Source organism: Streptomyces erythrochromogenes (genome assembly GCF_036170895.1).
Taxonomy (GTDB): Bacteria; Actinomycetota; Actinomycetes; order Streptomycetales; family Streptomycetaceae; genus Streptomyces; species Streptomyces erythrochromogenes.
Genome location: NZ_CP108036.1, coordinates 4,200,819 through 4,258,489, shown reverse-complemented (window position 1 = coordinate 4,258,489; position 57,671 = coordinate 4,200,819). Strand labels below are relative to the sequence as shown.

Here is a 57,671-nt window from a genome sequence, read left to right as displayed (position 1 = left end):
GAACGTGAAGCGCCTGCGCGACGTGGAGGCCTCGGTCATCGAGCCGCGCGCCTTCGAGGTGTCCGACAAGCTGCGCCGCATGGGCTGGCAGCAGGCCGAGGACGGCGGCGCCGGCTTCGGCGACGTCCAGCCGCGCTACGTCTTCCAGGTACCGCTGGCCAACCGCTCGCTGGACGACGTCCTCAAGGGCTTCAACCAGCTGTGGCGCCGCAACATCAAGAAGGCGGAAAAGGCCGGCGTCGAGGTCGTCCAGGGCGGCTACGACGACCTGCCGACCTGGCAGCACCTCTACGAGATCACGGCCGAGCGCGACAAGTTCCGCCCGCGCCCCCTCAGCTACTTCCAGCGCCAGTGGACGGCCCTCAACTCCGAGGACCCCAACCGGATGCGCCTGTACATCGCCACGCACGAGGGAGAGCCGCTGGCCGCCGCCACGATGCTCACCGTCGGCCAGCACGTCTGGTACTCCTACGGCGCCTCCGCCAACCACAAGCGTGAGGTCCGGCCCTCGAACGCGATGCAGTGGCGCATGCTGCGCGACGCGTACGCACTCGGTGCGAGCGTCTACGACCTTCGCGGAATCTCTGACACGCTGGACGAGAACGACCACCTGTTCGGTTTGATCCAGTTCAAGGTCGGTACCGGCGGCGAAGCCGTGGAGTACGTCGGCGAGTGGGACTTCCCGCTGAACAAGGTGCTGCACAAGGCGCTCGACATCTACATGTCGCGTCGCTGACCCACCCAGATCCACCCGCTTTCCCCCACACAGTCCCGCTGCACCACGCAGCTGCATAGGAGAGGTTCCGGACGGGCATGGCGCTCACGCTCTACGTCGACACCGCGCGCTGGCGTGCGCACCAGAAGCAGGTCCAGGACCAGTTCCCCGGGATGATCCCGGTCTGCAAGGGCAACGGCTACGGCTTCGGCCACGAGCGGCTGTGCGAGGAGGCGACCCGGATGGGCGCCGACGTACTCGCGGTCGGCACGACGTACGAGGCCGCCAGCATCAAGGACTGGTTCGGCGGCGACCTGCTCGTCCTGACGCCGTTCCGCCGGGGCGAGGAGCCGGTGCCGCTGCCGGACCGGGTCATCCGCTCGGTGTCCTCGCTGGAAGGCGTCCGCAGCCTGGTCGGCGCCCGTGTGGTCATCGAGTGCATGAGCTCGATGCGCCGCCACGGGATCTCCGAGCAGGACCTTGGCCAGCTGCACGGCGCGATCGAGGACGTGCGGCTGGAGGGCTTCGCCCTGCACCTGCCGCTGGACCGCCCGGACGGCTCGGACGCCGTGGAGGAGGTCATCGGCTGGATGGACCGGCTGCGCGCGGCCCGGCTGCCGCTGCACACCATGTTCGTCAGCCACCTGCGGGCCGCGGAGCTGGCACGGCTCCAGCAGCAGTTCCCGCAGACCCGCTTCCGGGCCCGCATCGGCACGCGGCTGTGGCTGGGCGACCACGAGGCGACCGAGTACCGCGGCTCGGTGCTCGACGTCACGCGTGTGGCCAAGGGCGACCGGTTCGGCTACCGCCAGCAGAAGGCCGCCTCCGACGGCTGGCTGGTCGTGGTCGCCGGCGGCACCTCGCACGGTGTGGGCCTGGAGGCCCCGAAGGCGCTGCACGGTGTGATGCCGCGCGCCAAGGGCGTCGCCCGGGCGGGCCTGGCCACGGTCAACCGGAACCTTTCGCCCTTCGTGTGGGCGGGCAAGCAGCGCTGGTTCGCCGAGCCGCCGCACATGCAGGTGTCGATCCTGTTCGTGCCCGCCGACGCGACCGAGCCGAAGGTCGGCGACGAGCTGGTGGCGCACCTGCGCCACACCACCACGCAGTTCGACCGGATGCTCGACTCCTGAGCCGTCCCGGTCAGTCCTTGGGGCCGGCGCCCCAGTCGACCCGCTGTCCCTCCGAGGGCGTCGCGTACCGCGGCGCCCTCGCTGCGTCCGACAGCACGAACACGTCCTCGGCCCCGTCCAGGACGCCCCCGGACGGGTCGTCCGAGCCGTCCCGGCGGACGACGTCGCGCTCCGGGAGCAGGATGTCGCGGACGACGACGGCGCACAGGTAGAGCGTGGCCAGGAGGTGGGCGGCGATCGCCAGCTGGTAGCCCTCCACGGGCAGGCCCTGGTGCTTGTCCCCGCTGTTGATGTAGGCGAGGTAGAACCAGATCCCGAGGAAGTAGGCGACCTCGCCGGCCTGCCAGATCAGGAAGTCCCGCCAGCGCGGCCGGGCCAGCGCGGCGAGCGGGATGAGCCACAGCACGTACTGCGGTGAGTAGACCTTGTTGCAGAGGATGAAGGCGGCGACGACCAGGAAGGCCAGCTGGGCGAAGCGGGGGCGGCGGGGTGCGGTCAGGGTGAGCAGTCCGATGGCCCCGCACAGCAGGAGCGTCAGCCCGGTCGCGTAGGTGTTGGCGTCGTGCAGGGGGTTGCCGGAGCGCTGGGAGATCAGCAGCCAGACGGAGCCGAAGTCGATGGGCCGTTCCTGGCTGAAGGTGTAGAACTTCTTCCAGCCGTCCCAGGCGAAGAACATGACGGGAGCGTTCACCACGAGCCAGGCTCCGGCCGTGCCGCAGGCGGCCAGGCCGAACTCGCGCCACTTCCCGGCCCGCCAGCAGAGCACGAACAGGACCCCGAGCAGCAGGACGGGGTACAGCTTGGCGGCGGTGGCCAGGCCGATGAGGACGCCGAAGAGGACCGTCCGCCCACGGGACCACATGAGCATCCCGGCCGCGGTCAGGGCGATGGCCAGGAGGTCCCAGTTGATCGTCGCCGTGAGGGCGAAGGCGGGTGCGAGCGCGAAGAGCAGGGCGTCCCAGGGCCGGCGGCGGTGGGTCCGGGCGACGCACACGGCGATGACCGCCGCGCAGGCCATCAGCATCCCCGCGTTGACCATCCAGTACATCTGCTCGCGGTGCTGCATGGAGCCGCTGCCGGGGGTCAGCCAGGAGGCGATCTCCATGAAGAGCCCGGTGAGCACCGGGTACTCCAGGTACTGCATGTCGCCGGGGATCCGGTCGAAGTAGGGCGTCAGGTTGTCTGCGAAACCGCGGACCGCGTACAGGTGCGGGATGTCGGAGTAGCAGGCGTGGGTGTACTGCGAGGACGCCCCGCGGAACCAGGCCCACTCGTAGCAGGGCAGTTTCTGCACCATGCCGAGCGCGAACATGCCGATGGCGATGAGGGCCACGACGCGCACCGGTCCCAGCCAGTGGCCGCCGAGGCGGGCGTAGCGGCCGAGCGGGCCGCCGATGAGCTCACTGCCGGCTGCGGCGACCTCGTCCTGCTGCGTGGGCAGTACGGGGCGGTCCTCGTGCACCTGGGTCATGGGGCTCATCCTGCCGTACGGGGCCGGGCACGGGGGAAGGCCGCCGCACAGTGGGTGCGACGGCCTTCCTCGGCTGACGGGGGGCGGCGGAGCGGATCAGTCCGGCGCGGTGCCGGTGGTCGATCCGGTGAGGCCGCCCGGGCGGCCCGGTCTGCCGCTGGGCGACGGGGACGGCGATCCGCTGGGCCCGCCGATGACCCCGGAGGTGTTGCCGGTACTCGTGCCCTCGTTGGTGCCGCCGCGCGTGGTGTCCGGGTCGCAGTACAGCTCCCACGGCTTGCACGGCCGGCCACCGCCCCTGGACGGCGACGGCGACGGCGGCGGGGAGCTGGGCGGGAGCGACGACGGGGACGGGGACGGCGTGACGGGTGCCACGGGGGTGGGGGAGGGGGCGCCGGCGGAGTCGGCCGTGACGCCGATGTCCTCGGCCTCCGGGAACTGCTTGACCGGGGCGCCCTTGAGGGCCGCGCCCATGTACTCGGTCCAGATCTCGGCCGGGATGTCACCACCGTGGAGGGAGGGGATGTCACCCACGCCCTTCATGGAGATCAGCTTCTTCTCCGCCGAGTTGGGGTCGGTGCGGAAGAGGACCACGGAGGTGGACAGTTCCGGGGTGTAGCCGACGAACCACGCCGACTTGTTCTCGTCCGTGGTACCGGTCTTGCCCGCGGCGGGCCGGCCCAGCTTCTTGGCCTTCTTGCCGGTGCCGTTCTCGACGACGTTCTCCAGCACCTTGGTGACGTTGTCCGCCACCGCGTTGTCCATGGCCCGCTGGTCCTTGGGCGCCTCGAAGCCGGACAGCTTCTCGCCGTTCTTCTCGACGGCGGTCACGGAGTACGGCTCGCGGTGCATCCCGGAGGCGGCGAAGGTCGCGTACGAGTCGGCCATGCGGATGGCGCTGGGGGTGGAGGTGCCCAGGGCGAAGGAGGCGTCGTTGTTGGGGTTGATCGACTCCTCGAGAATGCCCGTGGACTTCGCCACGGCCTTGACCTTGTCGTGGCCGACGTCGAAGACGAGCTGGGCGAACGGGACGTTGATGGACTTCTCCATCGCCTCGTTGAGGGTCACGTACCCGAAGGCGGTGGGGCTCTCGTTCTTCTGCCTGAACGGGCTGCCCGAGGCGTCGCGCAGCGGCTTGCCCTCACGGTTGTTGATCACTGTGAGGTCGTTGGCCTGGTACTTGCTGTCGACCGAGATGCCCTTGCCGTTGGAGTTCTGGGTGCCGTACTCCATGGCCGCGGCCAGCACGTACGGCTTCCAGGTCGAGCCGACCGGGACGCCGCTGGTGTTGGCGTTGTTGCTGAAGTACTTCTGGTCCCAGCCCGGGCCGCCGTAGAGGGCCACGAGCGCGCCGCTCTTCACGTCCACGGAGGCGGCGCCGAACTGTACGAAGGTGTCGGTCTCGGGGCGCTTCTTCTCGTCGATCAGCCCGGCGCGGATGTCCTCGACCGCCTTCGCCATGGCGTCCACCTTGGGCTTCTCGAAGGTGGTCTTGATCCGGTAGCCGCCCATGGCCATCTGCTCGGCGGTGATGCTCTTGGTCTTCATCACGTACGCCTTGGCCGTGTCGACCAGGTAGCCGATCTGGCCGGTCATGCCGCGGGCCTGCTCCGACTCGACGCGCGGGGGGAATTCCGTGTGCTTCGCGCGCTCCGCCGGGTCCATGCGGCCCACCTCGACCTCGCGGTCCAGGACCCAGGCCCAGCGCTCCCTGGCACGGCTTTCGTTGAGGGCAGGGGTGGCGGCGGCACCGATGCCGCCGTCCGGGTTGTAGAGGTTCGGGCCCTTGAGCACGGCGGCCAGGAACGCGCACTCGGAGGGGTTCAGGTCCTGGCTGTCCTTGCCGAAGTAGGCGCGGGCCGCGGCCTGGATGCCATAGGCGTCCCGCCCGTAGTAGGCGGTGTTGAGGTATCCCGCGAGGACCGTGTCCTTCTCCTCCTTGACACCCAGCCTTATCGCGATGAAGAGCTCGGTGACCTTCCGCTTGAGCGTCTGGTCGGAGTCCAGGTACGTGTTCTTCACGTACTGCTGGGTGATGGTCGAGCCGCCCTGGGTGGAGCCGCCCGTGCCCATGTTCCACACGGCGCGGGCGATGCCCATCGGGTCCACGCCCTTGTCGGTCTCGAAGGATTCGTTCTCCGCCGCGATCACGGCGTCCCTCATCGACCGGGGGATGCTCGAGATGGGGACGATCTGGCGGTTCATCGAACCGCCCGTCGCCACCATCTGGCTGCCGTCGGCCCAGTAGAAGACGTTGTTCTGCGCCTTGGCCGCCTTGTTCGGGTCGGGCGTGCTGACCATGGCGATGCCGATGCCGGTACCCGCGATGATGACCGCGAAGAAGCCCAGGGCGGTGCCGGAGACCAGCTTCCACGAGGGCACGAAGCGCTTCCAGCCGTCCCGGTCGGACCGCGGATAGTTGATCAGCCGCTTGTCCGGGCGGCCGGCGCCGCGTGCTCTGCCCGCGCCGCCTCTGCCGGGGCCCGAGGACCCTCTCTGCGCGGCCCGGCGGGCGTCGGCGCGACTGCCCTGGCCGGGCTGCTGTGCGTACGGACCGCTGTGTGACGCGGTGGAAACGTCATGTCCGGCACCCCTGCCGGGGCGCTGCTGGGCGGCGCGGCGGGCGGAAGCCCGCCCCCCGCCCTGGGGCTGCGGCGGTTTGCGGCGGTGCTCGCTCATCGAACGACTACTCCTCGGGCAGGCGAGTGGCCTGGAAGCGGCAGATGAATTCCGGTTCCCCCCGGTGTCATGGCGCACAGACTACGCACGCTCAAAACCCGCCCAGTGCCGAAGTTCACCCCAAATCAGGCAACCTGCCTGGTGCGAATCGGTGATGTGATGCCGGTCACCATGTCTCCCCTTGTCGATAGGGGCGGCCCGTTCTATCGTCTGGATGTATCGAGTCGATACATCAGCTCGACATAAAGACTCAGGGGTGGAGGAGAGGCAGGCGGATGAGCAGACGCTCCGGCATCCTCGAATTCGCCGTCCTCGGACTGGTCCGCGAATCCCCCATGCACGGCTATGAGCTGCGCAAGCGGCTCAACACCTCGCTGGGAGTGTTCAGGGCCTTCAGCTACGGGACGCTCTACCCCTGCCTCAAGACGCTCGTCGCCAACGGCTGGTTGATCGAAGAACCGGGCAACGCCCCGGAAGACGCTCTCGCCGCTTCACTCGCAGGGCGCCGCGCCAAGATCGTCTACCGGTTGACGGCCGCGGGTAAGGAGCACTTCGAGGAGCTCCTCTCCCACACGGGCCCCGAGACCTGGGAGGACGAGTCCTTCGCCGCCCGCTTCGCCTTCTTCGGCCAGACCGAACGAGACGTGCGCATGCGGGTACTGGAGGGCCGCCGCAGCCGGCTGGAGGAGCGCCTGGAGAAGATGCGCGCCTCCCTCGCCCGAACGCGGGAGCGCCTCGATGACTACACGCTTGAGCTGCAGCGGCACGGCATGGAGTCCGTGGAGCGCGAAGTGCGCTGGCTGAACGAGCTCATCGAGAGTGAGCGGGCGGGACGCGATCGCAGACGATCCGGTCCGTCCGACGAAACCGAAAAATGAGGACTGCAGCTTGCAGACCTCGTCCGAGAACAAACAGGGAGCAACCGGAATGGGTTCGGTTCGCGTAGCCATCGTCGGCGTGGGCAACTGCGCCGCCTCGCTGGTGCAGGGCGTCGAGTACTACAAGGACGCCGACCCGGCGTCCAAGGTCCCTGGGCTGATGCACGTCCAGTTCGGCGACTACCACGTGCGTGACATCGAGTTCGTCGCCGCGTTCGACGTCGACGCGAAGAAGGTCGGCCTCGACCTTTCGGACGCCATCGGCGCCAGCGAGAACAACACCATCAAGATCTGCGACGTCCCGAACGCCGGTGTGACCGTTCAGCGCGGCCACACCTACGACGGTCTGGGCAAGTACTACCGCCAGACGATCGAGGAGTCCGCCGAGGCCCCGGTCGACATCGTCCAGGTCCTCAAGGACCGTGAGGTCGACGTCCTGATCTGCTACCTGCCGGTCGGTTCCGAGGACGCGGCGAAGTTCTACGCGCAGTGCGCCATCGACGCCAAGGTCGCCTTCGTCAACGCCCTCCCGGTCTTCATCGCCGGCACCAAGGAGTGGGCCGACAAGTTCACCGAGGCCGGTGTCCCGATCGTCGGCGACGACATCAAGTCGCAGGTCGGCGCCACCATCACGCACCGCGTGATGGCGAAGCTGTTCGAAGACCGCGGTGTCCGTCTCGAGCGCACCATGCAGCTCAACGTCGGCGGCAACATGGACTTCAAGAACATGCTCGAGCGCGACCGCCTCGAGTCGAAGAAGATCTCCAAGACGCAGGCCGTCACCTCGCAGATCCCCGACCGCGAGCTGGGCGAGAAGAACGTCCACATCGGCCCGTCCGACTACGTCGCGTGGCTCGACGACCGCAAGTGGGCCTACGTCCGCCTCGAGGGCCGCGCATTCGGCGACGTCCCGCTGAACCTCGAGTACAAGCTCGAGGTGTGGGACTCCCCGAACTCCGCCGGTGTCATCATCGACGCCCTGCGCGCCGCGAAGATCGCCAAGGACCGCGGTATCGGCGGCCCGATCCTGTCGGCGTCCAGCTACTTCATGAAGTCCCCGCCGGTCCAGTACTTCGACGACGAGGCCCTGGCCAACGTCGAGAAGTTCATCAAGGGCGAGGTCGAGCGCTAGTCGAAGCCGCGAGTCCTGTCACCGGGACTTCGGCTGTTCTTCCGCGGAGGGTCCCCGGGCAATGTGCCCGGGGACCCTCCGCGTATGTGACCCTTTCCCTCATGCCTGTCGTACGTGATCTGCGCGTACTCCTGCGCCTGAGGGACTTCCGCAACCTGCTCGCCGTACGGCTGCTCTCCCAGGCGGCGGACGGCGTGTACCAGGTCGCGCTCGCCACCTATGTCGTCTTCTCCCCGGAGAAACAGACCTCGCCGACGGCCATCGCCTCGGCCATGGCGGTACTGCTGCTGCCCTACTCGGTGATCGGCCCCTTCGCCGGAGTGCTGCTCGACCGCTGGCGCCGCCGTCAGGTCTTCCTCTACGGCAACCTGCTGCGGGCCTTCCTCGCCTGCATCACCGCGGTGCTGATCGTCGCGCACGTACCCGACTGGCTGTTCTACGCCTCGGCGCTGTCCGTGACCGCGGTCAACCGCTTCGTGCTGGCCGGCCTGGCCGCCTCACTGCCCCGCGTCGTCGGAGCCGATCAACTGGTCACCGCGAACGCGCTCTCCCCCACCGCGGGGACGCTCGCGGCCGTGGCCGGCGGAGGGCTGGCCTTCCTCGTCCGGCTGCTCGCGTCCGGCTCCAACGCCCTCGTCGTGCTCCTCGGGGCCTGTCTCTACCTCTGTGCGGCCCTCGGCTCCCTGAGACTGGCCATCGGGCTGCTCGGCCCCGACCACTCCGCCGGGCAGGCCCACCCCTCGGTGGCCCAAGGCATCGCCCTCACCGTGCGGGGCATGGCCGAAGGCCTCCGGCACCTCGCCGCCCGGCGCCAGGCGGCCCGGGCGCTCACCGCGATGACCATGATGAGGTTCTGCTACGGGGCCCTGTTCGTCATGCTGCTGATGCTCTGCCGCTACGCCTGGTCGGACAACGAGGCCGAGGGGCTCGCCCTCCTGGGCATCGCGGTCGGCGCCTCCGGGGCCGGATTCTTCGCGGCCGCCGTCATCACCCCTTGGATGGTGGGGCGGCTGGGCACCCTCGGCTGGATCACCGCCTGCGCCGCGGGCTCCGCCGTGCTGGTACCGGCCCTCGGCCTGTTCTTCGCCCCTGGTCCGATGCTGGTCGCCGCGTTCGTCCTCGGCCTCGCCACCCAGGGCGCCAAGATCTCCACGGACACCGAAGTGCAGTCCCGCGTGGACGACGACTATCGCGGCCGGGTGTTCTCCGTCTACGACGTGCTGTTCAACGTCGCGTTCGTCGGGGCGGCGGCCGTAGCCGCCCTCATGCTCCCCGCCGACGGGCAGTCCGTGGTCCTGCTCGTCTGCGTGTCCGTTCTCTACGCCCTGACCGCGGTGCTGCTCGGCCGGCGCAGCCGATGTTTCACGTGAAACATCCCGCGTGGCCGGTCCGCCCGGTGCCGATGTTTCACGTGAAACATCGGCACCGGCGCTCGCGGATCAGGCCTGGGCCGCCCACCACTCCTTGAGCGCGGCAACAGCGGCGTCATGGCCCATCGGGCCGTTCTCCAGCCGCATCTCCAGCAGGAAGGCGTAAGCCTTGCCGATCACCGGCCCGGGGCCCACGTCCAGGACGCGCATGATCTCGTTGCCGTCCAGGTCGGGCCGGATCGCGTCCAGCTCCTCCTGCTCCTGGAGCTGTGCGATGCGCTGCTCCAGCCCGTCGTAGGTGCGGGAGAGCGCGTTGGCCTTGCGCTTGTTGCGCGTGGTGCAGTCGGACCGGGTCAGCTTGTGCAGACGGTCCAGCAGCGGCCCGGCGTCACGGACGTAGCGCCGCACCGCGGAGTCGGTCCACTCGCCGTCCCCGTAGCCGTGGAAGCGCAGGTGTAGCTCGACCAGCCGCGACACGTCCTTGACCATGTCGTTGGAGTACTTCAGCGCGGTCAGCCGCTTCTTGGTCATCTTCGCCCCCACGACCTCGTGGTGGTGGAAGGAGACCCGGCCGTCGCTCTCGAAGCGGCGGGTGCGGGGCTTGCCGATGTCGTGCAGCAGGGCAGCGAGCCGCAGCGCGAGGTCCGGACCGTCCTCCTCCAGCGCGATGGCCTGCTCCAGCACGATCAGCGAGTGGTCGTAGACGTCCTTGTGCCGGTGGTGCTCGTCACTCTCCAGCCGCAGCGCGGGCAGCTCGGGCAGCACCCGGTCGGCCAGCCCGGTGTCCACCAGCAGTCCCAGACCCAGGCGCGGGTTGGCGGACAGGATCAGCTTGTTCAGCTCGCCCTGGATCCGCTCCGCGGAAACGATCTCGATGCGGTCGGACATGGCCTTCATCGCCGCCACGACCTCCGGGGCGACCTCGAAGTCCAGCTGCGCCGAGAACCGCGCCGCCCGCAACATGCGCAGGGGATCGTCGGAGAAGGAGTCCTCAGGGGTTCCGGGGGTGCGCAGCACGCCGGCGGCCAGGTCCTCCAGGCCGCCGTGCGGGTCGATGAACTCCTGCTCGGGCAGCGCCAGGGCCATCGCGTTGACCGTGAAATCACGGCGCACGAGGTCCTCGTCGATCGAGTCGCCGTAGGAGACCTCCGGCTTGCGCGACGTGCGGTCGTAGGCCTCCGAGCGGTACGTCGTCACCTCGATCTGGAAGTTCCGCACAGCGTCTCCGACGCGCGCGTTCTTCTGGGCCCCGACGGTGCCGAAGGCGATGCCGACGTCCCAGACCGAGTCGGCCCACGGACGGACGATCTTGAGAACGTCCTCGGGGCGGGCGTCGGTGGTGAAGTCGAGATCGTTGCCGAGACGCCCGAGCAGCGCGTCGCGTACGGACCCGCCGACCAGGGCGAGGCGGAAGCCCGCCTCCTGGAATCGGCGGCCGAGCTCGTCGGCGACAGGAGCGACCTGCAGCAGTTCACTGACCGCGCGGCGCTGCACCTGACTCAGGGCACTGGGGTTGTCTTCGTTGGCGTTCGGCACAACTGAAAAGGGTACGTGCCCGGCCCACCAGGGGCCGCCCCGTTTATCGGCGACCCCGGTACGCGGCCGCCGCGGGGCTGTGCCGATCATGTGGAGCAAGGGGCGGCACTCGCACACAGCGCACCTCGTTACCATTCGTGGACGCACAAAAGACGACCACTGACACTTCGAGGGACGGGCTAGCGCGTGGCCGAGGCGGCAGACATCCAAGGGGCGCCCGCCCCTGTCCGGCGCCGATGGCTGCGGCGCGCGATCGTCCTGCTCGCCGGGACTCCCGTGCTGGCCGCTCTCGTCTACGCCCCCGCCCCGCAGGCCGAGGCCGCGCAGGCCTCCTCCGTCGACGTGCAGCTGGTCTCCATGGCGCCCAGTGCCCCTGTGAAGGGCGACACCCTCACCATCGAGGGCACCGTGGTCAACACCGGCTCCGAGACGATCACCGACGCCCACGTCGGCCTGCGGGTCGGCCCCGCGCTCACGGACCGCTCGTCCATCGACGAGACGGCGGACCGCAACGGCTTCCGGGCCGGCGCCGACCCCGGCGAGATCGACTCGGCCTACGCGGTGAAGATCGCCTCCCTGCCGTCGAAGGTCACCCAGAACTTCACGCTCACCGTCCCGGTCAACAAGCTCGAACTCGACAAGGACGGCGTCTACCAGCTCGGTGTCTCCCTGTCCGGGGTGACCGAGAGCCGGCCGTCCGAGCAGGTGCTGGGCATCAAGCGGACCTTCCTGCCCTGGCAGCCCGAGGCCGCCGCCAAGCGCTCACAGCTCACCTACGTCTGGCCGCTGATCTCCGCCACCCGCGTCACGGCCGAGACCGGGTCCGACGAGCTCCAGACACCGGTCTTCCTCGACGACTCCCTCTCCGAGGAGCTCAAGCCGGGCGGCCGCCTGGAGCAGATGGTCACCCTCGGCAAGGACCTGCCGGTCACCTGGGTCATCGATCCCGACCTGCTCTACACGGTCGACGCGATGACCAAGGGCTACCGGGTCCGCGGCGCCAACGGAAAGTCCGTCCAGGGCAAGAACAAGGCCGTCGCCGAGCAGTGGCTGAGCTCCCTGGAAGCGGCCGTCCAGGGCAAGAAGGTCGTCGCGCTGCCGTTCGCCGACCCCGACCTCGCCTCCCTCGCGCACCACGGCAAGGACGTCTCGGGCACCCTGGGGCAGCTGCGCCCGGCCACCGACAAGGCGAAGAACGCCGTGCAGACCGTTCTGCACGTCCCCGCGTCCACCGACTTCTCCTGGCCCGTGAACGGCGCCATCGACCCCTCGATCGTCAACGTGGCCACCTCGGCCGGTGCCCACAACGTCCTGACCCGCAGCGACAGCCTCATGGAGAGCGGCGCCCTCGGCTACACGCCGTCGGCCGCCCGGCCCATCGGGGCCGGTACCACCGCCGTCGTGGCGGACGCCGAGCTGTCCACCGCGTTCGAGGGCGACATGCTGAACGCCGGGCCCTCCACGCTCGCCGTGCAGCGGTTCCTCGCCCACAGCCTCGCCCTGAACCTGCAGAGGACCGACGAGCAGCGCAGCTTCGTCGTGACTCCGCAGCGGATGCCCACCGTCAGCCAGGCGCGGTCCATGGCCGCCGCCATACGCGGCCTCCAGGGCGGCCGCTGGACGCAGCCGGCGGACCTCGAGGCGGCCGCCGCCGCCAAGCCCGACCCGGGCGCCGCCACCCAGGTGCCGGGCGCCGGCCAGTACCCGGAGGACCTGCGCAAGCAGGAGATGCCGGTGTCGGCCTTCGAGAAGATCCGCACCACGCAGAACACGCTCGACCATTTCAAAGTGATCCTCGCCGCACCCGACCGCGTGGAAATCCCCTTCGGCAACACCATCAACCGGGAGATGTCGACCTCCTGGCGAGGACGTCCCGACGAGGCCCGCCTCTACCGGGACCAGGTGCAGGAATACCTGATCGGTCTCACCGAGAAGGTCAAGGTCATCCCCAAGTCCGACGCCACCCTGTCCGGACACAGCGCAACCATCCCGGTCAGCGTCCAGAACAGCCTCGTGCAGGACGTGCACGACCTGGTCCTGCGGGTGAAGTCCGCCAACCCGTCCCGCCTGATGTTCGGCAAGAGCGGCCAGGCGGAGCAGCAGGTCACCGTCCAGGGCGACCACACCCAGACGGTGAAGTTCCCCGCCAACGCCACCGCGAGCGGGCCCGTCGAGGTCACGGCGCAGCTCTTCACCAAGGACGGCATCCCCTACGGCAAGGAACGCCGGTTCACCGTGGAGGCCACCGAGATCACTCCCACCGTGATGCTCGTGATCGCCGGCGGTGTGCTCCTCCTGGTCCTGGCAGGCATCAAGATGTACGCCAGCCGCAAGCGTGTCGCGGCCCGCGCCGCCGCCGAGGAGAGCACGCAGCCGAGTGACGAGTCCCCGGACACCGAACCGCAAAGCACCGAGGGGTCCGGCACGAGTGAGACAGTGGACCGTTGAGCGATGCCGTGGCCGGTCGGCCTGGGGACGATGAGGTGGGGTTTCGATGAACGCGCCGTACGACGGTGACCGCGCGCAGGGCACTGGTGGGCCTGCGCCCTCCCAGGGCACTGCCCCGGGCACCCCGGTGCCCGGGCAGGTTCCCGTGCCTGCGCCCGCGCCGGACCGCGACCCGTATGTCCAGCATGCCTACGACTACGACCCGTACCGGTCCCAGGACCTGTCCGCCCAGGACCCCGTCGACGAGGTCCTCTACGACCGCGCCGCGCACCCGCCGCCGGCACCGGGCACCTTCCAGGAGCCCGGTCCGCTCTACGCGGCGCCGAGTGCGCCCGTGTACTCCCCCGACCCGCGCGTCTGGGCCCAGACCCCGCCGCCCGAGCCGGACGGCCCCTCCCGGCACCTGCCGTACGGCGACCACGCCACCACCACCGAGTTCGTCGGCGTGGACTCGCTCGTCACCCGGGCCTCGGAGGAGCAGCCGGAGCCGGACGCCTTCGCCCACCTCTACCGCGACCAGGAGGCGGCACCCCGTACCCCCGCCGAGGACGTCCCCGTCGCCGCCCCGGCCCCGAGCAAGCCGGCCGGACGTGCCACGAGCCTGCTCAAGTCCAGTGCGCTCATGGCGGCGGGCACGATCGTCTCCCGCATCACCGGCTTCCTGAGAACCCTGGTCATCGCCGCTGCGATCGGCGTCGGCACCTTCAACGACACGTACCAGATCGCCAACACGCTGCCCACGATGATCTACGTGCTCGTCGGCGGCGGCGCCCTCAACGCCGTCTTCATCCCGCAGCTGGTCCGCGCGATGAAGAACGACGACGACGGGGGAGAGGCGTACGCCAACCGGCTGCTGACCCTCGTCGTGGTGCTGCTGGCAGGCATCACCACCATCTGCGTCCTGGCCGCACCGGTGTTCATCACGATGATGTCGCCGAAGATCGCCTCGGACCCCCAACAGATGGATGTGGCCGTCGCGTTCGCGCGCTACTGCCTGCCCACCATGTTCTTCATGGGCGTCCATGTGGTGCTCGGTCAGATCCTGAACGCGCGCGGCCGCTTCGGCGCGATGATGTGGACCCCGGTCCTCAACAACATCGTGGTCATCGCCACCTTCGGCGCCTTCATCTGGGCCTTCGGCGGCTTCACCACCTCCGGCGTCAACGCCACCACCGTCACCCCGGAAGGCGTCCGCCTGCTGGGTCTCGGCACCCTGCTCGGCCTGACCGTCCAGGCCCTCGCGATGCTCCCGTACCTGCGCGACGCGGGCTTCAAGCCGCGCCTGCGCTTCGACTGGAAGGGCCACGGCCTCGGCAAGGCCGCCCGCCTGGCCAAGTGGACGTTCTTCTTCGTCCTCGCCAACCAGGTCGGCCTCGTCATCGTCACCCAGCTCGCCACCTGGGCCGGCTCGGTCGCCGAGGGGCAGGGCCACCCCGGTACCGGTATCACCGCCTACAACTACGCGCTGCTGCTGTGGCAGATGCCGCAGGCGATCATCACCGTTTCCGTCATGACGGCCGTCCTGCCCCGCATCTCGCGCTCCGCCCACGACGGGGACGCCGCCGCGGTCCGCGACGACATCTCCTACGGACTGCGCACCTCGGCCGTCGCGATCGTCCCCTGCGCCTTCGCGTTCCTCGCGCTCGGCGTCCCGATGGCGACCCTGCTCTACGCGGGCTCCGGCTCCGGCGCCCAGAACATCGGCTACGTCCTGATGGCCTTCGGCCTCGGACTGATCCCGTACTCCGTCCAGTACGTCGTCCTGCGCGGCTTCTACGCCTACGAGGACACCCGGACGCCCTTCTACAACACCGTCATCGTCGCCGCCGTCAACGCGGCAGGCTCGGCGGTCTCCTTCTTCGTCCTCCCGGCCCGCTGGGCGGTCGTCGGCATGGCCGCCTCCTACGGTCTCGGCTACGCCGTGGGCGTGGGCGTGGCCTGGCGCCGCCTGCGCACCAGGCTCGGTGGAGACCTCGACGGCGCCCACGTGATGCGCACCTACGCCCGCCTGACCGGGGCCTGCGTCCCGGCCGCCGCCGTGGCCGGCGCAGCCGCCTACGCGGTCACCCAGTGGCTCGGCAGCGGAGTCCTGGGTTCCGCCACCGCCCTGATCGCCGGCGGCATCGCCCTGGCGGCCGTCTTCCTCATCGCCGCCAAGCGGATGCGGATCGAAGAGCTCAACGCGATGGTCGGGATGGTCCGCGGACGTTTGGGGCGCTGATGCGCACAACCGTCGCCCCCTTTCGTGTGTCGTGCATAGCGTCGGACTGTGGGCACAATTGGCATGGCTTCGCAGACTGGCCTACAGCGCGCAACGGATGGGGAGGCAGGAACGACGGTGGCGGAACGTAGCACGGCTGCCGTCGACGTGGCCGACAACGACGGCGACGAGCCGTCTACCGCTCAGGCGGCAAAGGCCACGTCCGACGGGGTGGACACCCAGAACGGACGAGCCGCGGACGGACCCATGCCCGAAAAGGACGGCGAACGCACTAACACGGCCCCCACGGCCGCACCCGAACTCCACAGCGGTCACAAGCTCGCCAGACGCTACCGGCTGGAAGAGTGCGTCACCCGTGTGGACGGATTCAGCAGTTGGCGCGCGATGGACGAGAAGTTGCGCCGGGCCGTGGGCGTGCACCTGATGCCCGCCGACCACTCACGGGCGCGCTCCGTCCTGGCCGCCGCCCGCTCGTCCGCCCTCCTCGGTGACCCGCGCTTCGTGCAGGTGCTCGATGCCGTGGAGGAGAACGACCTCGTCTACGTCGTCCACGAGTGGCTGCCCGATGCCACCGAGCTCACCGCCCTGCTCGCCGCGGGCCCGCTGGAGGCCCACGAGGCCTACCAACTCGTCAGCCAGGTCTCCCAGGCGATGGCCGCCGCGCACCGCGAGGGCCTCGCCCACCTTCGGCTGACGCCGAGCGCGATACTGCGCACGTCCACGGGCCAGTGGCGCATCCGCGGCCTCGCCGTGAACGCCGCTCTGCGCGGCATCACCAGCGAGACCCCGCAGCGCGCCGACACCGAGGCCATCGGCGCTCTGCTGTACGCGGCCCTCACCCAGCGCTGGCCCTACGAGAGCGACGCGTACGGCCTCACCGGGCTGCCCAAGGGCGTCGGCCTGATCGCCCCCGACCAGGTCCGCGCCGGCGTCCACCGGGGCCTGGGCGAACTCGCCATGCGCGCGCTCGCCAACGACGGGGCCACCGCCTCCCGTCAGGAACCGGCCTGCACCACCCCGGAAGAGCTGTCCAAGGCCGTGTCCGCGATGCCCCGCATCCGGCCGCCGGAGCCGGCCTTCACGGCCCCGCCGGAGTACCAGCACACCACCTACCAGCAGGGCAGCTACGGCCGCACCTCGCCCTCCGGCGTGACAACCGCCCAGAGCCTGCCCGTCGCGCCCCCGCCGCCGCCCCTGCAGAGCCGTACCGGCCGCGCCCTCAAGTGGGGTGTCGCCGCCCTGCTCATCGCCGCCCTCGGCCTGGGCAGCTGGCAACTGGCCGACACCCTCCTGGAACGCGGCACCCAGAAGGGCAACAGCGGCACGAGCAACAACACCAAGCCCGACACGGACGACAGCGGGGAGAAGAAGGAGCCGGCCCCGCTCACCATCACGGGTGCCCAGGAGTACGCCCCGGACGGCAAGCCGCAGAACGCCGAGGACGTCGCGAACACGTACGACGCGGACACTGCCAGCTACTGGCGGACCAAGAGCTACATCGACGGACCCGAAGTGAAGATCAAGGACGGCCTCGGCATCGTCTACGACCTCGGGTCCGAGCAGAAGGTCAGCGCAGCGTCGATAGGGCTGAAGTACGGCGGCCCGCACACCACCCTCACGCTGTACGCCACCGACTCCAAGTCCCCCAAGGGATCCGTCGGCTCCATGGAGAAGATCGCCGGGACCACCAGCTCGGAGACCAGCCTCCAGCTGACCGCCGAGAAACCGGTCGAGACCCGGTATGTGCTCGTGTGGATCACCGCCATGCCCCAGGCGCCGGCCGACGACTTCAGCGGTTCGGGCTACAAGCAGGCCATCACGGACGTGAAGTTCTCGGGCTGACCGCACAACCGGGAGGGGCTCACCGTTGAACGACACGACACCCGCCGCGTGCAGCGACCAGGAGCTTCTGGTGCTGCACGTGGGCGGTGATCCCGATGCCTTCGGGGAGCTCGTGCGGCGGCATCGGGACCGGTTGTGGGCCGTGGCGCTGCGGACGCTCGGTGACCGGGAGGAGGCCGCTGACGCCGTGCAGGACGCCCTGGTCTCCGCGTACCGGGCCGCGCACACCTTCCGGGGGGAATCCGCCGTCACCACCTGGCTGCACCGGATCACCGTGAACGCCTGCCTCGACCGTGCCCGCAAGGCCGCCTCCCGCCGGACCGCGCCCCTGGACGACACAGAGCGCCTGGAGAGCCTTCTGGAGCCCCACGAGTCCGCCGAGGCGCCGGCGGAGCGCCAGGACCTCCACCGGCAGCTCCTGGCCGCCCTGAGGACCCTCCCGGACGAGCAGCGGGCCGCCCTGGTCCTCGTCGACATGCAGGGATACCCCGTCGCCGAAGCCGCCGACATCCTCGACGTGCCCACCGGCACGGTGAAAAGCCGGTGCGCGCGCGGCCGGGCGAAACTCCTGCCGCTCCTCACTCATCTGCGCACGAATGCCGGGGATAACACCACCGCCGAGCGGGGAAGGAACCGGACGCCGGGCCCGCCCGTCCCACCAGCGGCCGCACAACCCCGGCAACCAGACCCAGACGCTGTGAAGGGCGGAGGTGGACGACCGTGAGCCCTGCGACTGGCACGCCCGGCACGACCGGCACGATCCGGCACCCGGACGTCTCGGAGATCTCCGACCTGACCGAAGGACTCCTCTCCCCGTCCCGAACCACGGAAATCCGCCGTCACCTCGACGGCTGCGCCCTGTGCGCCGATGTCCGCTCCTCCCTGGAGGAGATCCGCGGGCTCCTCGGCACCCTGCCCGGGCCTGCCCGCATGCCCGGCGACATCGCCGGACGGATCGACGCGGCCCTCGCCGCCGAGGCCCTGCTCGACGCGACCCAGCCGCGGGACCAGGCCACTCCGGCCCCCCGCCCCCGCACGACGCAACGCGCTGTTTCACGTGAAACAGCGCCCGCCGGTCACCCGACCGGCCCAACCGGTCCCGGCCGACGCCGCGCCCGTCGTCGGATCGCCGTCCTCGGCGGCCTGGCCGGCGCCGCCGCGTGCGCCGTGGGCCTCTTCCTCTTCGCCGACTTCGCCGACACCCCCCACCCCAACACCGCGGCCTCGGACTCCGCCGCCCACCCGCCCGTCAGCGCCGCCGCCGGCGGCACCTACACCGCGCAGGGTCTGCGGGACAGCGTCCAGCGGCTCATCGCTTCGGGAACGACTGCGAAGACCGACCCGGGCGAACAGAACAACACGTACGGGCTGGACGACACCACCGGCGCTCCCGGGGTCGCTCCCGGTGGCAAGCGGATGGCGCCTGCGGTCCCCGCCTGCGTCCAGGACGCCACGGGCCGCTCCGATGCGCCGCTCGCCGCCGAACGCGGCAGCTACCAGGGCGCCGCAGTCCACCTGCTCGTCCTGCCGCACCCGGACGACGCCTCGCGTGTGGACGCCTACCTCGTCGACTCCACGTGCGAGAGCACCGGCTCGGCCACTCCGGGGAAGGTCCTCCTGAAGAACACCTATCCGCGAAGCTGACACGTTCACGTCCGCACTGCGACGGGTGGGGAATGCAGGCGCCGTAGGATCCGTTGGGTGGGGTGAGAGTCCGCACCGGCCCCCGGTTGGCAGCAAGCAGTCCGCAGAGACGAGGAAGAAACCCGTGAGCGACGTTCGAAACGTGATCATCATCGGCTCCGGGCCGGCCGGTTACACCGCCGCCCTGTACACCGCACGCGCTTCGCTCAAGCCCCTGGTCTTCGAAGGTGCCGTCACCGCCGGTGGCGCACTGATGAACACCACCGAGGTGGAGAACTTCCCCGGTTTCCAGGACGGCATCATGGGCCCGGACCTGATGGACAACATGCGTGGCCAGGCCGAGCGCTTCGGCGCCGAGCTGGTCCCGGACGACATCGTGGCCGTGGACCTCACCGGCGAGATCAAGACCGTGACCGACACCGCCGGCACCGTGCACCGCGCGAAGGCCGTCATCGTCACCACCGGCTCGCAGCACCGCAAGCTCGGCCTGCCCAACGAGGACGCCCTCTCCGGCCGCGGCGTCTCCTGGTGCGCCACCTGTGACGGGTTCTTCTTCAAGGACCACGACATCGCCGTCGTCGGCGGCGGTGACACCGCGATCGAGGAGGCGACCTTCCTCTCGCGGTTCGCCAAGTCCGTGACGATCGTCCACCGCCGTGACAGCCTGCGCGCCTCCAAGGCCATGCAGGACCGTGCGTTCGCCGACCCGAAGATCAAGTTCGCCTGGGACAGCGAGGTCTCCGAGATCCACGGCGAGCAGAAGCTCACCGGCCTGACCCTGCGCAACACCAAGACCGGTGAGACTTCCGAGCTTCCCGTGACCGGCCTGTTTATCGCCGTCGGCCACGACCCGCGCACCGAGCTCTTCAAGGACCAGCTGGAGCTCGACGACGAGGGCTACCTCAAGGTCGACGCCCCCTCCACCCGTACCAGCGTCACCGGCGTGTTCGGCGCCGGCGACGTCGTGGACCACACGTACCGTCAGGCCATCACGGCCGCGGGCACCGGTTGCTCCGCCGCCCTCGACGCCGAGCGCTTCCTCGCCGCCCTCGCGGACGCGGAGAAGGCGCACGCGGCGGTCTGACCGGTCCCACCCCGCACCAGCCCCACACCCCACCCCGCAGGAAGAACAAGGAGGCCGCTGTGGCCGGCACCCTCAAGAACGTGACCGACGCCGACTTCGACGCCGAGGTCCTCAGGAGCGACAAGCCCGTACTGGTCGACTTCTGGGCCGCCTGGTGCGGACCGTGCCGCCAGATCGCGCCGTCCCTCGAGGCCATCGCCGCCGAGTACGGCGACCAGATCGAGATCGTCAAGCTCAACATCGACGAGAACCCGGCCACCGCCGCCAAGTACGGCGTCATGTCCATCCCGACGCTCAACGTCTACCAGGGCGGCGAGGTCGCCAAGACCATCGTCGGCGCCAAGCCGAAGGCCGCCATCCTGCGCGACCTCGCTGACTTCGTCGAGGTCAAGACCGCCTGACGACGGCCGATGTTTCACGTGAAACGGGCCCGCCCCCTCGCAGGGGGCGGGCCCGTTCCGCGTACGCCATCAGAGCGGCCGTAGCGCCGGCTCCTTTCGGGCGCCGCCCAGCAGCCGGTCCAGAGCCAGCTCGACGTCTTCCTTCCAGGACAGGGTCGACCGCAGCTCCAGCCGCAGCCGGGGATGGGCCGGATGAGGACGTACGGTCTTGAAGCCCACGGCCAGGAGATGGTCGGCCGGCAACAGGCAGGCCGGCCCCTCCCATCGTGCGTCTCCGAAGGCCTCGATCGCGCGGAACCCCCTGCGCAGCAGATCCTTGGCCACCGTCTGCACCATGACCCGGCCCAGCCCCTGCCCCTGGTATCCGGGCATGATCCACCCGGTGATCAGCTGAACGGCGTCCGGCGAGACCGGACTCGTCGGGAAGGCGGTGGCGCGGGGGACGTACGCCGGCGGTGCGTACAGCACGAAGCCCACCGGAACCTCGTCGACGTAGACCACACGGCCGCAGGATCCCCACTCCAGCAGAACAGCGGAGATCCACGCCTCCTTCTCCGTCGCCGAAGTGCCCGCCTTCACGGCCGCCTCACCGCTGACCGGGTCCAGTTCCCAGAAGACGCAGGACCGGCAACGTCGAGGCAGGTCCTGGAGGTTGTCCAGCGTGAGCGGTACCAGCCGACGACCCATGACCGCATCGTATCCACTGGTCCATCGTTCTTCGACAGCAAAGCGAAGGGGCGGATCACGCCGGTTCCCACCGGCACGATCCGCCCCCTCGGCCTACTCGGGGATCACTCCCCGGAGAGGCCCTGATCCAGCACCCGGCCCTCGCCCGGTGCCAGCGTCCCCAGAATCCGCTCCAGATCCTCCATCGAAGCGAATTCGACGGTGATCTTGCCCTTCTTCTGGCCCAGGTCCACCTTCACCCGGGTCTCGAACCGGTCCGACAGCCGCGTCGCCAGCTCGCTGAGCGCCGGCGACACCCGGGCTCCCGCACGCGGACCCTTCGGCTTCACAGCACTCGAAGGCTCCGAGGCCATCAGCGTCACGATCTCCTCGACCGCACGCACCGACAGACCCTCGGCCACGATCCGGTGCGCCAGCCGGTCCTGCTCCGCGGAGTCCTCCACCGACAGCAGCGCCCGCGCATGCCCCGCCGAGAGCACCCCGGCGGCCACCCGGCGCTGCACCGGCGGCGACAGCTTCAGCAGTCGCAGGGTGTTCGACACCTGGGGACGCGAGCGGCCGATCCGGTCGGCCAGCTGGTCGTGCGTGCAGTTGAAGTCCTGGAGCAGCTGGTCGTAGGCCGCAGCCTCTTCCAGCGGGTTGAGCTGAGCCCGGTGCAGGTTCTCCAGCAGGGCGTCCAGCAGCAGCTTCTCGTCGTCCGTCGCACGGATGATCGCCGGAATGGCCTCCAGTCCGGCTTCCCGGCAGGCGCGCCAACGCCGCTCACCCATGATCAGCTCGTAGCGGCCGGGTGCCGACTGGCGCACCACCACCGGCTGGAGCAGACCCACCTCCTGAATGGAGGTCACCAGCTCGGCGAGCGCGTCCTCGTCGAACACCTCGCGCGGCTGCCGCGGGTTCGGGGTGATCGTGTCCATCGGAAGCTCCGCGAACGTCGCTCCCGCCACCATGTTCGCCTCGGGCTCCAGCTCCGGCTCGGGCTCGGCCACCGGGAGGACCGCTAGCGATGTTTCACGTGAAACATCGGCCTGCGCCAGCGCCGCGAGCTTCGCCGCCGCGACCCCTCGCTCGGACGGCAGCTCCGGTACCGCCGTCGGAGATGTGGAACCGGCATTGCTCGCCGGAAGCACCTTCTCCTGCGGAGCCTGCGGGATCAGCGCGGCGAGCCCCCGTCCCAGACCTCTACGTCGCTCACTCACTGGATCCCCTCCGCCATACTCTGCGTGCTGTTCATGCCCGCGCCCAGATGGGCGTGCTGGGACTCGTACTGCATTCCGACCCCCCGATACGCGATCTCTCGCGCCGCCTCCAGATAGGAGAGGGAACCACTGGAACCCGGGTCATACGTGAGCACCGTCTGCCCGTAGCTCGGCGCCTCGGAGATGCGCACCGACCGGGGGATGCTCGTCCGGAGCACCTCCTTGCCGAAGTGGCTGCGCACCTCATCCGCCACCTGCGATGCCAGCCGGGTCCTGCCGTCGTACATCGTCAGCAGGATGGTCGACACGTGGAGGGCCGGGTTGAGGTGGGCCCGCACCAGATCGACGTTGCGCAGCAGCTGGCCCAGGCCCTCCAGCGCGTAGTACTCGCACTGGATCGGGATCAGCACCTCGGCTCCGGCCACCAGGGCGTTCACCGTCAGCAGGCCGAGCGAGGGCGGGCAGTCGATCAGGATGTAGTCGAGGGGCTGGTCGTACGCCTGGATCGCCCGCTGGAGCCGGCTCTCCCTCGCCACCAGTGACACCAGCTCGATCTCCGCACCCGCCAGATCGATCGTGGCCGGAGCACAGAAGAGCCCCTCCACGTCGACCACCGGCTGGACCACCTCCAGCAGCGGCCGGCTGTCCACGAGCACGTGGTAGATGGAGGGCACGTCCGCGTGATGGTCGATTCCCAGAGCGGTGGACGCGTTTCCCTGCGGGTCGAGGTCGACCACGAGGACCCGTGCCCCGTTCAGAGCCAGCGAGGCCGCCAGGTTCACGGTCGTCGTGGTCTTGCCCACGCCGCCCTTCTGGTTGGCGACCACGATGACACGGGTCTGATCCGGGCGCGGCATGGCCGCACCCGAGCGTCCCATCGCCTCCACCGCCAGCTGGGCGGATCGACCGATGGGGGTCTCGTTGTCTACAAGGGGTGGGGGCGATGTTTCACGTGAAACATCCTCACCCACCGGTTCAGAGCGGGGACCGGGGACCGGGTCGGCCATCGGCCCCGCGAGGTTGGCGTCGGACCGCACGGTGTCACTCTCCTCGACATCAGGCTCGCGATGAACAGAGCCTGCCATGTCACCGGGGTCGCGAACCAGCGGGGCCCGTACTCCTGTGGATGAATCCACCGATGTGGACAACTCCGTCCCCCTTGCGTCCTTGCGCTGGAGGGGGGACGCAGCCGCACGACCGCGGCTGATGATTCCGTGCAGCAGAGAGCGACGTTTCACGTGAAACACGATGCCCGGACGGAGTCTTCAGGCCTCTACGACACTCCGAAATGCATACCTATAGGGCCCAACGCAGACGAAATCTCCGCGTGGGCCCCACACAACCAGCGAATCAACGCCGCCGGCGAGTCCGTCCGACCCGGGCGGCCTTAGCCCGCTTGGCCGCGAACCTCACCCCACCGGGGCTCTCTCCGACCTCGACCCGGACCACCGTCGACAGCGGGTCCACCAGACCCTCACCCACCTGCAGCACCGAGGTCTTCACCACACCGAGCTTCGTCAGCGCCGTCTTGGCCGAGACCAGCTCCTCCTCGGCGGTGTCGCCCTTGAGCGCCAGCATCTCCCCGTACGGGCGCAGCAGGGGAACACCCCAGCCGGCCAGCCGGTCCAGCGGAGCCACGGCGCGCGCCGTCACCACGTGTACCGGCTGGAGCTTGCCGAGGACCTCCTCGGCCCGCCCGCGCACCACGGTGACGTGGTCCAGGCCCAGCAGCTCCACGGCCTCCTGGAGGAAGGTCGTCCGCCGCAGCAGCGGCTCGAGCAGTGTGATCTTGAGATCCCGACGCACCAGCGCCAGCGGGATGCCGGGCAGCCCCGCACCCGAGCCCACGTCGCACACGGTGACGCCCTGGGGCACCACCTCCGACAGGACTGCGCAGTTCAGCAGGTGCCGCTCCCAGAGCCGCGGCACCTCGCGCGGCCCGATCAGGCCGCGCTTGACTCCCGCGTCCGCGAGCAGCTCCGCATACCGCACAGCTTCCGGGAAAAACTCACCGAACACCGCGCGCGCCTCTTCAGGCGCCTCGGGAAGCTCAGCTGCCTCCGTCACGGGGACCGTCCTTCCGTACCTCGTGGTCCCGAAGACCACGTATTCAAGATGCCGCGTCGTTCACTTGCCAGGCTGACAAACATCGGCCCCGCCTGCGACACAGACGGGGCCGAACACTCATGCTGGCGATCAGGCCGGGAGCACAACGACGAAGCGCTGCGGCTCCTCGCCCTCGGACTCGCTGCGCAGACCGGCGGCCGCCACGGCGTCGTGGACGACCTTCCGCTCGAAGGGGGTCATCGGAGCCAGCTTCAGCGGCTCTCCGGACGCCTTCACGTCCGCCGCCGCCTTCGCGCCCAGGGCCGCCAGCTCCTCGCGCTTCTTCGCACGGAACCCGGCGATGTCGAGCATCAGCCGGCTGCGGTCCCCGGTCTCCCGGTGCACGGCCAGGCGGGTCAGCTCCTGCAGGGCCTCCAGGACCTCACCATCGCGGCCCACGAGCTTCTGCAGGTCGCGGCTGGCGGAGTCACTGACGATCGACACCGCGGCACGGTCTGCCTCGACGTCCATGTCGATGTCGCCGTCCAGGTCTGCGATGTCCAGCAGACCCTCGAGGTAGTCGGCCGCGATCTCACCCTCCTGCTCGAGGCGGGTCAGGGTGTCGCCACTCTCAGCGGCGGCGGTGGTGGTGCCTTCCGTCACGGGAGGGACTCCTTCTTACTTCTTGGGAGAGGGCTTGCTGGGCGTCTGGCGCTGCGACTTCGTCTGCCGCTTCGGCTGCTGCCGCTTCGCGGCACCACCGCTCGCGGCATCCGAATCCGCCGTGGACTCGGAACTCTTGATCACGGAACCGTCCGCCTGAGCGGCCAGGCCCTGCTTCGACAGGGCCGTGATGAACTTCCGCTCGATGTCGTTGCGGTCCGGGCCCTTGGCCACGATGGCAGCGACGGTCTTCTTCTTGCCCCGGCCCTTGACCTCACCGTGCGAGGTGGCGTGCTTGAGCAGCCGCGTCAGGTACTGGTCCTGCGCCTTGCTGCCCGGCGTCGGGTTCTGGTTGATCACGTACATCTGCTGACCCATGGTCCAGACGTTGGTGGTCAGCCAGTAGACGAGGACACCGACGGGGAAGTTGATACCCATGACCGCGAAGATCACCGGGAAGATGTACATCAGCATCTTCTGCTGCTGCATGAACGGCGTCTTGACCGACAGGTCGACGTTCTTCTGCATCAGCTGACGCTGGGTGTAGAACTGCGACAGCGACATCATGACGATCATGACCGCAGTCACGACCCGGACGTCCGTGAGCGAGGCGCCGAGGGCGGCGACCTTCTCGGAGCTGTCCATGAACTTGGCGGCGATCGGCGCGCCGAAGATCTTGGCCTCACGGGCGCTGTCGACGAGCTGCTGGTTCAGGACGCCGATGGTCTTGCCGTCGGCGATGTTCGCCAGCACGTGGTACAGCGCGAAGAAGAACGGCGACTGCGCCAGGATGGGAAGGCACGAGGAGAGCGGGTTGGTACCCGTCTCCTTGTACAGCTTCATCATCTCTTCGGACTGACGCTGCTTGTCGTTCTTGTAGCGCTCCTGGATCGCCTTCATCTTCGGCTGGAGCGCCTGCATGCCACGCGTCGCCTTGATCTGCTTCACGAAGAGCGGGATCAGGCAGATACGGATCAAGACCACCAGGGACACGATGGACAGGCCCCAGGCCCATCCACTGTCCGGCCCGAAAATTGCCCCGTACAGCGAGTGGAACTGGACGATGATCCAGGAAACGGGTGTGGTGATAAAGCTGAACAGACCGGCGATCGTGTCCACTAATCAGGCTCCTTGAGCATTGCGAGATCTACGCAACGCACTGCGCAGCTGCTCGTGCCAACGCGGGCGTTTACGGGGTGGGACATGGTCCACGCCACCCGGGGACCACGGATTGCACCGCAGGATCCGCCAGGCGGTGAGCGCTGTCCCCTTCACCGCACCATGCCGGTCGATGGCCGTGTACCCGTAGTGCGAACACGACGGGTAATAGCGGCACACCGGCCCGAGCAGCGGACTGATCGTCCACTGGTACAGCTTGATCAAAGCGAGCAGCGGGTACTTCATCGAGCCACGCCTCCCAGGAGCCGCACCAGAGCGGCATCCAGGTCCCGGGCCAGTTCGTCGGGGCCGGCATCGCCCGCTCCGGGCAACGCTCGTACCACCACCAGGCTACCGGCGGGCAGCTGCGAGAGCCGCTCGCGGACCAGATGGCGAAGACGGCGCTTCACCCGGTTCCGTATGACGGCGTTGCCGACGGCCTTGCTGACGACGAAACCCGCACGCGACGAGGGATCGATCTCCCCCGACTCGTGCGGGTCCGTTGCACCGCTTGTACGTAGGTGGACGACGAGGAGTGGGCGACCGGCCCGGCGTCCTCGACGTACCGCGCTCGCGAAGTCCTCGCGCCGCCTCAGCCGATTCTCGGGAGACAGCACGACGTCACGACCCGCGCGCTGTTACGCGGAAAGGGCGGCGCGGCCCTTGGAACGACGGTTCGCGAGGATCGCGCGACCGGCACGGGTACGCATCCGCAGGCGGAAGCCGTGGGTCTTGGCACGACGGCGGTTGTTCGGCTGGAAGGTGCGCTTGCTCACTCGGGGGCTCCAGAGAATGAATCGTTGTGGCGGGACATCGCCTGGCTGTCACCGTGCGCCCACGAGGAAACTCGCGTGTTCGCCCGAGTGGCACCGCTAAATGATCACTATCAGTGACCTTCGCCCATCGGTAGGCAGGCGGCAGCAGCCATCGACAACTCGACCTCGTTACGGTACGCGCGGCTACGCCATCCGGTCAAACCGAGCCCTCCCTGCCCCACACTGTGCACAGGCTGTGGACAACGACTTGAACCGCAGCCTCCGGCCTGACTACCGTTGCCTGACCCCGGATTTTTTGTCCCGACCGTCCCAAAGAACCACACATTCGTGGGACCCCTGTGAGAGAGCGTGCTCTGTGGCTGACGTACCTGCCGATCTTGCCGCAGTGTGGCCAAGGGTGCTCGAGAAGCTCCTCGGGGAGGGACAGCCGGGCATCGAGCCGAAGGACAAGCAGTGGGTCGAGCGGTGCCAGCCCCTGGCACTCGTCGCCGACACCGCCCTGCTCGCCGTCCCCAACGAATGGGGCAAGCGCGTCCTCGAAGGCCGCCTCGCCCCGCTGATCAGCGACGCACTCAGCCGGGAGTGCGGCCGCCCCATCCGGATCGCCATCACGGTGGACGACTCCGCCGGCGAGCCCGCCCCCGCCGCACCTCCCGTCCAGCAGCCCGGCGGCTACGAGCCGTACGGCGGCCAGCGCCCGGGCGGCGGCGGCCCCTCGGACGACCAGCTCCCCACGGCCCGCCCCGCCTACCCGGACTACCAGCAGCCGCGCCCCGAGCCCGGCGCGTGGCCCCGCAGCGGGCAGCAGGACGACTACGGCTGGCAGCAGCCGCGCCTGGGCGGCTTCCCCGAGCGCGACCCGTACGCCTCCCCGCAGCCGGGCTACCTCCAGCAGCCCGAGCCCTCGGGCTACGACCAGCAGCAGTACGACCAGTCCTCTTATGACAAGGGCTCCTACGAGCAGCAGCAGTACGAGCAGTCCCCGTACGAGCAGCAGCAGTCGCACCAGCCCCACCAATACGAGCAGCCCGCGCCGCGCCAGGCTCCCGGCCGGCCCGCCCCGCCCCCGGCCCCGTCCGGCGGCTCCACCTCGGGTCCGCTGGAGCCGACCGCCCGGCTGAACCCCAAGTACCTCTTCGACACGTTCGTCATCGGCGCGTCCAACCGCTTCGCGCACGCCGCCGCGGTGGCCGTCGCCGAGGCACCGGCGAAGGCCTACAACCCCCTCTTCATCTATGGGGAGTCGGGCCTCGGCAAGACGCACCTGCTGCACGCCATCGGGCACTACGCGCGGAGCCTCTACCCCGGCACCCGCGTGCGGTACGTGAGCTCCGAGGAGTTCACCAACGAGTTCATCAACTCGATCCGCGACGGCAAGGGCGACGCGTTCCGCAAGCGCTACCGCGAGATGGACATCCTGCTCGTCGACGACATCCAGTTCCTCGCGAGCAAGGAGTCGACGCAGGAGGAGTTCTTCCACACCTTCAACACGCTCCACAACGCCAACAAGCAGATCGTCCTCTCCTCCGACCGGCCGCCCAAGCAGCTCGTCACCCTCGAGGACCGGCTCCGCAACCGCTTCGAGTGGGGCCTGATCACGGACGTCCAGCCGCCCGAGCTGGAGACCCGTATCGCGATCCTGCGCAAGAAGGCCGTCCAGGAGCAGCTCAACGCCCCGCCGGAGGTACTGGAGTTCATCGCCTCCCGCATCTCGCGCAACATCCGCGAGCTGGAGGGGGCGCTGATCCGGGTCACGGCCTTCGCAAGCCTCAACCGGCAGCCGGTCGACCTGGGCCTCACCGAGGACGTCCTCAAGAACCTGATCCCGGGCGGCGAGGACAGCGCACCGGAGATCACGGCCAGCGACATCATGGCTGCCACCGCGGACTACTTCGGCCTGACCGTGGACGACCTGTGCGGCTCCTCGCGCAGCCGGGTCCTGGTCACCGCCCGGCAGATCGCCATGTACCTGTGCCGGGAGCTCACCGACCTGTCGCTGCCCAAGATCGGGGCGCAGTTCGGCGGCCGCGACCACACCACGGTCATGCACGCGGACCGCAAGATCCGCGCTCTGATGGCCGAGCGGCGCTCCATCTACAACCAGGTCACGGAGCTCACCAACCGCATCAAGAACGGCTGAGCGCGGGCGCCGGCCGGCTGGACCGGCGCCGCTTCAGACCCCCTTCAAACGCATTCAGAGGGCGCTCCCGGTCCACGACGGGGGCGCCCTTCTTCGTGCGTGCGCCCCTGACCTGTTCGAATACGCCCCCTGGGGAGCAACTCATCCACAGATTCGGCGACTTTCTTCCGTCCACACCCTGGGGACCGCCCGCGTCGCCCACAATCTGTCCACAGGGGTGGCTGTTGAGGATCCATCAGCCCTGGTCAGAACCCTGTGGATTTGTGCGCAAGCGTCATCCACAGGCTGTGGACAAAAATCTCGTCCACAGCCCTGTCCACGTCGTTGTCCACTGCCACCCCACAGGTTCCCTCATGCTGTGCACAGGTTCTGCGGACTTCTCCACACTCTTGTCCACTGTTCGGCAACCCGCCACCCCTTCTCACCGCCCGGAGTGAAAGCCGTCACACGGATGTAGACGTTTGGGTTGTGGAGTACCGGGGGAAAGCTGGGGACACACCTGTGGAGTAGTCGGGGCCACCTGGGGACAGCCTGTGCAGAACTTTTCGTTCTCCACAGGGACACCGTGTTGTCCACCGGTGCCACCCACAGGGTCGGTGGATAAAAAACGCACTCTGACCTGCGATGACGGGCTTATCCACCGTTTCCACAGGCCCTACTACTACCCCCATAGAGAGTTAGGCCGGTTTCGGTTTTCAAGCAGGTCCTGTGCACAACTCGTCGGTCGTCCGCCCCGACGCCTCGCTCCCGACTTGACCGCCGGCCGCACCGAGTGTCGGCGCCGTACGTCAGACTGGTCCCCGGCATCGGTCGAGGCATCGACGAGCCGACGACGAAGGCCGGCAGACGAGCGAGCAACAGCAGGAGGCGGTTCCGGTGAAGATCCGGGTGGAGCGCGACGTACTCGCGGAGGCGGTGGCCTGGGCGGCCCGTAGCCTCCCGGCCCGGCCGCCGGTGCCCGTCCTCGCGGGCCTGCTGCTCAAGGCCGAGGAAGGCACCCTGAGCCTCTCCGGCTTCGACTACGAGGTCTCGGCCCGCGTCTCGGTCGAGGCGGACGTCGAGGAGGACGGCACGGTCCTGGTCTCCGGCCGGCTGCTCGCCGACATCTGCCGCGCCCTCCCCAACCGGCCGGTGGAGATTTCCACAGACGGTGTACGGGCGACCGTGGTCTGCGGCTCCTCGCGATTCACACTCCACACGCTTCCTGTGGAGGAGTACCCGGCGCTGCCGCAGATGCCGACCGCGACCGGCACCGTGTCCGGCGAGGTCTTCGCCGCCGCCGCCAAGCAGGTCGCCACGGCCGCCGGCCGCGACGACACGCTGCCCGTGCTGACCGGTGTCCGCATCGAGATCGAGGGCGACCGGGTCACCCTGGCCTCCACCGACCGCTACCGCTTCGCGGTCCGCGAGTTCCTGTGGAAGCCGGAGAACCCGGAGGCGTCGGCCGTGGCCCTGGTGCCCGCCAAGACGCTCCAGGAGATCGCCAACTCGCTGACCAGCGGTGACACCGTGACCCTGGCGCTTTCCGGCTCCGGTGCGGGCGAGGGCCTGATCGGTTTCGAGGGCGCCGGCCGCCGCACCACCACCCGGCTGCTCGAGGGCGACCTGCCCAAGTACCGGACGCTCTTCCCGACCGAGTTCAACTCCGTCGCCGTGATCGAGACCGCCCCGTTCGTCGAGGCCGTCAAGCGCGTGGCCCTGGTGGCGGAGCGCAACACCCCGGTCCGCCTCAGCTTCGAGCAGGGCGTGCTGATCCTGGAGGCCGGCTCCTCCGACGACGCACAGGCTGTGGAAAGGGTCGACGCCCAGCTGGACGGCGACGACATCTCGATCGCCTTCAACCCGACCTTCCTGCTGGACGGCCTCAGCGCCATCGCCTCGCCCGTGGCCCAGCTCAGCTTCACCACGTCGACCAAGCCCGCGCTGCTCAGCGGCCGCCCTGCGGTCGACGCGGAGGCGGACGAGGCCTACAAGTACCTGATCATGCCGGTGCGCCTGTCCGGCTGACGCTCCACCTGTCGACGCCGGGCCCGGTCTCGCACGCTGCTGCGGACCGGGCCCGACGTCGTCCACAGGCTGGGGAGGGCACCGGGAAACCGGCAAGCCGGCCCGGTCGCCATGGAGCGCCCGCGGGGCCCGTCGCCACGGCCCGGCGTAGGCTCGGATCCGGTGGGCGACCCCCCGCGCGTCCCGCGAGGACACGGCCCGGGCCGCCCCGGCAAAGACGGCCACAACGCTTAAGGAACCACCTGATGGAGCTTGGTCTCGTCGGTCTCGGCAAGATGGGCGGCAACATGCGCGAGCGCATCCGCCGCGCAGGCCACACCGTCATCGGATACGACCGCAACCCGGACCTCGCGGATGTCCACAGCCTCCGGGAACTTGTGGACAGCCTGCCGGCCCCCCGCGTCGTGTGGGTCATGGTCCCCGCCGGCGCCGCGACGCAGTCCACCATCGACGAGCTCGGCGAGCTGCTCTCGATCGGCGACGTCGTCGTCGACGGCGGCAACTCCCGCTGGACGGACGACGAGAAGCACGCCGAGGAGCTGGCGGCCAAGGGCATCGGCTTCGTCGACTGCGGTGTCTCCGGCGGCGTCTGGGGCCTGGAGAACGGCTACGCGCTGATGTACGGCGGCGCCAAGGACCACGTCACGCGCGTCCAGCCGGTCTTCGACGCCCTCAAGCCCGAGGGCGAGTTCGGCGCCGTGCACGCCGGCAAGGTCGGTGCGGGCCACTTCGCGAAGATGGTCCACAACGGCATCGAGTACGCCATGATGCAGGCCTATGCCGAGGGCTGGGAGCTCCTGGAGAAGGTGGACTCGGTCACCGACGTCCGCGAGGTCTTCCGCTCCTGGCAGGAAGGCACCGTCATCCGTTCCTGGCTGCTGGACCTGGCCGTGAACGCCCTCGACGAGGACGAGCACCTGGAGCGGCTGAAGGGCTTCGCGCAGGACTCCGGCGAGGGACGCTGGACGGTGGAGGCGGCGATCGACAACGCCGTACCGCTGCCCGCGATCACCGCGTCGCTGTTCGCGCGGTTCGCCTCGCGCCAGGAGGACTCCCCGCAGATGAAGATGATCGCCGCACTGCGCAACCAGTTCGGCGGCCACGCGGTCGAGAAGGCCTGAGCGCCCGCAGCAGGCCGCAGCACAGCACCACGAAGAGCAGTTGGGAAGCCGGGGGAGGTCGGCGCCGTATGCACGTTTCGCATCTCTCATTGGCCGACTTCCGCTCGTACGCCCGGGCCGAGGTTCCCCTCGACCCGGGCGTCACCGCCTTCGTGGGTCCCAACGGGCAGGGCAAGACCAACCTCGTCGAGGCGGTCGGCTACCTCGCGACCCTGGGCAGCCACCGCGTCTCCTCGGACGCCCCGCTCGTACGGATGGGCGCGGACCGGGCGGTCATCCGCGCGGCCGTCGTCCAGGGCGAGCGCCAGCAGCTGGTCGAGCTGGAGCTGAACCCGGGCCGCGCCAACCGGGCCCGTATCAACCGGTCCTCGCAGGTCAGGCCGCGGGACGTGCTGGGGATCGTACGGACGGTGCTGTTCGCGCCGGAGGACCTGGCCCTGGTCAAGGGCGACCCGGGAGAGCGGCGGAAGTTCCTGGACGAGCTGGTCACCGCGCGCTCGCCGCGGATGGCCGGGGTCCGCTCCGACTACGAGCGCGTCCTCAAGCAGCGCAACACCCTGCTGAAGTCCGCGGCGATGGCCCGCCGGCACGGCGGCCGCTCGATGGACCTGTCCACCCTCGACGTGTGGGACCAGCACCTCGCGCGCGCGGGCGCCGAGCTGCTCGCGCAGCGCCTGGACCTGATCGCGACGCTGCTGCCGCTGGCGGACAAGGCCTACGAGCAGCTCGCGCCCGGCGGCGGCCCGCTGGGGCTGGCGTACAAGTGCTCGGCCGGCGAGCCGGTGGACAGCGGCGAGGCACGCACCCGCGAGGCCCTGTACGAGGTGCTGCTGACGGCACTCGGCGAGGTGCGCAAGCAGGAGATCGAGCGCGGGGTGACCCTGGTCGGCCCGCACCGCGACGACGTGGCTCTGCGGCTGGGGGAGCTGCCCGCCAAGGGGTACGCCAGCCACGGCGAGTCCTGGTCGTACGCGCTGGCGCTGCGGCTGGCCTCGTACGAGCTGCTGCGCTCGGAGGGCAGCGAGCCGGTGCTGATCCTGGACGACGTGTTCGCGGAACTGGACGCGCGGCGCCGGGAGCGGCTGGCGGAGCTGGTGGCGCCGGGCGAGCAGGTGCTCGTGACGGCGGCCGTGGACGACGACGTCCCGGGTGTGCTGGCGGGCGCACGGTTCGGGGTGTCCGGCGGTGAGGTGACCCGGTTGTGAACGAGCAGGGCAAGGACCCGCAGCAGCGGCGCAAGGCCCCGGAGGCCTCCGGGGTGGACCTGGCCCGTCAGGCCCTCGCGGCGGCGCGCGAGCAGGCGCGGGCCCGGGGCAACGCGGCGGGCGGCAGGAAGCGCCAGCAGCAGCCGGGGCTGCGGTCGGGCGCCCGCGCGGACGGCCGGGACCCGATGCCGCTGATGGCGGCGCTGGACCGGCTGCGCACCGAGCGCGGCTGGGAGATGCCGATGGCGGTGGCGGGCGTGATGGAGCGCTGGCCGGAGATCGTCGGGCCCGAGATCGCGGCGCACTGTGAACCGCAGCGGTACGAGAACCGTGAGCTGGTCGTGAGGTGCGACTCCTCGGCGTGGGCGGCGCAGCTGAAGCTGCTGGCCCCGCAGCTGGTGGCGCGGCTGAACGCTGATCTGGGGCAGGGCACGGTCCGCCTGATCAAGGTGCAGGGACCGGGCGGACGCCCGAAGGGGTACGGGCCCTGGCGGGCTCCCGGGAGCACCGGACCCGGCGATACCTACGGGTGAGTAGCACCCGCGGACCGCTGTCGTGCCCCCGTCGGCGGGTGGCGTCCCTCACGGTAGCCGGAGGTTGACAGCCCGAAGCGCTGGGTGCCCGTGTGAGCCTCTTTGAGCCCCTCCCCGAATGTGGGGAGTCGGAGAGAGGAGGTTCAGGGCGGCACATGCGGACTCAGGTACCGGCAAACCCCCATTCATGTCCGTGGTACCGGTAGACTGGAGCAAATCCCGCCCGTTCGCGGGATCACGCAGACAACGCAGATCGACGCGGCCGCTCCCGCCGGCGCACTTGCTGGTCCGGGGTACGGGCTGCGCTGTGCCAGAAAGGGCGCTTCGTGGCCGATTCCGGCGACTCCAACGAGAAGAATTACGACGCCAGTGCGATCCAGGTCCTCGAGGGCCTGGACGCGGTCCGCAAGCGGCCGGGTATGTACATCGGCTCGACGGGTGAGCGTGGTCTGCACCACCTCGTCTACGAGGTCGTCGACAACTCCGTCGACGAAGCGCTGGCCGGGCACGCGGACACCATCGACGTGACGATCCTCGCCGACGGTGGGGTGCGCGTGGTCGACAACGGTCGCGGTATCCCGGTCGGCATCGTCCCGTCCGAGGGCAAGCCGGCCGTCGAGGTAGTCCTGACGGTCCTGCACGCGGGCGGCAAGTTCGGCGGCGGCGGCTACGCCGTCTCCGGCGGTCTGCACGGCGTCGGCGTGTCCGTCGTGAACGCCCTGTCGACCAAGGTCGCGGTCGAGGTCAGGACGGACGGCCACCGCTGGACCCAGGACTACAAGCTGGGCGTGCCGACGGCTCCGCTGGCCAAGAACGAGGAGACCGCCGAGACCGGCACCTCGGTCACCTTCTGGGCCGACGGCGACATCTTCGAGACGACCGAGTACTCCTTCGAGACGCTGTCGCGGCGCTTCCAGGAGATGGCCTTCCTCAACAAGGGCCTGACCCTGACGCTGACGGACGAGCGCGAGTCGGCGAAGGCCACGGTCGGCGCGGACGACCCCGACGCGGACACGGCCGAGCCGACCGCGCGCACGGTGAAGTACTACTACGAGGGCGGCATCGTCGACTTCGTGAAGTACCTCAACTCGCGCAAGGGCGAGCTGATCCACCCGACCGTCATCGACGTCGAGGCCGAGGACAAGGAGCGCATGCTCTCGGTCGAGATCGCGATGCAGTGGAACTCGCAGTACACCGAGGGCGTCTACTCCTTCGCGAACACGATCCACACGCACGAGGGCGGCACCCACGAGGAGGGCTTCCGCGCGGCGCTGACCGGTCTGGTCAACCGCTACGCGCGCGACAAGAAGCTGCTCCGCGAGAAGGACGACAACCTCGCCGGCGAGGACATCCGCGAGGGTCTGACGGCGATCATCTCGGTCAAGCTGGGCGAGCCGCAGTTCGAGGGCCAGACGAAGACCAAGCTGGGCAACACCGAGGCCAAGACCTTCGTGCAGAAGGTCGTCCACGAGCACCTCAACGACTGGTTCGACCGCAACCCGGTCGAGGCAGCGGACATCATCCGCAAGTCGATCCAGGCGGCCACGGCGCGCGTCGCGGCCCGCAAGGCCCGCGACCTCACCCGTCGCAAGGGCCTGCTGGAAAGCGCCTCGCTGCCGGGCAAGCTGTCCGACTGCCAGTCGAACGACCCGACCAAGTGCGAGATCTTCATCGTCGAGGGCGACTCGGCCGGCGGCTCCGCCAAGTCCGGCCGCAACCCGATGTACCAGGCCATCCTGCCCATCCGCGGCAAGATCCTGAACGTCGAGAAGGCGCGCATCGACAAGATCCTCCAGAACACCGAGGTCCAGGCGCTGATCAGTGCCTTCGGCACCGGCGTCCACGAGGACTTCGACATCGAGAAGCTCCGCTATCACAAGATCATCCTGATGGCGGACGCCGACGTCGACGGCCAGCACATCAACACCCTGCTGCTGACCTTCCTCTTCCGCTTCATGCGCCCGCTGGTCGAGGCCGGTCACGTGTACCTGTCGCGTCCGCCGCTCTACAAGATCAAGTGGGGTCGCGACGACTTCGAGTACGCGTACTCGGACCGCGAGCGCGACGCGCTGGTGGAGCTCGGCAAGCAGAACGGCAAGCGGATCAAGGAAGACTCGATCCAGCGCTTCAAGGGTCTGGGCGAGATGAACGCCGAGGAACTGCGCGTCACCACCATGGACGTGGACCACCGCGTGCTCGGCCAGGTCACGCTCGACGACGCGGCGCAGGCCGACGACCTGTTCTCGGTGCTGATGGGTGAGGACGTCGAGGCCCGGCGCTCCTTCATCCAGCGCAACGCCAAGGACGTCCGCTTCCTCGACATCTGAGTCGGCCCGACGCTGACCGCCGCCTGAAAGGATTTCTGACCAGCAATGGCCGACGAAACCACCCCCACCGCAGAGAACCCCGCGGAGGAGCAGCCCGTGCTGCGCATCGAGCCCGTCGGGCTCGAGACGGAGATGCAGCGCTCCTACCTCGACTACGCGATGTCCGTCATCGTCTCGCGTGCGCTGCCCGACGTGCGGGACGGCCTCAAGCCCGTCCACCGCCGTGTGCTGTACGCGATGTACGACGGCGGCTACCGGCCCGAGAAGGGCTTCTACAAGTGCGCCCGCGTCGTCGGCGACGTCATGGGCACCTACCACCCGCACGGTGACAGCTCCATCTACGACGCCCTGGTCCGCCTGGCCCAGCCGTGGTCGATGCGCATGCCGCTGGTGGACTCCAACGGCAACTTCGGCTCCCCGGGCAACGACCCGGCGGCCGCCATGCGCTACACCGAGTGCAAGCTCATGCCGCAGGCCATGGAGATGCTCCGGGACATCGACGAGGAGACCGTCGACTTCCAGGACAACTACGACGGCCGCAACCAGGAGCCGACGGTCCTTCCGGCGCGCTTCCCGAACCTGCTGGTCAACGGCAGCGCCGGCATCGCGGTCGGCATGGCGACCAACATCCCGCCGCACAACCTCCGCGAGGTCGCGGCCGGTGCCCAGTGGGCGCTGGAGCACCCGGAGGCCTCGCACGAGGAGCTCCAGGACGCGCTGATCGAGCGGATCAAGGGCCCGGACTTCCCGTCGGGCGCCCTGGTCGTGGGCCGCAAGGGCATCGAGGAGGCGTACCGGACCGGTCGCGGCTCCATCACGATGCGCGCGGTGGTGGAGGTCGAGGAGATCCAGAACCGCCAGTGCCTGGTGGTCACGGAGCTCCCGTACCAGACCAACCCCGACAACCTCGCGCAGAAGATCGCGGACCTGGTCAAGGACGGCAAGGTCGGCGGCATCGCCGACGTCCGCGACGAGACCTCCTCGCGGACCGGCCAGCGCCTGGTGATCGTCCTGAAGCGGGACGCCGTCGCGAAGGTCGTGCTGAACAACCTCTACAAGCACACCGATCTGCAGACGAACTTCGGTGCGAACATGCTGGCGCTGGTGGACGGCGTGCCGCGCACGCTGTCGATCGACGCCTTCATCCGCCACTGGGTGACGCACCAGATCGAGGTCATCGTCCGGCGCACGAAGTTCCGCCTGCGCAAGGCGGAGGAGCGCGCCCACATCCTGCGCGGCCTGCTCAAGGCGCTGGACGCGATCGACGAGGTCATCGCGCTGATCCGGCGCAGCAACACGGTCGAGATCGCGCGCGAGGGCCTGATGGGCCTCCTGGAGATCGACGAGATCCAGGCGAACGCGATCCTGGAGATGCAGCTCCGCCGCCTCGCGGCCCTGGAGCGCCAGAAGATCGTCGCCGAGCACGACGAGCTCCAGGCGAAGATCAACGAGTACAACGCCATCCTGGCTTCGGAGTCGCGCCAGCGCTCCATCGTGAGCGAGGAACTGGCGGCGATCGTCGAGAAGTTCGGCGACGACCGGCGCTCCAAGCTGGTGCCCTTCGACGGTGACATGTCCATCGAGGACCTGATCGCCGAAGAGGACATCGTCGTCACGATCACGCACGGCGGTTACGTCAAGCGCACCAAGACCGAGGACTACCGCTCGCAGAAGCGCGGCGGCAAGGGCGTGCGCGGCACGAAGCTGAAGCAGGACGACCTGGTCGACCACTTCTTCGTCTCCACCACGCACCACTGGCTGCTGTTCTTCACGAACAAGGGCCGGGTCTACCGGTCCAAGGCGTACGAGCTGCCGGACGCCGGCCGCGACGCGCGCGGGCAGCACGTGGCGAACCTGCTGGCCTTCCAGCCGGACGAGAAGATCGCGCAGATCCTCGCCATCCGCGACTACGACGCGGCGCCCTACCTGATCCTGGCCACCAAGGGCGGCCTGGTGAAGAAGACGGCGCTCAAGGACTACGACTCGCCCCGTTCGGGTGGCGTCATCGCCATCAACCTCCGGGAGACGGGCGTCGACGGCGCCGACGGCACTGCTGACGAGCTGATCGGCGCCGAGCTGGTGTCCGCCGAGGACGACCTGCTGCTGATCAGCAAGAAGGCGCAGTCGATCCGCTTCACGGCGACCGACGACGCGCTGCGCCCGATGGGCCGTGCGACCTCGGGCGTGAAGGGCATGAGTTTCCGAGAAGGAGACGAACTGCTCTCCATGAGCGTGGTCCGGCCCGGTACGTTCGTCTTCACCGCGACCGACGGCGGCTACGCCAAGCGGACGGCCGTCGACGAGTACCGCGTCCAGGGCCGTGGCGGTCTGGGCATCAAGGCCGCGAAGATCGTGGAGGACCGCGGGTCGCTCGTCGGGGCGCTCGTGGTGGACGAAACGGACGAGATTCTCGCCATCACGCTCAGCGGTGGTGTGATTCGTACGCGCGTCAATGAAGTCAGGGAGACCGGCCGTGACACCATGGGCGTCCAGCTGATCAACCTGGGCAAGCGCGATGCCGTGGTCGGCATCGCCCGTAACGCCGAGGCCGGTCAGGAAGCTGACGAGGTCGAGGTCGACGAGAACGAGACCGAGGCTGCCGACGCACCGGCCGCCGAGGGCGCCGAGGGCACGCAGCCTTCGGCCGGGGAGCACGAGGAGTAAGTCGTGAGTGGAGCCACGGGCGCCGGACCGGCCAAGACTGGAGCGAACGGTGCCCGTGGCCCCGCCGCGGACTCCCAGGGGGGAACCGTGACGGACACCCGAGGACCGCAGGCGCCGGACGAGGCCGAGGCCAAGATCGCTGCCGGCTCGGACAAGGACAAGCCCGCGCAGCCGTACCAGCCGCCGCAGGCGTACTCGGCGCCCGCGGGCCCCGGTGCGCCGCGCGGCGCCGGCGCGGCCGCCACCCAGCGCAAGCCGCGTACGCCGGTCCGTACGGCCCCCAGGACGCGCAAGGCGCGGCTGCGGGTGGCCAAGGCGGACCCGTGGTCGGTGATGAAGGTCAGCTTCCTGCTGTCGATCGCGCTGGGCGTCTGCACGATCGTGGCGGCGGCGGTGCTGTGGATGGTCATGGACGCGATGGGCGTCTTCTCGACCGTCGGCGGCACGATCAGCGAGGCGACCGGCTCGAACGAGAGCAACGGCTTCGACCTCCAGTCCTTCCTCTCGCTGCCGCGCGTACTGATCTTCACGTCGGTGATCGCGGTGATCGACGTGGTGCTGGCGACGGCGCTGGCGACGCTGGGCGCGTTCATCTACAACCTGTCGGCGGGATTCGTCGGCGGCGTCGAGCTCACCCTCGCCGAGGACGAGTAGGCCTTCCGGGGAAGCGTCGGTGACGGGTCGGATGACCTGCGCAGACGCCTCCCGGGAACCGATTTTGGCCTGACCGGGTCTGTGCGCTAATCTTCAGGAGTCAGCGCGCAGCGCGGAGGGGCTATAGCTCAGTTGGTTAGAGCGCATCCCTGATAAGGATGAGGCCACAGGTTCAAATCCTGTTAGCCCCACAGTGTCGAAGACCCCCAGGCCCAAGGCCTGGGGGTCTTCTTCGTCGGGCCAGTTGGCGGGCCGCCAGGTCACCGATCGGTATCGGTCGGTGTGTATTGTTGGGCGCCAGAAGTCCCCTACGTCAACGAAAGACGAGGTCGCGCGGTGAAGAAGCTGCTCCTGGTCGCACTGGCCGCCATCGGCGGGCTCCTCGTGTACCGCCAGATCCAGGCGGACCGCGCCGAGCAGGACCTGTGGACGGAGGCAACCGACTCCGTGCCCTCTGGTTCCGGTGTGTGAGACCGAAGGCTGAGTTCATGAAGCCCCGGCTGCCGCTGCGGCCGGGGCTTTGTGCTGTTCTGTGACGAAAACTTACGTTTTGCAAAGATTTGGCTTGCGCTAGCAAACTCGGGGTGGGCGTGGTGGGTCGGGTACGGACGACGGTGTGGGCGGCGGCCCTCGGCACGGTGCTGGCCGGCGTGCCCGTCGCCGCGTACGCGGAGGAGAGCGCGCCCCAGCCGCCCGCCTACCGCGCCGCCGACGGCGCCCGGAAGGTCGAGGGCAAGCCCTCCACGGCGGACGCCCCGCTCATCGAGGCCGGGAACACCTACGAGGACACCATCGGGCCCGGGGAGCGCGTCTACCGGCTCGTCCTGCAGCAGGACGGCTCCAACGCCTACGTGTCCGCCGTGCTCCGGCCCCCGGCGGGCGCCAAGGTCTCCGGCAGCGACGGCGTCGAGGTGGAGCTGATGACCACCGCCGGGCGCTCCTGCCGGGCGAGCACGGGCCGGGCGACCTTCGGCTACGACGCGGTGCCCCTCGCCGCCGCCGGGGTCCGCTGGGGGGCCGAGGACGACGAGTGCGCGCCCGCCGGCGTGTACTACGCGAAGGTCACCCGGACTTCGGCCAAGAGCTCCGACCAGAGCCCCTGGCCGCTCGAACTCAAGGTCCAGCGCGAACCGGGCCGCGGACCGGGCGCCCCCACCACCGCGCCCAGCGGCTGGCCCACGGGAGCCCCGTCCCTGCCCGGCACCGAGGCGGTGGGCCGGGCCGGCGGAACCGGCTTCAACGACGCACGGGCCCTGGGCGCCGGCGTGTGGCGCGACGAGATGAGGCCGGGGCAGACCCGCTGGTACCGCGTCCCGCTGGACTGGGGGCAGCGGCTCGGCCTGGGCGCCGAGCTCTCCGCCGCGAAGAGGACCAAGGACTTCACCTCCGCGTCGGGCGGGCTCAGCGTCACCCTCTACACCCCGTTCCGGAGCCCGGTCTCGGGCAAGGGCGTGTCCTACGACGGCGTGCAGGCCGGGGTCACCCTGGAGAAGACCCCTCCGGTCGACTACGGGAACCGTTTCTCCGGTGACCGCGAGACCCAGCCCGTGAGCGTCGCGGGCTGGTACTACGTCGCCGTGACGATGGGTGCGAAGGTCGCCGACTTCACCGAGGACGCGGTACCCGTCCCGCTGACCCTGCGCGTGGAGGTCACCGGCACCCCGGCCAAGGGGCCCGCGTACAAGGAGGATCCGGCCGCGGGCGGCTTCGGCGTCGGGGCCGAGGACCGGGCGGCGGCGCGGGAGGGGCTCACGGCCCCGGAGGCCGCCGAGGCGGCCGGGACCCGGTCGCTGATGCGCGTCGTGGCGGGCGCCGGCTTCGGCGCCGGGACGCTGCTGCTGGCGGTGCTGGGCGGCTGGGTCCTGCTCGGCCGGCGGGGGCGCGGCACTACAGCTGCGTGAGGGCCCAGACGCCGACCGCGAAGCACAGCAGCGCCGCCGCGAGCAGCGAGGCGACCGCCTTCGGCGGGGGCGGGGCGATGGCGCCGCGCCTGCCGACCGGCGCGGCCGCGGGGACGGCCGGGACCGCCGCGGTGGCAGCCCCCGGTGCCGCGGGCGCGGCCGGCGGGGGCAGGTGGAAGCTGCCCGTCTCCGAAGGGCCGTACGAGGGCCCGTACGAGGGCCCGTACGAGGGCGCGTGGACCGCGGCGGGAGCCGCCTGCTGCGGGACCGGGGGCACCGTGGCGGAAGCGCCGCGGGGGTCGGTGCGCGCGGGCTCCGCGGCCAGGGTGACGGACGGTCCGCCGGACCCGGCACCGCCCGCCGTGGACGGCTGCGCGGGCGCCCCGGAAGCCGCGGCCGGCTCTGCGGCGGGCGCGGACGGGGCGGTGCCCGTCGGGCCGTCGGGGCCGAATCCGGGCGGGAGCGGACCGAGTTGGTCGAACACCTCCACCGGATCCTCGTCCGGGGCGGGCGGGGGCAGCAGTTCAACGGCCCCGGCAAGGGCCTTGCGCGCCCCTGTGGCCGTCCGGAAGCGGTTCTGGGGGTCGGGCTGCAGGAGGTTCGCGACGACGTCCCAGAGCGGGCCGGGGACGCCTTGCGGGGCGTCCGGGGTCCCGTGGGTGAGGAAGTGCTCCACCAGTGCCCGGGAGTCGGGCTTGCTGCCCTGGAGGAGGTACAGCGCGACCAGCCCCACGGCGAAGAGGTCGGCTGCGAAGTCGGGCTCCGCCCCCATCAGTTGCTCCGGTGCGAAATAGCCCGGCGTGCCGACCACGTAGTCGGTCTCGGTCAGACGGGGCTCGCCCTTGCGCATGGAGATGCCGAAGTCGGACAGCCGCAGGTGCGGCCGCCCGCTTCCGGTGGCCTCCATCAGGATGTTGGCCGGTTTGATGTCGCGGTGCACGACGCCTTCCGCGTGCACGGCCGCCAGGCCCGACAGGAGCTGGTCGAGCAGCGTGCACACGAAGCGGGGCGGGAGGGGCCCGTAGTCCCCGATCACGTGGCCGAGGGAGCCCCCGCCGACCAGGTCCATGGTGAAGAGGACCTTGTCGTCGTCGGCCGCCCAGCTGGCGGGAGCCAGTACGTGCGGGTGGTCGATCCGCAGCGCCTGCTCCCGTACGAACCGCAGCAGCGTGTGGGCGTCGCTCTGCAGGAGGACCTTCGCGGCGACGTAGCGGCGACGGCGGTGGTCCCAGGCCCGCCACACGGCACCCGCGCCCCCGCGTCCGATCGGATCGATCAGCTCGTACCGGCCGGCGAAGACCTCACCCATCGCTGCGCCCGTCCCCCGTCACCCGTTGTCCGCCGTCGTGCGTGTCAGTTCTGGTGCGCCTCGTAGTGCGCGACCGCGTCCGCGGTGCGGCCCGCTCCGTACACCCGGAGGAACTCTGCCAGTTCCGGATGGCTGGGGGCGAGGCTGTTCGCCGCGTCGATGATGTCGCCGGCCGCGGAGACGGAGCGCAGCAGCGACTGGATCTCGCGGACCACGCGCTTGACGGTGGGTGCGCCGGAACCGGTGGTGGTCTGGCCGCTGCTGCTGAGGACGGATCCTCCCTGGGTCTTCTTGATCTCGTCCATCCGGTCGGCCGCCTCCGCCGCGCTGACACTGCCGTCGGCCACCTGTCCGGCGAGGTCCTGGAGGGCCTGGACGCGCTGGACCACGGCAGGGTTGCCGATCTTGGCGCGCTGGCCGCTCATCAGCTGGGACAGCATGGGCGCCGACAGACCGAGTACGGCCGCGAGCCTGGCCTGATTCAGGCCGAGGTCGTCTATGAGCCTGCGGAAGAGCGCTCCCAACGGCTCTCCGTACCAGCTGCGCTGAAGCTCTCTGGCTCTGGCCGTGGCCTCTTGCTGCACTGCGTCCACTCTTACTACTCCCCTTCGCTGGTGCGAACCTCGCGAGCATCTTACGGAGAGTGGTCGCAGGGCGGGAGTCCCTATCATTTTGCGAGATGAGGGGGTAAACCCGGTACTCTGTTCTGCGGAACGACCACATCCCTCACGCGGGACCGGTGCGTCCAGTTCCACGGGGCCTTAGCTCAGTTGGTAGAGCGCTGCCTTTGCAAGGCAGATGTCAGGAGTTCGAATCTCCTAGGCTCCACATCGAAATGCCCTCCGACCTGCGGAAACGTTGCTCGGGGGGCATTTTTTCATGCCCGGCCGCGGGTGCGTGCCCGGCCGTTCGGCGGGCGGTGGCTCGCGGGTATCGAAGGTTTGCCCGGCCGTTCCTCCCCGAGGTGCCCCCGGAGGCCCCGGGCGGGAGCCAGCGGTGCAGTCCCGGGTGCCGGCGCCGCTCGGCCTGCCGGCCCGGCCCGCGCCGGAGTTGATTGTCCGGGGCCGGAACGCCTTCCGGGCAACCGGGCGCCGGTGTGCAATGAGCCCGTCATCCGTCCACGATCGCCGCGGAGCCGGTCCCGGCCGAGGTCTGAGGACGGACGGGAGGCGTGTCATGCCGGCGAGGGTGACGGTGGTGGGCGGCGGTGTGACCGCCCTGCTCACCGCAGTCGAGTGCGTGCTCGACGGACACCGGGTCACGGTAGTGGACCAGGGCTCCGGTGCGCACGGCAGAGCCGGCTCCGCCGGCCGGCCCCGGATCCTGCGGGCCCTGCATCCGGCGGACCCGGCGGCCACGGGGGCGGCGCTGCGTGCGCACCACCGCTGGGCCGCATTGGAAGAGCTGCTCCTGACGCGCTTCTACGAGCAGGTCGGAGCGCTCACCGTGCTGCCGCCCGCGGCGGCGGCTGACGGCGCGGCCCTGGTCGAGTACGCCGGGGGCACCGCCAGGGAGCTCACGGCGGCCGGCCTGTCCCACCGCTATCCGCACCTGCACCTGGCCGGGGACCTCGGCGCGGTACTGGAGGAGGAGGCGGGCGTCCTGCTCGCCGAACGGGTCCTCGCCGCCTGCGCCGGCTGGCTGAAGTGGCAGCGCGGCACCGAGCTGGTCGAGCGCCGTGCCGTGACCGCCGTCGACTGCGAGAGCGGCACCGTACGCCTGGTGGACGGTCAAGTGCTGCGCGGTGACGCGGTCCTCGTGGCGGCGGGCCCCCGGTCCCGGAACCTGCTGCCGGGCGGGATCGCCGAGCAGCTGACCGGCTTGTTTCTTTGGGGGTGGATGTCCCATGCCGGGGGCGGTTGCGGAGTCCGGGGAGAAACGCACGACCGGTCCGGAGTGGGACCTCTTGCGCTTCAACGTGCTCGGCCCCCTCGAGGGCTGGGCCGACGGGGCGCGGCTGCGGCTGGGGGGAGCGATCCAGGAACGCGTCCTGTGCATGCTGCTGCTCGAATCGGGCCGGTGGTGCCCGTCGCCCGGCTGGTGGAGGCGACCTGGGAGAAGGACCCACCGGTGACGGCGGCGCACCAGGTCCGCAAGGCCGTCGCCGACCTGCGCCGGCGCATACCCGCCGGGACCGGGGTGATCGCCACCGACGGGCCGGGCTACCGCACGATGGTGACGGACGGCCAGGTCGACCTCCCGGAGTTCGACGCGCTGACCGGGGCGGCGGGGCAGGCCCTCCGGGCCGGCGGCCGCCGAGCACCTGCGGTCCGCGCTCGCGCTGTGGCGGCGGCCGCGACCGCGCTGGAGGAGCGCCGGCTGGCCGCGACCGAGCAGTTCTTCGACCCGTCCCTCGCGCTGGGCGAGAGCGGAGAGCTCGTTTCCGGCCTGCGCGCGCTGATCACGCAGCACCCGCTGCGGGAGACGCTGCGCGGCCAGCCGGTCAGGAGCTCCTCTACGAGGTAGGGGGCGCTGTGGCGCGCGGTGACGGCCTCCTGCGCCCACCGGTCGAGTCCGGGCCGGTCGTGCACCGGTACGGTCCACCAACGCCCGGACCCGTCCGCCGACTTGATGACCACGGGCAGGGGGAAGTCCTCGGCGAGCACGCGCGCCTCGGCGACGGTCGACGCCTCCTCGGCGCGTACGGCCGAGGTCCGGCTCTGGTTGAGGATGCGCCGGATCGCGACCGCGTCCGGCAGCCCGCCCGCGGGCCCCGGCCGGGCCGGGGCGAGATCCCTCAGCACCTCCTCGGCGGCGGCCGCCGCACCGCTGCCGAGGCCCTTCCCGAGATCGCTCGCGAGGTACAGCACGTGGCCGATCCCGTGTCCGAGGACCGTGTCCGTCAGCAGGATCCGCAGCGCGGCCGCGTCGTCGAAGTCGGTGCGCAGGACCCGCTCGGGCGGCAGCCCGGTGGGCAATCCGGCGTCCTGGGGCCACGCTCCTGGGTCCGACACCACCCAGACGTCCAGGCCCGCCCCGACCGCGGCGTGCAGGAGTCCCGGTCCGGGCCTGACCAGAACCACCCGCTCCGCCGCCTGTTTGATGATCACGGAATTCTCCTCCATCGTGTCCCACGATGCTGGCGCCGCGTCTTCCCGGTCCCTTCCCGGTGCGTTCCCGCGGGCCGCGCGTCCCCCGGACGGCCCCGTCGCTGGGCCGCCCGCCGCCCGGTGGCGGACAGTGGTGGGAGGGCATCGATACAGGGGGGAACCCTCACGCCGGAGGCGTACAGACATGGGACTCTTCGACTTCCTGAAGTCCGACAAGAAGAAGGCGCACGAGAACGCCGAGAAGGCGCAGGCGCAGGTGCAGCAGCAGGCGGACAAGGGGGCGGGCCCCTCCAGGAGCGCCGCGGCCGACGCCGCCTCGGCGACCAGGGCCGCCGCCGAGCGCATGGCGGCCGCCGCCCCGCCCAGGCGGGGGCCCGCCCCCGCGACCCCGACGCCCGGCTCCGCGGCGCACAAGGCGGTGCCCGCACCGCCCCGGCCCGCCGCGATGCCGAAGGCCGCGCCGCCGTCCACCTCGCCGGGGGCGGCGTACACGCCCACGCCCCACTCGGCCGCGCACAAGGCGGTGCCCGCGGCGCCGGTGGCCAAGCCTCAGCCGACCGCGAAGAATCGCACCTACACCGTCAAGCAGGGCGACACGCTGGCCGCGATCGCCGGCCGCGAGCTCGGCAACGAGGCGCGCTGGCGCGAGCTCTACGCCATGAACAGGGGAGTCATCGGCGCCAACCCCGACCTCGTGCCGCCGGGCGCGGTCCTGACGCTCCCGAGCTGAACGTGACGCGGAAGGGCCCGGTCCCCTCGGGGACCGGGCCCTTCCGCGTCACTCGTCGATCGTCCGGGACGTCCGTCCTACGGGACCGAGCCCGGCTCCGGTCCCGATCCCGCCTCGCGCTCCTTCTCCGCCAGCTCGTCGTCGAAGCTCGCCGGTGCGGCGTCGCGGTCCGACAGCTCGGTCGCCGCGGGCGGCTCGACCAGCCAGTCCGGGTTCGACTGCTGGTCCCACCACCGCCATGCGAGGTAGGCGCCGGCCGCGATCAGGCCGACGAGCGCGGCCCCGCGCAGCACCTTGCCGCGGCGCCGTGCCCGCTCGTGCTTGCGCACGAGCTTCTGCACTTCCTTGGCCGTCACCTGGCCGCGCAGCGCCGCCAGCGCCGCGGTCGACCGCGACGCGGCCTCTTCGGCCACGGGCGTGGCGGCCGCGATGGCGCTCTCGATCTTCGGCTGCGTGTAGTCGGCCGCCTGACGGGCCGCCAGGCGCGTCTGGTGGACCGCCTTCGTCGCAGCCCGGTCCACGGGTGGCGGCACGTGTGCCCGCGCCGCCTTCAGACGCGGGTGCAGATGGCCGTCGTAGGTCATCCGGGCTTGGCGCGCGGCGCCGGTGGCCGCCTGGGACACCAGGGGCGTCAGCCGGTCGTTCGCCTCGTGCGCGTAGTGCACCGCAGCGTCCCTGGCGGATTCCGCGTACGGCGCCACCATTTCAGCCGCGTACCGCACGCTCTCCCTGGCGCTCTCGGCTGCCAGGCGCGCGCTGTCCTTGCCGGTCACGGGATCCTCCTCCTCGGTGGCGGACACAGTTCACCTTTCCACCCTTTGTCGGATCATGCCTGCCACAGCGCCGACAGGCATGCGCGACAGGGCATACGGGTGGACGATTTCAGTGCTGCGGAGCGCTCCGTGCGACCATCTGGACCGACAGTGATGACTATGGAAGGCAGATCCGTGGCCGAGAAGCTCTACGCCACCCTGAAGACCACCCACGGCGACATCGAGATCGAGCTGCTGGAGAACTTCGCTCCGAAGACCGTCCGGAACTTCGTCGAGCTCGCCACGGGTGCCCGCGAGTGGACCCGTCCCACGGACGGCCAGAAGACCACGGACCCGCTCTACGACGGCACCGTCTTCCACCGCGTCATCAGCGGTTTCATGATCCAGGGCGGCGACCCGCTCGGCAACGGCACCGGCGGTCCGGGCTACGCGTTCGCGGACGAGTTCCACCCCGACCTGGCCTTCACCAAGCCGTACCTGCTCGCCATGGCCAACGCCGGCCCGGGCACCAACGGCTCGCAGTTCTTCATCACCGTCGCCCCGACCGCCTGGCTGACGCGCAAGCACACCATCTTCGGCGAGGTCACCGACCCGGCGAGCCGCAAGGTCGTGGATGCCATCGCCGCCAGCGCCACCAACTCGCGCACCGAGCGGCCGCTGGAGGACGTCATCATCAAGTCCGTCGTCGTCGAGAAGCGCTGAGCACCGGTCCGCACCGCACCGCTCCGCCCTCCCGCACCTGCGCACCTCCGGATCCCCGGGAACCTTTCCGCCCCGCCCGTCCGTACTGGATACGTACCGGACCGGCGGGGTGCACACGCCCTGCCCCGCCGCCGACCGAGGGGACCGATGGACACCGACCGTCTGCCGGGCTGCTACCGCCACCCGGACCGCGACACGGGGATCAGCTGCACCCGCTGCGAGCGCCCCATCTGCCCGGAGTGCATGATCAGCGCCTCGGTGGGCTTCCAGTGCCCCGAGTGCGTCCGCGAGGGCTCCGGGACCGGGCACCGGCCCGCCGCCAACGCGCCGCGCACCATCGCGGGCGGGGTGGTCGCGGACGACCCCCACCTGGTGACCAAGATCCTCATCGGGATCAACGTCGCTGTGTTCCTCGCCGGCCTCGCGGCCCCGGCGATCGTGATCCAGCTCGAGCTGCTCGGCCGCTACGTCGAGTACTTCGGCGCCCCTGTGGAAGGGGTCTCCACCGGCCAGTACCACCGGCTGCTGACCTCGGTGTTCCTGCACGTCGAGTGGTGGCACATCATCGGCAACATGATCGGCCTGTGGGTCATCGGCGGCCCGCTGGAGGCGGCCCTGGGCCGCGCCCGCTACCTCGCCGTCTACCTGCTCTCGGGCCTGGGCGGCAGCGTCCTCGTCTACCTGCTGACCGAGCCGAACACCCCGACCCTCGGCGCCTCCGGAGCCGTCTTCGGCCTGCTCGGCGCCACGGTGGTGCTGGCGCGGCGGCTGCGGTACGAGATGCGGCCGGTGATCGTCATGGTCGTGCTGATGCTGGTGCTGACCTTCGTCCCCTTCGGCGGCACCCTGAACGTGTCCTGGCAGGCCCACGTGGGAGGGCTGATCACCGGCGCCCTGGTCGGGCTGGGCATGCTCACGCCGACCGCTGCCAGGCATCGCGCACTCGTCCAGTGGGGCACCTGTGCGGTGGTGTTCCTGCTGGCAGCGGCGCTGATCATGCTCCGCACGGCCGAACTCACCTGATCACACCGGCGTCAACTCTCCACAGAGTTATCCACAGATCTTCTGTCTTTTCCTCAGGTGTGGATGACGCTGTGGATAACTCATGGGGAGAGCTTCCGTCACGGGCGGCGAGGTGCTACTTCCACTGCGTGGACACGCCGAATCCCGCCGCGATGAAGCCGAAGCCGACCACGATGTTCCAGTTGCCCAGGGCCTCGACCGGCAGCTGGGTCTCGGTCACGTAGAAGACGACGATCCACGCGAGACCGATCAGGAAGAACGCCAGCATGACCGGGGCGACCCAGCTGCGGTTCGTCAGCCGGATGCTCTGCGGCTGCCGCGCGGGCGGCGGGGTGTAGTCGTCCTTCTTGCGGATACGTGACTTCGGCACGAGGGGCTCTCCTGTCGATGCGCTGGGGACCTTGCCTGCCCCGGGCGTCCGTTAGCGTAGTGGACCTGTGGCGTTGAAGGAGAAGGGTACGTTGAGCAATTCAGACGACTCCTCCGCGGGTCCCCGTCGCCGGGCCAGGCCGGTCCGGTTGCTGACGGCCGCCGTCTTCGCCCTGGCCGGGCTGCTCTTCGTCACCAGTTTCAACACCTCCAAGGGTACGAACATCCGGACGGACGCCTCACTCCTCAAGCTGTCCGACCTCATCGAGGAACGCAGCCAGGACAACGCGGAGCTGGAAGAGAGCACCGGAGCCGCCCGCCGCCGCGTGGACGCCCTCGCCGACCGCGACGACGGCAGCACCAAGGCGCAGGACGCGAAGCTGGCCGCCCTGCGCGCCGCCTCGGGCACCGAGGAGCTCTCCGGCAAGGGCCTGACCGTCACCCTCAACGACGCCCCGCCGAACGCCACCGCCCGCATCCCCAACGTGCCCGAGCCACAGCCCAACGACCTGGTGATCCACCAGCAGGACCTCCAGGCCGTGGTGAACGCCCTGTGGCAGGGCGGCGCCGAGGGCATCCAGGTCATGGACCAGCGGCTGATCTCCACCAGCGCGGTGCGCTGCGTGGGCAACACCCTGATCCTCCAGGGCCGCGTCTACTCGCCCCCGTACAAGATCTCGGCGGTCGGCGACCCGGCGGCGCTCAAGAAGGCCCTCGCCGCCTCCCCGGCCCTGCAGAACTACCAGGCGTACGTGAACGCCTACGGCCTGGGCTGGAAAGTGGACGAGCACAAGGCGCTGACACTTCCCGCCTACTCCGGCACAGTGGACCTCCACTATGCGAAGCCGGTGGCCACCACCCCGTGACCGGGTCCGTCCCGACGTCGTACTGCGCCTGGCGGTACGGACGTTCAGCGAGGTGTGCCTGACGGCGGGCACGCTGATCGTGCTCTTCGTCGCCTACGTCCTGCTGTGGACCGGGGTCAAGGCGGACCGGGCCGCGGACGGCGAGATGGCCCGGCTGCGTGACAGCTGGGCCGCCGCCGCACCGCAGGCGGCCCCTGCCGCGGCCCCCGCAGCCCCCGGGGCCGCCCCGCGGGCGCCGGAGTCGGCCGCCCCGGAGGAACCCCGCTACCCCGCAGGCCGGGCCTTCGCCGAGATGTACGTCCCGCGCTTCGGCCCGGACTGGGTCCGGCCCGTCCTGGAGGGCACGGACCCCGAGCTGCTGAAGAAGGGCCTGGGCCACTACGCCGCCACCGCCCGCCTGGGAGCCGTCGGGAACTTCTCCGTGGCCGGCCACCGCCGCACCTACGGAGACCCCTTCAAGGACTTCCCGAAACTGCGCCCGGGGGACGAGGTGATCCTCAAGGACGCGGGCACCTGGTACACGTACACGATCCGGGGCGGACCCCTGCGCACCCTGCCCACCGACGTCGCGGTGGTCGACCCGGTCCCGCGCAGGTCCCCGTTCACGGCGCCCGGCAAGTACCTCACGCTGACCACCTGCGACCCGGAATGGGGACACAGCCACCGGCTGGTGGTCTGGGCGGAACTGACCGGGACGCGCACCGCCGGCCAGGGCCGACCGGGGGGTTCGTCCAGGTGACCCTCTCCGCCGGGCCGCTGCCTTTAGTCTGTTCGCGTACCGCCTCCGCGGTGCGTTGAACGAATGTGGACGAAAAGGAATCAGGCGGCATGTACGGCTGGATCTGGCGGCATCTGCCGGGCAACGCGTGGGTACGCGCGCTGATCTCCCTCGTACTGGTCCTCGCCGTGGTCTTCGTGCTGTTCCAGTACGTCTTCCCGTGGGCCGAGCCGCTCCTTCCGTTCAACGATGTGACGGTGGACGAGGGATCGGGAGCCACTCCGTGAGCGCACGCATTCTGGTGGTCGACAACTACGACAGCTTCGTCTTCAACCTGGTCCAGTACCTCTACCAGCTCGGCGCCGAGTGCGAGGTGCTGCGCAACGACGAGGTCGCCCTCGCGCACGCGCAGGACGGCTTCGACGGCGTACTGCTCTCCCCCGGGCCGGGCACGCCCGAGGAGGCCGGCGTCTGCGTCGACATGGTCCGGCACTGCGCCGACACCGGCGTCCCCGTCTTCGGCGTCTGCCTCGGCATGCAGTCCATGACGGTCGCCTACGGAGGCGTCGTGGGCCGGGCCCCCGAGCTGCTGCACGGCAAGACCTCGCCCGTGGTGCACGGCGGCCTGGGCGTCTTCGAGGGGCTGCCCTCGCCGTTCACCGCGACCCGGTACCACTCCCTCGCGGCCGAGCCCGAGACCCTGCCCGACGTCCTGGAGGTCACGGCCCGGACCGAGGACGGGATCATCATGGGGCTGCGCCACCGGGAGCACGACGTCGAGGGCGTGCAGTTCCACCCCGAGTCGGTGCTGACCGAATGGGGCCACCTGATGCTCGCGAACTGGCTGGTCCGGTGCGGTGACGTCGGCGCGGTCGAGCGCTCGGTGGGGCTGGCCCCGGTGGTGGGCAAGGCCGTCGCGTGACGACGGTCGCGCCGTCCGCGCCCACCGAGGGCCGGGCCGCGCGACGCAGGGCAGCTCAGGAGGCCGCGAAACGGGCCGCCAGGAACTCCCGGAGGCGGGGCGGGCGGCGGCGCAAGCGGCCGGCGTCCGGCGGCCCGGCGGTCATCGCGAGCCGGCTTGGCGGGGAGCTCTTCATCACGGTGGGCCTGGTGATGCTGCTGTTCGTCGCCTACCAGCTCTGGTACACGAACCTGGTGGCGCAGCGGACGGCGAACGGCGCCGCGGGCTCGCTGCGCCAGACCTGGCAGAGACAGCCGGACGGCGGGGCCGCCGCACCGTCCGTGACGGCCTTCGAGCCGGGCCAGGGCTTCGCGATCCTTCACATCCCCAAGCTGGACGTGAAGGTTCCGGTGGCCGAGGGGATCAGCAAACCGAAGGTCCTGGACCGGGGCATGGTCGGGCACTACGGCGAGGGCGCGCTGAAGACCGCGATGCCCGCCGACAAGCAGGGCAACTTCGCGGTGGCCGGACACCGCAACACCCACGGGGAGCCGTTCCGCTACATCAACCGGCTGGTGCCCGGGGATCCCGTCGTGGTCGAGACCCGGGACGCCTACTACACGTACGAGATGACCTCGTCGCTGGCGCAGACGCCGCCGACGAACATCGGGGTGATCAAGCCCGTGCCGGAGGGCTCCGGATTCACTTCCGAGGGCCGGTACATCACGCTGACCACCTGCACCCCGGAGTTCACCAGCACCTACCGGATGATCGTATGGGGCAGGATGACCGAGGAACGCCCCCGCAGCCAGGGCCCGCCGCCCGCGCTGACCAGCTAAGGACGAATCAAGCAGTGTCTCGTGCCAGCCGCCGCGCCGCGGCCCCGCCCGCCGGCAGCCGCAGTGTGCTCGCCGGGTTCCTGAGCCTGCTGGGCGAGGTCCTGATCACGGTGGGCCTGGTGTTGGGCCTGTTCGTGGCCTACTCGCTGTGGTGGACGAACGTCCTCGCGGACCGGCAGGCCGCCGCGCGCGGCGACGAGATCCGCCAGCAGTGGCAGAACCCGGCCGAGCAGGCCGGGCCGGGGGCGCTCGACACCCGGGGCGGCGTCGGCTTCCTGCACGTGCCGGCGATGAAGAACGGCGAGGTGCTCGTCAAGGCGGGCACGGCGCCGGACACCCTCGACGACGGCGTGGCCGGCTACTACACGGAGCCCGTGAAGTCGGCGCTGCCGTGGGACGCGCAGGGCAACTTCTCGCTCGCCGCACACCGCGACGGGCACGGGGCGAAGTTCCACAACATCGACAAGGTGAAGAACGGCGACGCGATCGTCTTCGAGACCCGGGACACCTGGTACGTCTACAAGGTCTTCGCGGAGCTGCGCCAGACCTCGAAGTACAACACCGACGTGATCAACGCGGTCCCCAAGGAGTCCGGGAAGACCGCTCCGGGCCGGTACATCACGCTCACCACCTGCACGCCCGTCTACACCTCGAAGTACCGGTACATCGTGTGGGGCGAGCTGGTCCGCACGGAGAAGGTGGACGCGAAGCGCACCCTGCCGGTGGAGCTGCGCTGAGGCGGGCCCGAACGGGCCCCGGAGGGCCCTGAGAGCCGCCGCGACACCCCGGGCGCCCCAGGAGTCCCAGGCACCCCGGACAGGCCCGCAGGCGGCCGTCTGGCGGCGTCGCACAGCGAAAAGGTCCGGCCCCTCTCGAGTGAGAGGGGCCGGACCTTTGTCGCTGCGGCGCGGCCGGTGCTAGCGGCGGCCTCCGCCGCCGGTCAGGCCTCCGAAGAGACCGCCGTTGTTGTTCCCGCCGTCCTGCTGTCCGGCGATCGTGGCCACGTTGACGGCCTGCCCCGAGGTGCCGGGGGTACCGGGCTGCGGGTCGGTGTTCACCACGAGCGCGTTGTCGTCCGACGGGCCGGCGACGATGCCGAGCCGCAGGTTGGCGCGCTGCAGGTCGTTCTTGTACTGGCCCAGGGTCCGGCCGGCGAAGTTCGGGACGACCGTCGCCTGCGCGGCCTTGGCGATGGTGATGCCCACCGCCTTGTTCTGTTCGAGCTGCTGGCCGGCCGCGAACTGCTGGGAGATGACCGTGCCCGGAGCGGCTCCCGGCTGCTGGTCGGACTCCGTGACGCTGCCGAGCCGCAGGTTGACGGCCTTGAGGGCCTTCTCCGCCTCGTCCTTGGTCTTGCCCTTGAGGTCGGGGACCTCGGACTTGGACTGCTCCTTGGCGACGGTCAGCGTGACCACGCTGTTCGTCTCCGCCTCGGAGCCGGGCTTCGGGTTCTGCTCCAGGACGGTCCCCGGGGTCCGGTCGGACTCCTGGGTCTTGCGGTCGACCTGGAAGCCCTTCTCCTTCAGCGCCTTCTCGGCCTCCTCGTACTTCATGTTGAGCACGTCGAGGACGGAGATCTTCGGGGCGCCCGAGGAGACCGTGACCGTGACCGTGGAGCCCTCGTCGACCTTGGTGCCGGCCGGCGGATCCTGCTTGCAGACGTTGCCCTTGGGCTGGTCGGCGCAGGGCTCGTCGGCGCCCTTGACCACCTTGAGCTTGGAGTTCACGCCGCTGTTCGTCGCGACTTCCAGGGTCTGGCCGATGAGCTTGGGCACGCTGGGCCGGTTGTCGGCCGTGTTCCCGGACAGGGCGCGGCCGATGAGGATCGCGCCGACCAGGACGAGGATGCCGGCCGCCACGAGCAGCACGGTGGACGCCCTGCTCTTCTTCTGGCTCTGGCGCCGGTTCGGGCCCTGGTCGTAGCCGCCGTGGCCCTGGTCGCCGTAGCCGTAGCCGCCTTCGCCCGGGGGCATGGGCGGCATCATCGACGTCTGGGCGCCCGGGTCGGCGGTGCGCAGGGCGGTGGTGGGCTGGTCGTAGCCCTGCGGGCCGTAGCCGTGGCCCTGGTCGTGCGGGTAGCCGTAGCCGGCCGCGCCCATGGCGGCGGTGGCGGCCACCGGCTGGCCGTCGAGGCAGGCCTCGATGTCGGCGCGCATCTCGTCCGCCGACTGGTAGCGGTAGTCGGGGTCCTTGACCAGTGCCTTGAGGACGATGGCGTCCATCTCGGGCGTGATCTCGGGGTCGAAGTTCGACGGGGGCTGCGGCTCTTCCCGTACGTGCTGGTACGCCACGGCCACCGGCGAGTCGCCGACGAACGGGGGCCGCACGCTGAGGAGCTCGTAGAGCAGGCAGCCCGCGGAGTAGAGGTCGGAGCGCGCGTCGACCTGCTCGCCCTTGGCCTGCTCCGGGGAGAGGTACTGGGCGGTGCCGATGACGGCGGCCGTCTGCGTCATGGTCATGCCGGAGTCGCCCATGGCGCGGGCGATGCCGAAGTCCATGACCTTGACCTGGCCGGTGCGGGTCAGCATCACGTTGGCGGGCTTGATGTCACGGTGCACGATGCCGGCGCGGTGCGAGTACTCCAGCGCCTGGAGGATGCCGATGCACATCTCCAGCGTGCGCTCGGGCAGCAGCTTGCGGCCCGAGTGCAGCAGCTCGCGCAGCGTGGAACCGTCGACGTACTCCATCACGATGTACGGGATGGAGATGTTGTCGACGTAGTCCTCGCCGGTGTCGTAGACAGCGACGATCGCCGGGTGGTTCAGGGACGCGGCCGACTGGGCCTCGCGCCGGAACCGGGCCTGGAAGGACGGGTCGCGGGCGAGGTCGGCACGCAGGGTCTTGACGGCGACGGTACGGCCGAGCCGGGTGTCGTGGGCGAGGTAGACCTCGGCCATGCCACCGCGGCCGAGCACGTGGCTCAGCTCGTACCGGCCGCCGAGGCGACGCGGCTCTTCCATAACGTTGCAGCCCTCTCCGTCAGTCCCGACCGCACCTGTGTGTGGTCCGGCGGTGTGCTGTTCGCGCAAAGGCTACCGGCCGATCGTCCGTGATCGGTTCGTGGCCACAGGCTGATACTGGACCGGTACCGTACGCTCGGATCCGGGGCGGATTCAGTGACGTGCGTCACGTCGCCTACCCGTGATCCCCTGTTCACTTCTGGCCGTTGAGCACCGCTTCCATGACCGCCTTGGCGACGGGAGCGGCGAGACCGCCACCGCTGATGTCGTCACGGGCGGTGCCTTCGCTGTCCTCGATGACGACGGCGACGGCGACGGGCGAGGTGCCGTCGGCGTTCTCGGCGTAGGAGATGAACCAGGCGTACGGGCGCTTCTTGTTGCCCTCGCCGTGCTGGGCGGTACCGGTCTTGCCGCCGACCGTCACGCCGTTGATCTTGGCCTTTTCGCCGGTGCCCTTCGCGACGACGTTGACCATCATCTGCTGGACCTTCTGCGCGTTGCCTGCGGACAGCGGCCGGCTCATCTCCTGCGGCTCGTGCTTCTCGATGATGTCCAGGTTGGGGGCCGTGAGGTTGTCCACCATGTAGGGCTTCATCAGCTTGCCGTCGTTGGCGATCGCCGCCGTGACCATGGCCATCTGCAGCGGGGTGGCGGCGGTGTTGAACTGCCCGATCGCGCTCTGGGCGTTGCCGTCCTTGCCCATCTTCTTGTCGTAGACGCTGGCGAAGGCGCGGACCGGGGTGTCGATCTTGTCGTTGTTGAAGCCGAACTTCTCGGCCGTCTCCACCATCTTGTCGCGGGTGACCTTGTCGCCGAGGTTCGCGAAGACGGAGTTGCAGGAGATGCGCAGCGCCTCGTTCAGGCTGGCCTTCTCGCAACCGGTGTGGGAGTTGGGCAGCTGGGTCTTGGTGCCCGGCAGGATGTACGGCTCGGGGGTGTCCGTCGGGTCGTCGATCTCCTTGACCACGCCGTGTTCCAGGGCGGCCGCGGCGGTGACCACCTTGAAGGTGGAGCCGGGCGGGTAGGTCTCGCGCAGGGCGCGGTTGACGAGCTTCTTGTCCTCGCTGTCCTTCAGCTCGTTCCACGCCTTGCCGTCCGCCGTGGAGTTGCCGGCGAAGCTGGACGGGTCGTACGAAGGCGTGGAGACCAGCGCGAGGATGGCACCGGTGCGCGGGTCGATGGCCGCGACCGCGCCCTTCTTGGTACCGAGCTTCTCGAAGGCGGCCTGCTGCGCGGCGCGGTTGAGCGTGGTGACGACGTTGCCGCCCTGCTTCTTCTCGCCGGTGAACATGCCGATGGTGCGGTCGAAGAACAGCCGGTCGTCGTTGCCGGTGAGGATGCCGTCCTCGAGCGATTCGAGCTGGGTGGCGCCGAAGGCCTGCGAGGCGTACCCGGTGACCGGGGACCAGAGAGCCCCGTCCTTGTAGGTGCGCTTGTACTTGTAGTCGCTGCCGTCGGTGACCGTGGAACCGGTGATCGGCTCGCCCTGGACGATGATGTTGCCGCGCTCGGTCGCGTACTGGGCGATCTGGACCCGTCGGTTCTCCTTGCGCGTGCTGAGTTCCTCGGCCTGGACGTACTGCAGCCAGTTGGTCCGGATCAGCAGCGCGAGGACGAGCAGCCCGCAGAACAGCGAGATGCGGCGCAGGGGCTTGTTCATGACGGGCGGACCACCTGGGTCATCTCGGAGTCGGGGGACGGGGCCGGGGCCGGTGCCGGTCGGCGGGCGGTGTCGCTGATCCGGATGAGGACGGCGATGAGGATCCAGTTCGCGAGGACGGAGGAACCGCCGGACGCGA

At 70.0% G+C, this 57,671-nt stretch carries 50 protein-coding genes, 2 tRNA genes and 1 pseudogene (2 of these 53 cut by a window edge); 34 read left to right on the top strand and 19 right to left on the bottom strand.

Going from position 1 to position 57,671, the window contains the following annotated elements; all coding sequences use genetic code 11:
- A protein-coding gene (locus OHA91_RS19290; protein WP_030025757.1) for a lipid II:glycine glycyltransferase FemX crosses the window boundary here: on the top strand, window positions 1-736 show its 3' portion. Its footprint begins 383 nt before the window's first position; only the last 736 of its 1,119 coding nucleotides appear in the window; its start codon lies beyond the left edge, outside the window; the stop codon is at window positions 734-736.
- A gap of 77 nt (window positions 737-813) precedes the next feature.
- Window positions 814-1,845, top strand: coding sequence for an alanine racemase (locus OHA91_RS19285; RefSeq protein ID WP_031156057.1), 1,032 nt, complete (start codon window positions 814-816; stop codon window positions 1,843-1,845).
- Window positions 1,846-1,855: 10 nt separating this feature from the next.
- Here the strand turns inward: OHA91_RS19285 and OHA91_RS19280 are convergent, their stop codons facing one another.
- Window positions 1,856-3,325 carry a glycosyltransferase family 87 protein gene (locus OHA91_RS19280; RefSeq protein WP_381623416.1) on the bottom strand — a complete coding sequence of 490 codons (1,470 nt, stop codon included), beginning with the start codon at window positions 3,323-3,325 and terminating at the stop codon, window positions 1,856-1,858.
- 87 nt (window positions 3,326-3,412) lie between these two features.
- The gene (locus tag OHA91_RS19275; protein WP_328739661.1) at window positions 3,413-5,995 is read right to left on the bottom strand and encodes a transglycosylase domain-containing protein; all 2,583 of its coding nucleotides are present in this window, start codon (window positions 5,993-5,995) and stop codon (window positions 3,413-3,415) included.
- Between the two features lie 275 nt (window positions 5,996-6,270).
- Between OHA91_RS19275 and OHA91_RS19270 the strand changes: the two genes are divergently transcribed.
- From OHA91_RS19270 to OHA91_RS19260, 3 genes are all read left to right on the top strand, one after another.
- Entirely contained in the window at window positions 6,271-6,873 is a 603-nt protein-coding gene (locus OHA91_RS19270; protein ID WP_031156050.1) for a PadR family transcriptional regulator, read from the top strand.
- A 49-nt stretch (window positions 6,874-6,922) separates the two neighbouring features.
- Window positions 6,923-8,005: an inositol-3-phosphate synthase gene (locus tag OHA91_RS19265; protein ID WP_031156048.1), complete on the top strand. Its 1,083-nt coding sequence runs from the start codon at window positions 6,923-6,925 to the stop codon at window positions 8,003-8,005.
- Between the two features lie 101 nt (window positions 8,006-8,106).
- Window positions 8,107-9,375, top strand: a complete 1,269-nt coding sequence (locus OHA91_RS19260) for an MFS transporter (protein ID WP_031156046.1) — start codon at window positions 8,107-8,109, stop codon at window positions 9,373-9,375.
- Window positions 9,376-9,444: 69 nt separating this feature from the next.
- On the opposite strand, the gene OHA91_RS19255 is transcribed toward OHA91_RS19260, so the two are convergent.
- Window positions 9,445-10,911 (bottom strand): CCA tRNA nucleotidyltransferase, encoded by a 1,467-nt coding sequence (locus OHA91_RS19255; RefSeq protein WP_031156043.1) that lies wholly within the window; start codon window positions 10,909-10,911, stop codon window positions 9,445-9,447.
- 186 nt (window positions 10,912-11,097) lie between these two features.
- On the opposite strand from OHA91_RS19255, the gene OHA91_RS19250 reads away from it, so the two are divergent.
- The 7 genes from OHA91_RS19250 (at window position 11,098) to trxA (ending at window position 20,551) form a co-directional block, all read left to right on the top strand.
- The gene (locus OHA91_RS19250) at window positions 11,098-13,359 is read left to right on the top strand and encodes a DUF6049 family protein (protein WP_266499428.1); all 2,262 of its coding nucleotides are present in this window, start codon (window positions 11,098-11,100) and stop codon (window positions 13,357-13,359) included.
- Between the two features lie 46 nt (window positions 13,360-13,405).
- Window positions 13,406-15,580 carry a murein biosynthesis integral membrane protein MurJ gene (gene murJ / locus OHA91_RS19245; RefSeq protein ID WP_031156039.1) on the top strand — a complete coding sequence of 725 codons (2,175 nt, stop codon included), beginning with the start codon at window positions 13,406-13,408 and terminating at the stop codon, window positions 15,578-15,580.
- A 117-nt stretch (window positions 15,581-15,697) separates the two neighbouring features.
- A complete protein-coding gene (locus OHA91_RS19240) occupies window positions 15,698-17,422 on the top strand; it encodes a protein kinase family protein (RefSeq protein WP_031156038.1) in 1,725 nt (574 codons plus the stop codon).
- Between the two features lie 25 nt (window positions 17,423-17,447).
- Window positions 17,448-18,146 (top strand): RNA polymerase sigma factor SigM, encoded by a 699-nt coding sequence (sigM, locus tag OHA91_RS19235; protein WP_266499424.1) that lies wholly within the window; start codon window positions 17,448-17,450, stop codon window positions 18,144-18,146.
- Window positions 18,143-19,066 carry an anti-sigma factor gene (locus tag OHA91_RS19230; RefSeq protein WP_266499421.1) on the top strand — a complete coding sequence of 308 codons (924 nt, stop codon included), beginning with the start codon at window positions 18,143-18,145 and terminating at the stop codon, window positions 19,064-19,066. The genes sigM and OHA91_RS19230 overlap by 4 nt, the downstream gene beginning before the upstream one ends.
- A 124-nt stretch (window positions 19,067-19,190) precedes the next feature.
- Window positions 19,191-20,150 carry a thioredoxin-disulfide reductase gene (gene trxB, locus OHA91_RS19225; RefSeq protein WP_266499418.1) on the top strand — a complete coding sequence of 320 codons (960 nt, stop codon included), beginning with the start codon at window positions 19,191-19,193 and terminating at the stop codon, window positions 20,148-20,150.
- 59 nt (window positions 20,151-20,209) lie between these two features.
- Window positions 20,210-20,551: a thioredoxin gene (trxA, locus tag OHA91_RS19220; protein WP_030839308.1), complete on the top strand. Its 342-nt coding sequence runs from the start codon at window positions 20,210-20,212 to the stop codon at window positions 20,549-20,551.
- Between the two features lie 69 nt (window positions 20,552-20,620).
- Here the strand turns inward: trxA and OHA91_RS19215 are convergent, their stop codons facing one another.
- From OHA91_RS19215 to rpmH, 9 genes are all read right to left on the bottom strand, one after another.
- On the bottom strand, window positions 20,621-21,238 hold the full coding sequence (locus tag OHA91_RS19215) for a GNAT family N-acetyltransferase (RefSeq protein ID WP_031156030.1): 618 nt from the start codon (window positions 21,236-21,238) through the stop codon (window positions 20,621-20,623).
- Between the two features lie 104 nt (window positions 21,239-21,342).
- Window positions 21,343-22,437 (bottom strand): ParB/RepB/Spo0J family partition protein, encoded by a 1,095-nt coding sequence (locus OHA91_RS19210; protein ID WP_328739660.1) that lies wholly within the window; start codon window positions 22,435-22,437, stop codon window positions 21,343-21,345.
- A complete protein-coding gene (locus OHA91_RS19205) occupies window positions 22,434-23,522 on the bottom strand; it encodes a ParA family protein (protein ID WP_078959535.1) in 1,089 nt (362 codons plus the stop codon). The genes OHA91_RS19210 and OHA91_RS19205 overlap by 4 nt, the downstream gene beginning before the upstream one ends.
- 265 nt (window positions 23,523-23,787) lie before the next feature.
- Window positions 23,788-24,504 (bottom strand): 16S rRNA (guanine(527)-N(7))-methyltransferase RsmG, encoded by a 717-nt coding sequence (gene rsmG, locus OHA91_RS19200; protein ID WP_030647475.1) that lies wholly within the window; start codon window positions 24,502-24,504, stop codon window positions 23,788-23,790.
- A 129-nt stretch (window positions 24,505-24,633) separates the two neighbouring features.
- A complete protein-coding gene (locus OHA91_RS19195) occupies window positions 24,634-25,146 on the bottom strand; it encodes a Jag family protein (RefSeq protein ID WP_030025736.1) in 513 nt (170 codons plus the stop codon).
- A 15-nt stretch (window positions 25,147-25,161) separates the two neighbouring features.
- Window positions 25,162-26,265: a membrane protein insertase YidC gene (gene yidC, locus OHA91_RS19190; protein ID WP_031156022.1), complete on the bottom strand. Its 1,104-nt coding sequence runs from the start codon at window positions 26,263-26,265 to the stop codon at window positions 25,162-25,164.
- A gap of 3 nt (window positions 26,266-26,268) precedes the next feature.
- On the bottom strand, window positions 26,269-26,550 hold the full coding sequence (gene yidD, locus OHA91_RS19185) for a membrane protein insertion efficiency factor YidD (RefSeq protein WP_076043740.1): 282 nt from the start codon (window positions 26,548-26,550) through the stop codon (window positions 26,269-26,271).
- Window positions 26,547-26,921, bottom strand: a complete 375-nt coding sequence (gene rnpA, locus OHA91_RS19180) for a ribonuclease P protein component (RefSeq protein ID WP_078848045.1) — start codon at window positions 26,919-26,921, stop codon at window positions 26,547-26,549. The genes yidD and rnpA overlap by 4 nt, the downstream gene beginning before the upstream one ends.
- Window positions 26,922-26,942: 21 nt before the next feature.
- Window positions 26,943-27,080, bottom strand: a complete 138-nt coding sequence (rpmH, locus tag OHA91_RS19175; protein ID WP_018547628.1) for a 50S ribosomal protein L34 — start codon at window positions 27,078-27,080, stop codon at window positions 26,943-26,945.
- A 100-nt stretch (window positions 27,081-27,180) separates the two neighbouring features.
- Here rpmH and dnaA point away from each other — a divergent pair, with 100 nt between their 5' ends.
- The 11 genes from dnaA to OHA91_RS19120 all read left to right on the top strand — a co-directional run bounded on the left by dnaA (window position 27,181) and on the right by OHA91_RS19120 (window position 41,632).
- On the top strand, window positions 27,181-29,220 hold the full coding sequence (dnaA, locus tag OHA91_RS19170) for a chromosomal replication initiator protein DnaA (protein ID WP_408059174.1): 2,040 nt from the start codon (window positions 27,181-27,183) through the stop codon (window positions 29,218-29,220).
- Window positions 29,221-30,096: 876 nt separating this feature from the next.
- A complete protein-coding gene (gene dnaN / locus OHA91_RS19165) occupies window positions 30,097-31,227 on the top strand; it encodes a DNA polymerase III subunit beta (RefSeq protein WP_031156016.1) in 1,131 nt (376 codons plus the stop codon).
- A 245-nt stretch (window positions 31,228-31,472) separates the two neighbouring features.
- Window positions 31,473-32,348: a phosphogluconate dehydrogenase (NAD(+)-dependent, decarboxylating) gene (gene gnd, locus OHA91_RS19160; RefSeq protein WP_031156015.1), complete on the top strand. Its 876-nt coding sequence runs from the start codon at window positions 31,473-31,475 to the stop codon at window positions 32,346-32,348.
- A 68-nt stretch (window positions 32,349-32,416) separates the two neighbouring features.
- The gene (gene recF / locus OHA91_RS19155; RefSeq protein ID WP_031156013.1) at window positions 32,417-33,553 is read left to right on the top strand and encodes a DNA replication/repair protein RecF; all 1,137 of its coding nucleotides are present in this window, start codon (window positions 32,417-32,419) and stop codon (window positions 33,551-33,553) included.
- The gene (locus OHA91_RS19150; RefSeq protein WP_031156012.1) at window positions 33,550-34,086 is read left to right on the top strand and encodes a DUF721 domain-containing protein; all 537 of its coding nucleotides are present in this window, start codon (window positions 33,550-33,552) and stop codon (window positions 34,084-34,086) included. The genes recF and OHA91_RS19150 overlap by 4 nt, the downstream gene beginning before the upstream one ends.
- A gap of 305 nt (window positions 34,087-34,391) precedes the next feature.
- The gene (gene gyrB / locus OHA91_RS19145) at window positions 34,392-36,413 is read left to right on the top strand and encodes a DNA topoisomerase (ATP-hydrolyzing) subunit B (RefSeq protein ID WP_031156011.1); all 2,022 of its coding nucleotides are present in this window, start codon (window positions 34,392-34,394) and stop codon (window positions 36,411-36,413) included.
- 45 nt (window positions 36,414-36,458) lie between these two features.
- On the top strand, window positions 36,459-39,077 hold the full coding sequence (gene gyrA, locus OHA91_RS19140; protein ID WP_031156009.1) for a DNA gyrase subunit A: 2,619 nt from the start codon (window positions 36,459-36,461) through the stop codon (window positions 39,075-39,077).
- Between the two features lie 3 nt (window positions 39,078-39,080).
- Window positions 39,081-39,731, top strand: a complete 651-nt coding sequence (locus OHA91_RS19135) for a DUF3566 domain-containing protein (protein WP_328739659.1) — start codon at window positions 39,081-39,083, stop codon at window positions 39,729-39,731.
- 117 nt (window positions 39,732-39,848) lie between these two features.
- Window positions 39,849-39,922: transfer RNA gene (locus OHA91_RS19130), tRNA-Ile, on the top strand.
- A 145-nt stretch (window positions 39,923-40,067) separates the two neighbouring features.
- A complete protein-coding gene (locus tag OHA91_RS19125; protein ID WP_208809277.1) occupies window positions 40,068-40,202 on the top strand; it encodes a DLW-39 family protein in 135 nt (44 codons plus the stop codon).
- Window positions 40,203-40,315: 113 nt separating this feature from the next.
- Complete coding sequence (locus tag OHA91_RS19120) at window positions 40,316-41,632, top strand: hypothetical protein (protein WP_031156004.1); 1,317 nt, start codon at window positions 40,316-40,318, stop codon at window positions 41,630-41,632.
- Here the strand turns inward: OHA91_RS19120 and OHA91_RS19115 are convergent.
- Entirely contained in the window at window positions 41,619-42,941 is a 1,323-nt protein-coding gene (locus OHA91_RS19115) for a serine/threonine-protein kinase (protein ID WP_328739658.1), read from the bottom strand. The genes OHA91_RS19120 and OHA91_RS19115 overlap by 14 nt on opposite strands.
- Before the next feature lie 44 nt (window positions 42,942-42,985).
- Window positions 42,986-43,534, bottom strand: coding sequence for a helix-turn-helix domain-containing protein (locus tag OHA91_RS19110; RefSeq protein WP_031156000.1), 549 nt, complete (start codon window positions 43,532-43,534; stop codon window positions 42,986-42,988).
- A 162-nt stretch (window positions 43,535-43,696) separates the two neighbouring features.
- On the opposite strand from OHA91_RS19110, the gene OHA91_RS19105 reads away from it, so the two are divergent.
- From OHA91_RS19105 to OHA91_RS19095, 3 genes are all read left to right on the top strand, one after another.
- Window positions 43,697-43,769, top strand: a tRNA-Ala gene (locus OHA91_RS19105).
- 348 nt (window positions 43,770-44,117) lie between these two features.
- The gene (locus OHA91_RS19100; protein ID WP_328739657.1) at window positions 44,118-45,407 is read left to right on the top strand and encodes an FAD-dependent oxidoreductase; all 1,290 of its coding nucleotides are present in this window, start codon (window positions 44,118-44,120) and stop codon (window positions 45,405-45,407) included.
- 768 nt (window positions 45,408-46,175) lie between these two features.
- Window positions 46,176-46,721, top strand: coding sequence for a LysM peptidoglycan-binding domain-containing protein (locus tag OHA91_RS19095; protein ID WP_266499388.1), 546 nt, complete (start codon window positions 46,176-46,178; stop codon window positions 46,719-46,721).
- Window positions 46,722-46,798: 77 nt separating this feature from the next.
- Here the strand turns inward: OHA91_RS19095 and OHA91_RS19090 are convergent, their stop codons facing one another.
- Window positions 46,799-47,521 carry a DUF5324 family protein gene (locus tag OHA91_RS19090; protein WP_107064798.1) on the bottom strand — a complete coding sequence of 241 codons (723 nt, stop codon included), beginning with the start codon at window positions 47,519-47,521 and terminating at the stop codon, window positions 46,799-46,801.
- Window positions 47,522-47,668: 147 nt separating this feature from the next.
- Between OHA91_RS19090 and OHA91_RS19085 the strand changes: the two genes are divergently transcribed.
- Together OHA91_RS19085 and OHA91_RS19080 are read left to right on the top strand one after the other, a co-directional pair.
- A complete protein-coding gene (locus OHA91_RS19085; protein ID WP_031155984.1) occupies window positions 47,669-48,196 on the top strand; it encodes a peptidylprolyl isomerase in 528 nt (175 codons plus the stop codon).
- Window positions 48,197-48,343: 147 nt separating this feature from the next.
- Window positions 48,344-49,219, top strand: coding sequence for a rhomboid family intramembrane serine protease (locus tag OHA91_RS19080; RefSeq protein WP_328739656.1), 876 nt, complete (start codon window positions 48,344-48,346; stop codon window positions 49,217-49,219).
- Window positions 49,220-49,334: 115 nt separating this feature from the next.
- On the opposite strand, the gene crgA is transcribed toward OHA91_RS19080, so the two are convergent.
- Window positions 49,335-49,589, bottom strand: coding sequence for a cell division protein CrgA (crgA, locus tag OHA91_RS19075; RefSeq protein ID WP_031155982.1), 255 nt, complete (start codon window positions 49,587-49,589; stop codon window positions 49,335-49,337).
- 91 nt (window positions 49,590-49,680) lie between these two features.
- Between crgA and OHA91_RS19070 the strand changes: the two genes are divergently transcribed.
- The 6 genes and pseudogenes from OHA91_RS19070 (at window position 49,681) to OHA91_RS19045 (ending at window position 53,649) form a co-directional block, all read left to right on the top strand.
- Window positions 49,681-50,454, top strand: a complete 774-nt coding sequence (locus tag OHA91_RS19070) for a DUF881 domain-containing protein (RefSeq protein ID WP_031155980.1) — start codon at window positions 49,681-49,683, stop codon at window positions 50,452-50,454.
- Window positions 50,426-51,193 (top strand): class E sortase, encoded by a 768-nt coding sequence (locus OHA91_RS19065; RefSeq protein ID WP_051893556.1) that lies wholly within the window; start codon window positions 50,426-50,428, stop codon window positions 51,191-51,193. Before OHA91_RS19070 ends, OHA91_RS19065 begins: the two co-directional genes overlap by 29 nt.
- A gap of 89 nt (window positions 51,194-51,282) precedes the next feature.
- On the top strand, window positions 51,283-51,459 hold the full coding sequence (locus OHA91_RS19060) for a hypothetical protein (protein WP_030011120.1): 177 nt from the start codon (window positions 51,283-51,285) through the stop codon (window positions 51,457-51,459).
- Window positions 51,456-52,094, top strand: a complete 639-nt coding sequence (locus OHA91_RS19055; RefSeq protein ID WP_031155976.1) for an aminodeoxychorismate/anthranilate synthase component II — start codon at window positions 51,456-51,458, stop codon at window positions 52,092-52,094. Before OHA91_RS19060 ends, OHA91_RS19055 begins: the two co-directional genes overlap by 4 nt.
- Window positions 52,049-52,912: pseudogene (locus tag OHA91_RS19050) on the top strand (class E sortase); the annotation flags it as partial. The gene OHA91_RS19055 and the pseudogene OHA91_RS19050, both read left to right, overlap by 46 nt.
- Before the next feature lie 14 nt (window positions 52,913-52,926).
- Entirely contained in the window at window positions 52,927-53,649 is a 723-nt protein-coding gene (locus tag OHA91_RS19045) for a class E sortase (protein WP_031155971.1), read from the top strand.
- 180 nt (window positions 53,650-53,829) lie between these two features.
- Here the strand turns inward: OHA91_RS19045 and pknB are convergent, their stop codons facing one another.
- From pknB to OHA91_RS19030, 3 genes are all read right to left on the bottom strand, one after another.
- Window positions 53,830-55,872 (bottom strand): Stk1 family PASTA domain-containing Ser/Thr kinase, encoded by a 2,043-nt coding sequence (gene pknB, locus OHA91_RS19040; RefSeq protein ID WP_031155968.1) that lies wholly within the window; start codon window positions 55,870-55,872, stop codon window positions 53,830-53,832.
- Between the two features lie 193 nt (window positions 55,873-56,065).
- Window positions 56,066-57,532: a peptidoglycan D,D-transpeptidase FtsI family protein gene (locus OHA91_RS19035; protein ID WP_031155965.1), complete on the bottom strand. Its 1,467-nt coding sequence runs from the start codon at window positions 57,530-57,532 to the stop codon at window positions 56,066-56,068.
- A protein-coding gene (locus OHA91_RS19030) for an FtsW/RodA/SpoVE family cell cycle protein (RefSeq protein WP_031155962.1) crosses the window boundary here: on the bottom strand, window positions 57,529-57,671 show its 3' end. 1,282 nt of this gene lie beyond the right edge of the window; the window shows 143 of its 1,425 coding nt (coding positions 1,283-1,425); its start codon lies off the right edge, out of view; it ends in the stop codon at window positions 57,529-57,531. The genes OHA91_RS19035 and OHA91_RS19030 overlap by 4 nt, the downstream gene beginning before the upstream one ends.

Excerpts from the sequence above, each read along its gene's own strand:
- OHA91_RS19260 (WP_031156046.1), top strand. The coding sequence starts at position 8,107 with ATGCCTGTCGTACGTGATCTGCGCGTACTCCTGCGCCTGAGGGACTTC.
- gyrA (WP_031156009.1), top strand. The coding sequence starts at position 36,459 with ATGGCCGACGAAACCACCCCCACCGCAGAGAACCCCGCGGAGGAGCAG.
- OHA91_RS19270 (WP_031156050.1), top strand. The coding sequence starts at position 6,271 with ATGAGCAGACGCTCCGGCATCCTCGAATTCGCCGTCCTCGGACTGGTC.
- OHA91_RS19285 (WP_031156057.1), top strand. The coding sequence starts at position 814 with ATGGCGCTCACGCTCTACGTCGACACCGCGCGCTGGCGTGCGCACCAG.
- OHA91_RS19065 (WP_051893556.1), top strand. The coding sequence starts at position 50,426 with ATGCGAAGCCGGTGGCCACCACCCCGTGACCGGGTCCGTCCCGACGTC.
- OHA91_RS19100 (WP_328739657.1), top strand. The coding sequence starts at position 44,118 with ATGCCGGCGAGGGTGACGGTGGTGGGCGGCGGTGTGACCGCCCTGCTC.
- gnd (WP_031156015.1), top strand. The coding sequence starts at position 31,473 with ATGGAGCTTGGTCTCGTCGGTCTCGGCAAGATGGGCGGCAACATGCGC.
- OHA91_RS19205 (WP_078959535.1), bottom strand. The coding sequence starts at position 23,522 with ATGGCAGGCTCTGTTCATCGCGAGCCTGATGTCGAGGAGAGTGACACC.
- OHA91_RS19095 (WP_266499388.1), top strand. The coding sequence starts at position 46,176 with ATGGGACTCTTCGACTTCCTGAAGTCCGACAAGAAGAAGGCGCACGAG.
- yidD (WP_076043740.1), bottom strand. The coding sequence starts at position 26,550 with ATGAAGTACCCGCTGCTCGCTTTGATCAAGCTGTACCAGTGGACGATC.
- OHA91_RS19080 (WP_328739656.1), top strand. The coding sequence starts at position 48,344 with ATGGACACCGACCGTCTGCCGGGCTGCTACCGCCACCCGGACCGCGAC.
- OHA91_RS19275 (WP_328739661.1), bottom strand. The coding sequence starts at position 5,995 with ATGAGCGAGCACCGCCGCAAACCGCCGCAGCCCCAGGGCGGGGGGCGG.
- OHA91_RS19280 (WP_381623416.1), bottom strand. The coding sequence starts at position 3,325 with ATGAGCCCCATGACCCAGGTGCACGAGGACCGCCCCGTACTGCCCACG.
- OHA91_RS19215 (WP_031156030.1), bottom strand. The coding sequence starts at position 21,238 with ATGGGTCGTCGGCTGGTACCGCTCACGCTGGACAACCTCCAGGACCTG.
- dnaA (WP_408059174.1), top strand. The coding sequence starts at position 27,181 with ATGATCACTATCAGTGACCTTCGCCCATCGGTAGGCAGGCGGCAGCAG.
- OHA91_RS19060 (WP_030011120.1), top strand. The coding sequence starts at position 51,283 with ATGTACGGCTGGATCTGGCGGCATCTGCCGGGCAACGCGTGGGTACGC.
- recF (WP_031156013.1), top strand. The coding sequence starts at position 32,417 with ATGCACGTTTCGCATCTCTCATTGGCCGACTTCCGCTCGTACGCCCGG.
- OHA91_RS19035 (WP_031155965.1), bottom strand. The coding sequence starts at position 57,532 with ATGAACAAGCCCCTGCGCCGCATCTCGCTGTTCTGCGGGCTGCTCGTC.
- murJ (WP_031156039.1), top strand. The coding sequence starts at position 13,406 with ATGAACGCGCCGTACGACGGTGACCGCGCGCAGGGCACTGGTGGGCCT.
- OHA91_RS19115 (WP_328739658.1), bottom strand. The coding sequence starts at position 42,941 with ATGGGTGAGGTCTTCGCCGGCCGGTACGAGCTGATCGATCCGATCGGA.
- pknB (WP_031155968.1), bottom strand. The coding sequence starts at position 55,872 with ATGGAAGAGCCGCGTCGCCTCGGCGGCCGGTACGAGCTGAGCCACGTG.
- OHA91_RS19265 (WP_031156048.1), top strand. The coding sequence starts at position 6,923 with ATGGGTTCGGTTCGCGTAGCCATCGTCGGCGTGGGCAACTGCGCCGCC.